We start from the raw sequence: 56,904 nt of genomic DNA, 5'->3' as shown, positions 1-56,904 counted from the left end.
AGCGCTTCGTCTACTCGACCGGCACGACCTTCCTGGTCGCCGCGGTCCTGCAGCGGCTGACGGGCGGCCGCCTGCTCGACTTCGTCGCCGACCGCCTGTTCGCCCCGCTCGGCATCACGACGCGCGAGTGGGACTCGAGTGCCGACGGCGTCGACCTCGGCGGCAGCGGCCTGCACCTGCGCACCGAGGAGCTCGCGCTGCTCGGCCAGCTGCTGTTTCAGCGCGGTGAGTGGGACGGACGGCAGCTCGTGCCGGCGGAGTGGATCGACCTGGCGACGTCACCGCAGATCGTGACCGCGCTGGTGCCGTTCGACGCGGATGCGGACGGTTCCGCGTCCGTGGAGCGCGAGCCCGGCGACTGGGAGCTCGGCTACGGCTTCCAGTTCTGGCGATCGCGGCACGGCGCCTACCGCGCCGACGGCGCCTTCGGGCAGTTCATCGTCGTGATGCCCGAGCTCGAGACCGTCGTCGTCACGACCGCGGGGCTCGACCCGATGGATGCGGTGCTCGACGCGCTCTGGACCGAGCTGCTGCCCGGCATCGGGAACGTGCCGGATGCGGCGACGTCGGCGACAGCAGCAGGAGCAGTCGGGGATGCCGGCTCCGCGGCGCCCGCGCAGCTGACCGGCCTGCAGCTCGCTCCGCAGCCGGGTGACGCCGCATCCCCGTCGGAGGACGCACTGCTCGCACGACACTTCGTGATCGCCGGCGACGCGCCCCTGCGCGGCCTGCGCGTCGATGCTGTCGCGAAGGTCGACGGCGCCGGCGGCGCGACCTGGACGCTCGAGCTCGAGACTCCGAGCGGCACCGAACGCCTCGGCGCCGGCCACGGCCGCTGGGTCGAGGGCGCGACCTCGGCGATCACCGGCGCCGCGACGCCGGTCGGCGTCAGCGCCGGGTGGGCCGAGGACGAGTGGCGGCTGCGCATCCAGTTGATCGAGACCGCGCAGACGCTGACGGTCGCCGTGACCGTCGACGGCGACTCGGTGCGGATCGAGGGCCGGATGCACGGCTGGTTCGCGCCGGCCGAGCTGGGCCCGATCACGGGGCACGTGAGCCCGCGCTGACGGCCCGCGGCGCGACGGCTCGGCGCGCAGCGCGACGCGGCCGCTCAGCGACGACCCGGCTCTGCGTCAGACTGGGGCGATGACCGACGCCCCGCAGCATCCGCGACCCGACCAGCAGGGCTGGATGCCGCCGGCGGCGCAGCACGATCCGACCGCGCCGCCGCCGCAGTATCCGGGCGGGCAGCACCCGAACCCGCACGACGGCCGGCAGCCGCCGCAGTACACGCCCCCGCAGTACACGCCCCAGCCTCAGCTGCCCCAGTACGGCCGGCCCAGCTCCCCGACCCCCGGCCCCGCTCCCCTGCCGGGCCCGGCCGCATCCGCCTCGCCCTTCGTGCCGGGCGGCACCGTCTTCCGCCCCAGTCGCGAGGTCGCGGCGCGCTACTGGCGCATCAACATCACCTTCGGCGCGCTCTACGTCGTGCTGTTCGGCGTGCTCGCGATGCTGCAGTGGCGCAGCGGACTGTGGATGTTCTACCTCGCCGCCATGGTCGTGCTCGCCGGGCTGACCGTCGCGCTGACGGCGCTCGCGGTTAACCGCAGTCGGATCGAGTTCCGCGACGGCGCGTACACGATCGTGCAGGGCCTGCTGCCGACGAAGGCCTTCACGATCGCCGAGGTGCAGCGCGTCGTGACCGTCGGGCAGATGAGCGTCGGCGCGGTCGGATCGCTGTCGCACCAGATGATCCTCGGCGCGGGGCGCCGCTTCGCCTGGCTCACGAGCCTGCTGTGGAGCCGCGAGCAGCTGACCGCGCTCGCCCTCGACCTGCAGGCTCGCGGCGCGGAGCTGGTGCCGGTGCCGGGCCCGACGAGGCCGGCCGAGATGCGGCGCTGGGATGCGCGCACGCAGACCTGGTTCGAGGTGAACCGCATCCTCGTCGCCGTGCTCGCGGGGTTCGCCGCGATCGTGCTGGCGATCGTGATCATCGTGGTCGTGGCGGCGGTGTCGTTCAGCTCGATCGGCTGATCGATCGCTGATCGCCCCGCCGACTGCGCGGCTCAGGCCTGCGCGCCCGCCAGGTGGGCCGCGAAGTGCCGTCGGCCGACGGTCTCGGTGCTGATCACGACGATCCACGGCGCCGCGGCGACGAGCAGGATGTCGAGCGCGAACGGCGTGCCGCTCTCTGACAGCACGACCGCGAGGGCGAGCACCGCGAGAGCGAGCACGAGCGCCCCGACCTGGGCGGCGGCGACGCGGCGCACGAGGATGTCGGCGATGCCGAGGTAGACGATCAGGAAGACCGCGACGGGGATCGCGACGGCGCGCACCGCGGCGCCGTAGCCGACGTGCGCCTCGCCCTCGATCACGTAGGCGCCCACGTGCAGCCCGGCGCCGACCGCGGCGATCGACGCGAACACGAGGATGTGCAGATAGCCGAAGGGGAACGCGCCGCCGCGGTTGCGATGCAGCAGGTGCCCGAACGGCACCGCGAAGTACGCCCACCACAGGCCGAAGGTCAGCACGACCCCGGCGACGACGAGCACGATCGCGTCGCCCGACCAGCCGTGCTCTTCGATGATCGGCTGCACGGCGGCGACAGTGCCGAGCACGCCCTCGCCGAGGGCGATGAGCGCGAGCAGCCCGTAGCGCTCGGCGATGTGGTGCGGATGCCACGGAGTGGCCCGATGCCGCTCGCTCAGCGCCGGCCCGGCGAGCTCGATGAGGAACAGCACCATCGAGCCGATGATCGTGGGCACCAGCGCGAGGTGCACGGCGGCGACCACGACCCATCCCACCTGGGCGATCGCGATCGCGAGGGCGTAGGTCAGCGCGGTCTTGCGGTGCTCGGGCGACTGCGCGGCGAGGCGCAGCCACTGCGCGAGCATGGCGACGCGCATCACCACGTAGCCGGCGACCACGACCGTGTTGTCGACGCCGTGGCCCTTCTCCAGCGAGTGGAAGATGTCGGAGAGCCCGAGCGCGAGGATGACGACGCCGACCATCTGCACCATGGTCGTGACCCGGTAGACCCAGTCGTCGGTGTCGAAGGCCGACGCGAACCAGCTGAAGTTGATCCACGCCCAGACGATCGAGAACATCCCGAAGGCGAAGCCGCCCAGCGCCGTCGACAGGTGCCCCTCGGCGAGCGCGTGCGCCATCTGCTCGCCCGCGATGCCGAAGGCGACGACGAAGGCCAGGTCGAAGAGCAGCTCGAGCGGGGTGGAGGCGCGCTCGGACTCGTGCGGGTCGCGCCCGATCATGCGGCGCACGCGGCCGGCGACGCCGGGGAACGGTCGGGTGTCGGGCGCGGCGCTCATGGGGCCATGATGCCGGGTCGGCGTCGGCCGCCGAAACCGGGCCGCGTCGTCGAGGTCGGTGAGTCGAGATCCGTCAGTCGAGGTCGCGGCCGAGCTCGGCGCGCGCCTTCTCGCGGTCCGCCTCGGTCTGCACGCGCTGGCCGACGACGGCGCTGACGCCGTCCTGCCGCATGCTCACGCCGTAGAGCGCATCCGCGATCTCCATGGTGCGCTTCTGGTGCGTGATGACGATGAGCTGCGAGCTCTGCCGCAGGTCGTCGAAGATCGTCAGCAGGCGGCCGAGGTTGGCGTCGTCGAGGGCGGCCTCGACCTCGTCCATGATGTAGAACGGGCTCGGCCGGGCCTTGAAGATCGCGATCAGCAGCGCGACCGCGGCCAGCGAGCGCTCGCCGCCGGAGAGCAGCGACAGCCGCTCGATCTTCTTTCCGGCCGGCTTGACCGCGACCTCGATGCCCGTCGTGAGCATGTCGTCGGGGTTCGTGAGCAGGATGCTGCCGGTTCCGCCCGGGAACAGGATCGGGAAGACGCGGTTGAACGCCGCCTTCGTGTCCTCGAAGGCCGACGCGAAGATGTCCTGCATCTTCTCGTCGATCTCCTCGATGATCGTCGTCAGGTCCTTGCGGGTCTTCGTGAGGTCGGCGAGCTGGTCGACGAGGAACTTGTGGCGCTGCTCGAGCGCGGCGAACTCCTCGAGCGCGAGCGGGTTGACCCGGCCGAGCAGGCCGAGCTTGCGCTCGGCGGCGGCGAGGCGGGTCTGCTGCTCGCGGCGCACGAAGGGCACGGTGCGGATGTCGGCAGTGCTGTCGGCGGGGTCCTCGGCGGCCTCGGATTCGGCGGCCGGCACGACGTCGGCGCCGTCCTCGTCGGCGGTGTCGCTGTCCGCGGGGACCCCGTCGGCGCCACCGCGCGCGAGGTCGTCGTCCCCATCGAGATCCTCGTCACCGGCGTCATCGCCCGACTCGGCCCGCGCATCGCGCACGCCCACCGCATCCAGCACGTCGACCGGAACGGGCACATCCGGCCCGTACTCGACCACGAGCACGTCCTCGTCGAGGCCGAGCTCGCCGGCGGCGCGCTCGAGCAGCTGCGAGAGGTGCAGCTTCTTCTCGTAGGCCTGCATCTCGAGGCTGTGCACGTTCTCGTTGAGTCCGGCGAGCTTCTCGCGCAGGCCCGACTCGGCGGCGCGCAGCCCGCTGAGTTCCTCGTTCTGCTCGGCGCGCTCGCGCTCGGCCACGGCGAGACGCTCGCGCGCCTGCGCGACCGAGCGGTCGGCGACGGCGATCGCCGGCGGCAGCGCCTCGAGCACGGCAGAAGCGGTCTCGATCTGGTGGCGGCGCAGCACGGCGACGCGGGCGGCCTCCTCGGCGGCGGCGCGCTCGGCCTCGAGCTGCTTCTGCAGCTGCTCGGCGGTCGCCTTCTGCGCGCGCACGCGCTCGCGGGCGGTCTCGAGCTGCACGCGCAGCTCGACCTCGTTCTGGCGAGCCGACTCGAGCTCGAGCAGCAGCGAGTCGCGGGCGGAGACGTCGAGGATGGGGCGCGGCGTCGCGGCGTGCTCGTCGTGCTCGGCCTGGGCGCGCTCGGCGGCGGTCGTCGCCTCGCGCACGGCCTCGGCGAGCGCCGCGATGCCGTCGCCGAGGCGTTCGGCCTCGGCCTCGGCGGCCTCGAGCTGCACACGCGAGCGGCCGAGCGCCTGGCTGCGCGCGGCGAGCTCGGCGTCGAACTCCTTCTGCCGGGCGGCGGCCTCGCGGGCGGCGGTGCGGGCGGTCGCCAGGGCCTCGCGGCGCTGACCGAGCTCGAAGCCGCTGCGCTCGATCTCGGTCGAGACGGCGACGAGACGCTCCTGCGCGTCGTCGCGCTCGGCCAGCAGCTCGAGTCGGCTGCGCGCTCCCCCGGTGCCGCCGCGCAGCACGTGCTCGCCGAGCACGTCGCCATCGTGGGTGATGACGGTCACGCCGTCGAGCTCGCGCAGCACGGGCCAGGCGGCGCGGGCGGCATCGAGGTCGTCGACGATCACGACCCGGGCGAGCAGTCCGCGGATCCCGTCGGGTGCCTCGACGAGATCGATCGCCGAGCGCGCGCCCTGCGGCAGGTCCGTCGGTCCCGCGTCCGCGCGCGCATCCGCCACGACGATCTCGACCTGGCCGGCATCGGTGCGGTGCACGTGCTCGAGCGCGGCGAGCGCCGCCTCACGGCTGTCGGCGAGCACGGCCTCGGCGAGGCTGCCGAGCGCAGCTGCGATCGACGCCTCCCAGCCCTGCTCGACCGTGATCGCGTCCGACACCGGCCCGCGGATGCCGTCGACCTCGGCGATCGCGCCCGATCCGCTGCGCTGGTCGGCGGCCATCGTCAGCGCGCTCACGCGAGCGGCGAGGGCGTCGCGCTCGCGCTCGGCCGTGTGCAGCGCATCCCGCAGCTCGTCGACCTCGCCCTCGAGGCGCTGCGCCTCGGCCTCGGCCTCGGTCACCTGCTCGGCGAGGATCTGCGCGTCGCCCTCGGGCGCGGCCTCATCGCCGTCGACCGCGAGGAACTCGGCGCGAGCCTGCTCTCGGCGCTCCTCGGCCTGCGTGGCCGCTGTGCGCTGCCGCTCGACCTGCTGCTGGGCGGCCGCGAGCCGCGAGGAGGCGAGCTCGACCTGGCTGCCGAGGCGGGCCTGCTCGAGGTCGTGCTGCGAGACGAGGGCGCTCTGCGCGCTGATCTCCTCATCGAGGGCGTCGAGGTTCGCGCGCGCCGTCGCGGTCACGGCGCCGGACTTGCCCAGGGCCGCCTCGGCGACCGTCACCTCGCCCTGCAGTCGCACAGCCTCCTCGCGCGCATCCTCGATCATCGAGGTGCTCACGGTCGCCGACATGCCCGGCAGCTCCGACTGCTGGCTCAGCAGCGTGAGGCGCTGGGTCGCCATCGACGAGAGCGAGCGCAGGCGGTCCTGCGCCTGCTCGAGCCCGAAGGCGAGACGGCGGTGCGCATCCACCTCGTCGCCGCTCATCGACTGCTCGAGACGGCCCTGCCGCAGCTTCGCCTGGTCGAGCTGCTCCTGCAGCACCAGGCGCTCGGTCTTGCGCTCGCTCTCGCTCTTCGACATCTCGCTCAGCTGCGCACGCAGGGTCACGACCTCGTCGGCGAGCAGGCGGGCGCGGGCATCACGCACGACCGCGGCGATCGTCTGCGCCTCGCGGGCGACCTCGGCCTGACGCCCCAGGGGCTTCAGCTGGCGGCGGATCTCGCCCGCGAGGTCGCTCAGACGCGTCAGGTTCGTCTGCATCGCCTCGAGCTTGCGCACCGTCTTCTCCTTGCGGCGACGGTGCTTGAGGATGCCGGCGGCCTCCTCGATGTAGCCGCGACGGTCTTCGGGGGTGGCGCGCAGCACCGCATCCAACTGCCCCTGACCGACGATGACGTGCATCTCGCGGCCGAGGCCGGAGTCGCTCAGCAGCTCCTGCACGTCGAGCAGGCGGCAGCCCTGGCCGTTGATCGCGTATTCGCTGCCGCCGTTGCGGAACAGGGTGCGCGAGATCGTGACCTCGCTGTACTCGATCGGCAGCGCGCCGTCGCTGTTGTCGATCGTCAGCGTCACCTCGGCGCGGCCGAGCGGCCCCCGTGACGAGGTGCCGGCGAAGATGACGTCCTCCATCTTGCCGCCGCGCAGGGTCTTCGCGCCCTGCTCGCCCATGACCCAGGCGAGGGCGTCGACGACGTTCGACTTGCCGGATCCGTTCGGCCCGACCACGCAGGTCACGCCCGGCTCGAAGGCGAACACGGTCGGCTGCGCGAAGGACTTGAACCCCTTGAGGGTCAGGCTCTTCAGATACACGCGGCTCCCGTTTCGCGAAGCACGCCGCGGCCTCCGGCCGACCGCGGTCGATGATCGGTCAACGCTACCCTGCCGGCTCGCCGTGACGGGTTGCCTCACCGGGGCGCTGTCGGGCATCCTGGTCGGCTGTCCGGCCGCCGCGCAGGGGCGTTATCACCACCGCCCGTGTCACCACCGCCCGTGTCACCACGGCTCCTGTCACCACCGCCGCGCACCACCACGACCTCCGGGCAGCGGAGGACCACCATGACCCCCGCACCCGCCGAACTCGAGATCGTCGAACTGCGCATCCCTGCCTCGCTCGACACCGCGACCGCCGACGTCGACGATTTCCGCGCCGCCGTCGAGCTGTGGAACGCGATCGAGCGCGAGGCCTTCGGGCGGGCCGCCGATCCCTCGCAGCCCGGTGAGGTGCTCCCCGCCTGGACGAATCAGCGCTGGGAGCGCCGACGGATGCTGCTGGCCAAGCTCGATGGGCGCGTCGTCGGGCGCGCCGCGATCCACGTGCCCGCGTCGTCGCCCGACACCGGCTTCTGCAATGTCATGGTCGCGGCGGATATGCGCCGCCGCGGCATCGGCACCGCGCTCGCCGACGGTCTCGAGGCGCTCGCCCGCGAGTCGGGCGTGACCAAGCTGCTCGCCTGGGCCGCCGCGCCGGTCGTGACCGACGACGAGGTCGCGGCGGGCACGGAGGCGCTGGTGCCGCCGACCGGCGTCGGCCGTCTGCCCGCCGACCACGCGAGCGTGCGGTTCGCGCTCGGCCGCGGAGCTCGGCTCGAGCAGGTCGAGCGGGTCAGCTCGGTCGAGCTGCCGATGCCCGACGACGAGCTGGCGAGCCGGCTGGCGGCGGCGCGCGCCGCATCCGGCCCCGACTACGACACCGTGACCTGGATCGGCACGACGCCGACCCAGTGGCTCGACGAGATCGCGCGGCTCAAGACGCGGATGTCGACCGACGCCCCGAGCGCGGGCATGGAGGAGCCCGAGGATCCGTACACGGCCGAGCGCGTCGTCGACGAGGAGCGCGACCAGGCCCAGTCGGGCATCGAGACGATCGTGGCCGCCGCCGTGCACCGGCCGAGCGGCGAGCTCGCCGGCTACACCTACTTCGACACCTCGCCCGACGCGAGCCGTGTCGTCTCGCAGGAGGACACGATCGTGCTGCGCGAGCACCGCGGCCACCGCCTCGGCATGCTCGTCAAGCTCGCCAACCTCGAGCAGCTGCAGCGCGACCGGCCGGGCCACCCAGCGGTGATCACCTTCAACGCCGAGGAGAACCGCTTCATGCTCGACGTCAACGAGGCGGTCGGCTTCGTGCCGATCGCGGCGGAGGGCGCCTGGCGGCTGGATCTCTGAGCCCGGCGCGGGGGCGTGGCGTCATGCGGCGTCACGGAAACGAACAGGGCGTCAGCCGATCAGTAGCGTGAGCGGTACACCACACCTGTCGTTCCCGGACCGCGCACGCCCGGCGGCGGCATCCACCCGAATGATCCGAGGTCGCCCGTGCCCGCTCACCCCGCCGCCGATCTGACGCACGGCGACCGGTCGTCCATCGAGCTGCCCGAGGTGCTCGTCGTCGGCTCGGGACTCTTCGGCCTCTCGACCGCCCTGCATCTCGCCCGTGCGGGACGCCGCGTCACGGTCGTCGACGAGGGCACGCCGGCCTCGGGCACGACCGCCGCCGGCGCCGGCTTCGTCGGGCTGTGGGCTGCCGGCTACGCCTGGTACTGGAACGAGTCGGAGCGCGACCTCGAGCAGTACGGCATCGACTTCTACCGCGAGCTCGCCGACACCGCCGACATCGGATTCCGCGACCGCGGCAACGTCTGGCTCAGCGTGAGCGACGAGGGGTACCGCGACCACATCCTGCCCTTCGATCGGCACCCGCTGAAGCCCGCGGGGGCGCGCCTGCTGACGCCCGAGGAGGTCGCCGAGGTGGTGCCCGGCGTCAGCGCCGCGGCGGTGACCGGCGGATTCCTGCACCCCGGCGGCATCCAGATCAGCGCTCCGGATGCCGCGCTCGCGCTCGCCGCCGAGGTCGCGCGCGCGGGAGTGCGCTTCGAGAACTGCACGCCCGTGGCGAGCGTCCTCGTCGAGGACGGGGCGGCCGTCGGAGTGCGCACATCGGCCGGCGCCGAGCTGCGCGCCGGTCAGGTCGTGCTCGCCTCCGGCTCGTGGACGAACGCGCTGCTCGCCCCGCTCGGCCGCACCCTGCCGTTCGCGCGGGTGCTCGCCTCCCGGCTCACGACCGAGCCCTTCGGCCTCGGGCAGATCCCGACGCTCATGCTCCCCGAGCTCGACGGCCTGTGGGTGCGCGAGCACCGCGGCGGACTCACCTACGGCCACGGTGGCGGCTACGAGGCGCTCGGCTCCGCCGAGACGCGCGCCGACCGCCGCCCGCAGCGCACCGACCTCGTCGACGCCATGCGCGCGCAGCTCGCGCCGGTGCTCGCCGCGCTCATCCCCTCGGGCGGCGACTACGCCGACACCGCCGAGTGGACGCAGGGCATCGTGTCGATGACCGCCGACCGCCGCTTCATCGCCGGCCCCGTTCCGGAGGCCGCCGGCCTCTGGGTCGTCGCCGGCGACAACGAATCCGGGGTCACGCACGGCCCCGGCCTCGGTCGACTCGTCGCCGACCTCGTCACCGGCGCACAGCCCGTCGCGGGCGATCCCGCGCTCTACCGTCCCGACCGCTTCGACGGCGTCGACTACGACACCGCCGACGAGGCCGCCGTCCGAGCGGCGATGCCCGCCCGACGCGAGGTGGATGCGGTGCGCTGAGCGCGCATCCGGATCCCCTCCCCCAGAACCACCACAGCACCCAGTACCCAGAACTCACAGCACGAAGGCACCCACCATGACCCGACCCCTGATCCGCGTCGCGACCGCGGCCCTCGCCGTGGGCGCGACCGCGCTCGCGCTGACCGGCTGCGCGACCGGCGGCTCCTCCGCCGACAGCTCCGAGCCGCTCGTCATCGGCACGACCGACGCGATCGTCTCGCTCGACCCCGCCGGCGCCTGGGACCGCGGCAGCTTCACGCCGCAGAACCAGATCTACCAGCACCTGCTGAGCTACGAGCCCGGCAACACCACCCCGGTTCCGGAGGCCGCCGAGAGCTGCGACTTCGACGACGCCACCACCTACAGCTGCACGGTCAAGAAGGGCCTGAAGTTCAGCAACGGGCACGACCTGACCGCGTCGGATGTCGTGTTCTCGTTCGAGCGCATCCTGAAGATCAACGACGCCAGTGGCCCCGCCCCGCTGCTCTCGGGCATCGACAGCATCGAGAAGAAGGGCGAGCTCGGCGTCGTCTTCCACCTGAAGACCGCGAACGACCAGACCTTCCCCTACGTGCTGTCGAGCATGGGCGGTCCGATCGTCGACGAGCAGGTCTTCCCCGCCGACAAGCTCCTCGCCGACGCGAAGGCCATCGGCTCGGGTCCCTACGCGATCAGCGACTACTCCAAGAAGGGGCTGCTGTCGCTGACCGCCAACACGCACTACGACGGCACCGCCCCGAAGACGAAGAACGTCGTGCTCAAGGCCTACGCCGACTCGTCGAACCTCAAGCTCGACATCCAGAAGGAGGGCATCGACATCGCGTACCGCTCGCTGACCTCCACCGATGTCGCCGACCTGGAGAAGGATTCGAAACTGCAGGTCGTCTCCGGACCCGGCGGCTCGGTGCGCTTCCTCGTCTTCAACAAGGATGCGCAGCCCGGCGCCGACGACGCGCAGAAGCTCGCCATCCGCCAGGCCGTCGCGACGCTGATCGACCGCGACGACATCGCGGAGAACGTCTTCAAGGGCACCTACGCTCCCGCATACAGCCTCGTGCTCGACGGCCAGAACGGCGCCACGAAGACCTTCGCCGACCTCTACGGCGCGAAGCCCTCGGTCTCGACGGCGAAGCAGATCCTCGCGGATGCCGGGGTCAGCACCCCGGTGACCCTGCCCATCCAGTACACGAGCGACCACTACGGCCCCGACTCGTCGAGCGAGTACGCCACGATCAAGTCGCAGCTGGAGGAGTCGGGCCTGTTCACCGTCGACCTGCAGTCGACCGAGTGGACCAGTTACGTCAAGCAGCGCGAGGACTACCCGGCCTACCAGCTCGGCTTCTTCCCCGACTACCCGGACCCGGACAACTTCCTGCGCTCGGGCTACTCGTCGACCGGCGGCTCGGTCGTCAACGGACTCACCAGCCCCGAGATCGACGCCGCGATCGAGAAGGAGGCCACCGCCGCCGACCCGGCCGAGCGCACGAAGGACATCGAGGCGGTGCAGGAGCTCGTCGCGAAGTCGGCCGGCATCATCCCGCTGCTGCAGGGTCAGGAGACCGTCGTCGCCGTCAAGGGCGTCACCGGCCTGAAGGACACGCTCGACGCGACCTACAAGTTCCGCTTCGCGGCGCTCGCCCGCGGCTGATCACGCGCACTCCGGACTTCGACTTCGAGGGGTCCGACGCAGAGCGTCGGGCTCCTCGCTCGTCATTCGGCTCACTTGCATCACGTCAGAGCAGGGACGGCCGGGTAGCCGATCACGTCGCGAGAAACCTCGAGAAGCAAGCTGGCATCGATATCCGCGACGGCCGCGCGATACTCGCGGTTCAATCGAGGATTGAAGACGCCGAGATGCGACACGCTCGCGAATTCGCTCTGACGCGACTGTTTTCCCATCAAGAAGTAGATCAGTAGTTGAAGCGTGTGTTCAATCGTCGGGTCTTTGACCGAGACCTTGAAGTCCCAAACGGTGTCGGCGGTGAGGAAGTCGCCGTCGCCGTTGGTGATGACGTCCGTGTAGCCCCCAGGAAATGTGAAGCCGTCTTTGGTGACCGGCCCGACCGATTGGAAGAAGGCTCGAGATCGCTCGACCATGGCAAGAATGCGTCGAGAAGTGCGTTCATCGGGGTCCACGTTAGTCTTCGGGTTGTAGAAGGCGGCACCAGCGCGGTACCCGACATCGAAGCTCGCCAGCCGGCACGCGGCTACTACCGCCGCCTCGTCGATCCGGCCGGGGGCCAGCGCGGCAATGTCTTTTTGTGCGCGATCGAGAATGCGGGGCCCCAGCGCTTGCGCGCCCCGCAACGAGACTTTGAATGCCTGAGTAGGGTCGACGCCCTCCGCTAGACGTACGAGGTAATCGACCGCAGTGCCTATGAGCGCCGGGCTGACGTTCTCGGCGCTTAGATCGAGCATCGAACCGTGCTGACCTCCATATTGACGAACTGACAAGCTACGAGGGCTGACGTATCCACCTCGCGGCTGCTTGACCTGCCGAACTCGTTGGGTGACGGTAACCATGATCACTCCTCGCTACTGTTTGCGAGAAGCTATCAAGAACCGACGACATCGCAGGAGCTCGTCGCGAAGTCGGCCGGCATCATCCCGCTGCTGCAGGGTCAGGAGACCGTCGTCGCCGTCAAGGGCGTCACCGGCCTGAAGGACACGCTCGACGCGACCTACAAGTTCCGCTTCGCGGCGCTCGCGAAGAAGTAGGAGACGCACCGCGCGCCGGTGATCCGCCGGACGACGAGGGCCCCGATGCTGCGTGCATCGGGGCCCTCTCGTCTGTCGGAATCAGGGGCGGTGCGCCGGCTCGATGCGGGTCAGCGTCGCCGGCTCGGCACGGAACAGCGGCGTGCGCTTCCCCAGCTCGACGATGTGCGGGGCGCTGCCGTGCACCTCGAGCGCCTCGGCCGACGCCCACCACTCGAGGATCACGAAGCGGTCGGGATCGCCGATGACCTCGTGCAGCTCGTAGTGCAGGCAGCCGTCCTCGGCGCGCACGAGCGGCGCGACCTCCTCGAAGGCCTCGATCTGCTCGGCGCCGCGACCCGGCTTGCAGAGGATGGACACGACGACTCCGATGGCGCTCATGCCCACAGCCTAGAGAGATCGACGGGCCGGCCCGACCGGGACGGGCGCTGCGTCGGCGGGACGGACGCCACGTCGGCGGGAAGGTCGCTGCGTCAGCGGGCGGGGCGGGCCTGGCGGATGCGCTGGCAGAACGGGCAGAAGTGCGAGCCGCGGTTCATGAAGGTCTCGCGCACGATCGCACGACCGCAGCGCGGGCAGGGTTCGCCCTGCTGGCCGTAGGCGTTGAGCGAGTGCGAGAAGTAGCCCGAGGCGCCGTTGACGTTGACGTACTGCGCGTCGAAGCTCGTGCCGCCCTCGGCGAGCGCCTTGCCGAGCACGAGCCGCACCTCGGCGAGAAGCGTCGTCGCCTTCGCGCGGCTGAGCGCGCGCGTCGGCTGGTCGTAGTGGATGCGCGACGCCCACAGCGCCTCGTCGGCGTAGATGTTGCCGATACCGCTCACGAGCGTCTGGTCGAGCAGGGCGCGCTTGATGCCGGTGTCCTTGCGGGCGAGCGCGGCGAGGAAGCGGCGGTCGTCGAAGCGCGGGTCCATCGGATCGCGGGCGATGTGCGCGACCTGGCTCGGCACGCGCTCGCCCGCGGCATCCGGCGTCGGGATGAGCGCATCCACCGCCATCGAGCCGAAGATGCGCTGGTCGACGAAGTCGACGCGCAGCTCTCCGTGCACGGGATGCCGCACGTCGAACACGATGCGGGTGAGCCGGTCGCGCGGGGCGTCGGGGGTGCGCAGCAGCACCTGTCCGCTCATGCCGAGGTGCACGACGAGAGCCTCGGCGTCGTCGCCCCTCCCCCGCGTGCCGCCGTCGTCGGCGATCGGGATCCAGAGGAACTTGCCGCGCCGCGAGGGCGGGGCGAGCGTCGCCCCGGTCAGCCGATCGACGAAGTCCTCGCTCGGGCCGTCGTGACGCTTCAGCGAGCGGGCGTCGAGCACCTCGACGCGCTCGATCACGGCGCCCGAGACGGCGGGCGCGAGACCCGCGCGCACGACCTCGACCTCAGGCAGCTCAGGCATGAGTTCGCGGCTCAGACACAGGTGTGCAGCTCAGGCATGGGTGCGCAGGATCGCCGGTCAGCTCAGCGGTGCGTCTGCAGGCGCGTCCAGGCCTCGAGCGCGGCGGCCATCTCGGCCTGCTTCTTGCTCGTGCCGGAGCCCTCGGCGAGGTCCTCGTCGCCGAGGCGCACGACCGCGGTGAAGCGCTTGTCGTGGTCGGGGCCGCTGTCGGTGACCGAGTACTGCGGCAGGCCGCGGCCGCGGCGCGCGGCCAGCTCCTGCAGGCTCGTCTTCGGGTCCATCGCGGCGCCGAAGCGCTCCGGGTCGGCGAACAGCGGGGTCTCGAGGTGCAACACCAGGGCGGTTGCCGCATCCGGACCGGCCGAGAGGTAGGCCGCGCCGATGATCGCCTCGACCGTGTCGGCGAGGATCGAGTTCTTGTCGCGGCCGCGCGTCAGCTCCTCGCCGCGGCCGAGCAGCAGGAAGCGGCCCAGGGCGATCCCCCGCGCGATCTCGGCGAGCGCGACCGTCGACACCAGGCTGGCGCGCCGCTTCGCGAGCTCGCCCTCGTCGAGGTCGGGGTTCTCGCGGAACAGCTTGACCGTCACGGCCTGGCCGAGGATCGAGTCGCCGAGGAACTCGAGGCGCTCGTTGTGCGGCACCCCGCCGTTCTCGTACGAGTACGAGCGGTGCGTCAGCGCCATGCGCAGCAGGTCGGCGTCGATGACGAGACCCAGCGCGGCGGTCAGCTCGCTGCGGTCGGAGTCGAGAGTCGGCGGCACGAAGGGCGCACCGGCGGATGCGGCGGTCGAGCCGGTCGCATCGCCTTCCGGAGACACCGAAAGACCGCCGAGAGCGCTCACGCTCTCAGCGGTCCGATCCGATGACGCAGACGTCAGAGTTCCCGACTCGGGCGACTCAGACGTCGGCGACCTTGCGGCCCTTGTACTCGAGGAACAGCGGGGTGCCCGCCGAGTCCTCGACCACCTTGGCGCGGTGCGGGAGGCTGTAGGTGACGCGGCCGTTCTCGACGGTCTTCACCAGGGTCGGCGCGGTGGCCTTCCACTGCGAACGACGGGCGTGGGTGTTGGCTCGCGACTGGCGGCGCTTGGGAACAGCCATGGTTTATCTCTCTTCTCTCTCGACGCCAGCGGCATCGGAAACGTCATCGTGTGCTGCCTGGAAGCCCTGCAGAGCCGCCCAGCGCGGGTCCGTGACCACACGCTGATCCTGTTCCGGAGCAACCTCCAGCTTCTCCCCCGTGGCGGGGTCGAGGCCTGGGCAGTCCGGCCGACAGACCGGCTGGAACGGCAGTGACAGCACCACCGCATCCCGCACCACCGGTTCGAGATCCACGTGATCATCGCGAACCGAGTAGTCGAAAGCTTCGTCGAGAGAATACGCGAAAAGCTCCTGGAATTCGAGTTCGACAGGAATGCTCACCGGGTCGAGGCAGCGACCGCACTCTCCGACGGCCGTCGCATCCACCTCGCCGGTCACGAGGATGCCGTCGTGCAGGCCCTCGAGACGCAGGTCGATCGTGAGCTCGGAGCCCTGCGGAACGGTCGCCGCGCCCTCGCCGAGACGCTCGGCCAGGGTGATCACCAGCTCGCGCTCGCGCATCTCGCCGGGACGGTGCATGACGTCGTGAACCGGCACGGTGTAGGGGGTGGTTCGGAAGGCAGGCACGGCGTGCGATCTTACGCGCCTCGGCGGGGTTCCGCCGACGAACGGTGGCCGCGCCCTCGGTGATCGGTCGGTGATCGGCGACCGGTCCCACCGGAGCCCTAGGGTGAGCGCCGTGCTCCCCTCTCGCATCACCGTGCTCGCCGGCGGCGTCGGCGGCGCCCGCTTCCTCTCCGCCGTGCGCGCCTGGGCGCGCATCCACTCGCCGTCGACGCGCATCACGGCGATCGTCAACACCGGTGACGACATGTGGCACGTGGGCCTGCGCATCACGCCCGACCTCGACTCGATCATGTACGCGCTCGCGGGCGTCAACGACACCGAGCGCGGCTGGGGCCGCGTCGGCGAGAGCGAGCGCGTGTCGGCCGAGCTGCGCGAATGGGGCGCGGGATGGCCGTGGTTCACGCTCGGCGACCTCGATCTGGGCGCGCACATCGCGCGGTCGGCGTGGCTGCGCGAGGGCGTTCCGCTGAGCTCGATCGTGCCGCGCCTCACCGCGCGCTGGGATCTCGGCGTCGAGCTGCTGCCCGCGACCGACGACGAGGTCGCGACCTGGGTGCGCATCGACGACCCCGAGGCGTCCGCCGCCGGCGAGCCGGTCGAGCGCACCGTGCACTTCCAGGAGTGGTGGACGCGCTACCGCGCGAAGGTCGTGACGCACGGCTTCGAGCGCCGCGGTCTCGCCGGGTCGTCCCCCGCGGCCGGCGTGCTCGACGCGATCGAGAACGCCGACGTGGTGCTGCTGGCACCCTCGAACCCAGTCGTGTCGATCGGCACGATCCTCGACATCCCCGGCATCCACGCGGCGCTGCAGGCGACGCCCGCACCCGTCGTCGGCGTCTCGCCGATCATCGGCGGCGCAGTCGTGCGCGGCATGGCCGACGCCTGCCTCGAGGTCATCGGCGTGCCGACGAGCGCGGCGGCGGTCGCCCGACTGCTGGGCGCGCGGGGTGGAGCGGTGGATGCCGTGGCCGGCACCGCGCATCCCGCCCGCGAAGCCGGGGCGCAGGGTGTGCTCGACGCCTGGCTGGTCGACGAGGTCGACGCGGATGCGGTCGCCGGACTCGAGGCGGAGGGCATCCGCTCGGCCGCCGTGCCGCTCTGGCTGCGCGACGAGCCCACGGGCGTGCAGCTGGTCAGCGACGCCCTGGCGCTCGCGACCTCCTGACCCCACCTGCCTTCTCCGCGAAAGCACGTGCTCTGCGCCGACGGCACGGCGTGTCGCACGGCAAAGTGCGTACTCTCGGAGACCTGCCGCGAGGCGCGGGTCAGTCGTCGGGGTTCTGCAGGGCCTGACGGGTGCGCACGCCCAGGCCGAGGGCCGCGGCGGCGTCGAGCTGCTCGCGGGTGTCGACGTCGCGGCGCAGGGTCGAGTCGCGCGGGATGTGCAGGCGCACGAGTCCCAGCGCGGCGTGCCGGGCGGCGCTGCCGTCGCCGAAGCGGCTGAGCAGCTCGGTGTCGGGGGCGGCGGTGACGAGAGTCGTTCCGCCGGTGTCGCGGTCGGGCACGAAGCCGCGGGCGACGCGCTCGGCAGCACGCAGCGCGACGCCGAGGTCGTCGGGCGTGAGCGCGGGGAGGTCGCCGAGCAGCACCGCCCGCGGAGCCGACTCGGCGATCTGGTCGAGCGCCAGCGCGATCGCGGCGGCGATGCCGGTCGGCTCCGGCTCGGCGATGATCGTGACCCGCTCGGCGACCGTGTCGGTCAGCTCGGTGGCGAGGCGCACATCCCCCGTGACGACGATGACGCGGTCGACCTCGAGCGTCTCGAGGGCCGCCGAGATCGTGTCGAGGGCGATCGCGCGGGCGAGGCGGGGATCGGCTTCGAGCCGGGTCTTCGCCTGGACCGCGGGCTTCACGGGGACGATGACCTGCCAGCGCATTGACCCATTCTCCCGTGTCAGTCGGACGGACGCCGACGTGCCGCGCCTGGCGGAGCGAGATCGCGGCTCACGAGACCGGCGCAGGCCCCCGCCGCGCCGCTAATCTGGGCGCACCCCGGTCGCCACTCTGACGTCCGGTGCGCCGGCCGACTCTCGGGCGGCATGTGATCCGCGAGCCGTTTCGTGCCCGCCGTCCGCCCCTGCCCGCCGCACGGTGATCCACCGCCGGTCGGGCGCCACCGAGAGGCTCCCGTGCGAACCCGCACCCGACTTTCCCCGCGCGCGCCGCGCCGCCGCATCCTGTCCGCCGCCGCCCTGGCCCCGACCGCCGCGCTCGCCGTCATCGCGCTGCTGGCCGGATGCTCGGCATCCGCCGCGCCCGCTGACGGCGCGAGCACCGGCGCATCCGGCTCGACCTCGGCGAAGGCCGTGAAGCTCGACAACTGCGGCTTCGACGAGACGATCGCGACGCCGCCGAAGCGCGTCATCACGGTCAAGTCGACGTCGACCGAGATGATGCTCGCGCTCGGCGTCGGCGACCGCATCGTCGGGACCGCCTTCCAGGACGGCGCCGTTCCGGCGAAGTGGACGAAGGAGGCGCCGAAGCGCAACGACGTCAGCGATCAGATGCCGAGCCCCGAGTCGGTGCTGGAACTCGAGCCCGACCTGGTCTACTCCGGCTGGGAGTCGGCGTTCAGCGCGGATGCGGCGGGCACGCGAGCCGAGCTGCAGAAGCTGGGTATCGCGAGCTATGTGCAGCCGGCCGCCTGCCGCAGCCAGGGCGCCCCGGCGAAGCTGAGCTTCGACGACGTCTTCGGCGAGATCGACGAGGCGGGACGCATCTTCGGCGTCGAATCGACCGCGACGAAGCTGGTCGCGGCGCAGAAGACGCAGCTCGCCGGCATCCACCGCGACGACCGCGGGCTGAAGGCGCTCTGGTACTCGTCGGGCACCGACACGCCCTACGTCGGCGCCGGCACGGGAGCGCCCGAGATGGTGCTCGAGGCCGCCGGGCTGACGAACGTCGCCGCCGATGTGAAGCAGACCTGGGCCACGCTCGGCTGGGAGTCGATCGTCGACGCCGACCCCGACGTGATCGTGCTGATCGACGCCGACTGGAACAGCGCGAAGAGCAAGATCGCGCAGCTCGAGGCGAACCCGGCGACCGCGAACCTCGCCGCCGTGAAGCAGAAGCGCTACATCACCCTGCCCTTCGCCGCGAGCGAGGCGGGCGTGCGCTCGGTCGAGGCGGCCGACTCGGTCGCGACGCAGCTGGCGAAGCTGAAGCTGGGCTGACGAGACACCGGGCTGAGGAGAGAGCGGAGCCGGATCGGATGGTGAGCATCGCGAGCAGCGGGCGCGGCAGCGCCGTCGCGGGCGTCGGCGTGGATGCGCGCCGGCGCGCTCGTCGCCGCACGGCCGTCCTGGCGCCGGTGCTCGTGCTCGCCCTCGCCGCGTCGATCGTGGTCGCGACGACGATCGGCTCGGCCGACCTCGCCGTCGGCGACGTGCTGCGCGGCATCCTCTCGCACCTCGGCCTCGGCGCGAACCCGCTCGACCCGCTGCGCGACGGCATCGTCTGGGGGCTTCGGGTTCCCCGCGTGCTGACGGCCGCCGCTGTCGGCGCGGGGCTCGCGATCGCGGGCGCCGTCATGCAGGCGCTGACCCGCAATCAGCTCGCCGATCCGTACCTGCTCGGGCTCTCCTCGGGGGCGTCGCTCGGAGCGGTGACGGTCATCCTGCTCGGGGTCGCCGTCGCGCTGCCGGCCGCCGCGTTCGGCGGGGCGCTGCTCGCGCTCGCCGCGACGCTCGGCCTCGCCGGGGCGCTCGGCGCGATCACGCCGACGCGCACCGTGCTGGCCGGCGTCGCCGTGTCGAGCCTGGCCGGCGCCGCGACGAGCTTCGCGATCTTCTGGAGCTCGGAGCAGGACTCCTACCGCGAGATCCTCGGCTGGCTGCTCGGCTCGCTCGCCGGCGCGCGCTGGTCGGCGGTCGGGATCGCCGGGGTCGCGGTGCTCGTGATCGGCATCCCGCTGCTGTTGAGCGGGCGCATCCTCGACGCCTTCAGCTTCGGCGACACCACGGCGGCGAGCCTCGGCATCGGCGTGCAGCGCACCCGGTGGCTGCTGCTCGGCGCGACGGCGCTGCTGACCGGAGCCCTCGTCGCGGTCAGCGGGTCGATCGGCTTCGTCGGGCTCGTGCTGCCCCACGCCGTGCGCCTCGTGGTCGGACCGGGACACCGCACGCTGCTGCCGCTCTCGGCTCTCGTCGGCGCGACATTCCTGATCTGGGCCGACACCCTCGCCCGCAGCGTCTTCGCCCCGCGTGAGTTGCCGGTCGGCATCGTGACCGCGCTCATCGGAGCCCCGGTGTTCGCGCTGCTGCTCGCGCGCCGGCGGAGCGAGGCGTGAGCGCGGATGCGACGGGTGCGCCGAGCACGGACCCCGGCCTCCGCGTCGCCGACCTCACCGTGCGCATCGGCGATCGCGCCGTCGTCGACGCGGCCGCGTTCTCCGCTCCCCCGGGCGCGCTGACGGCGCTCGTCGGCCCGAACGGAGCCGGCAAGTCGAGCCTGCTGCGCGCCGTCGCCGGAGCCGATCGCCCGGTCGCCGGCGCGGTGCGCCTCGACGGCGCCGACCTCGGCGCACTCGGACGCCGGGAGCGAGCCCGCCGCGTCGCCTTCGTCGAGCAGGATGCGGGCACCGAGCTGCCGCTGAGCGTCGAGTCCGTCGTGGGCCTCGGCCGCACCCCCTACGGCGCGCTGCTGGGCGGACCCGACCGCGAGTCGGCGGACGCGGTGGATGCGGCCATCGCCTCCGCCGGCATCGAGCACCTCCGCGGGCGCGAGATCACGCGGCTGTCGGGCGGCGAGCGCCAGCGCGTGCTGCTCGCCCGGGCGCTCGCGCAGCATCCGCGTCTGCTGCTGCTCGACGAGCCGACGAACCACCTCGACATCGCGGCGCAGCTCGCCGCCCTGACGCTGCTGCGCCGGCTGACCGGCGACGGCGTGACCGTGCTGGCCGCGCTGCACGATCTCGGGCTCGCGGCCGCGTGGGCCGACCACGTCGTCGTGCTGCACGCGGGTCGCGTCGTCGCCGAGGGCGCCCCGCTCGCGACGCTGACGCCCGAGCTGCTCGCCGAGGTCTACCGGGTGCGGGCGACCTGGCTCAGCGATCCGGTGACCGGGCGTCCCGTGCTCGCCGCGAGCCCGCTCGGCTGACGTTCAGAGGTCGTCTCGAGAGCGCACAGCTCAGGCGTCGGCCGCAGCCAGCACCCGCCGGAACAGCGAGCCCGGCAGCAGCGCCCCGCGCACCCGCAGCACCGGCGGGGTGTCGCGCTCGATCGCCCGGATCGCCGCGCTGAGGTCGTCGGTCGTGACCGGCGGTCGGTTCGGCGGGGCGTAGGCGGTGCGCTCGACGGAGCGGGCGAGTCGGCGCAGCTTCTCGGCCTCGCCGTCGGGCATCCCGTCGACGAGTCGGCTCGTCAGCGTCTCGACGCTCTCGCTCTCGAGGGCGTTCCAGCCGTGGTCGCGGGCCGTGTCGCGCAGCTCGGTCCAGGCCGCCTGCGCGGGGTCGCGTCCGCGGCGGATGCGGCTGAAGCGCCGCAGGCGCACGGCCCGGCGCACGAGCAGCGGGATCAGCAGCACGAGCACCACGCCGAGCACGATGCCGCCGACCTGCGCGACGCTCTGGGCGCTGCGCGCCGCATCCTGGGCCGCCGACTGGGCGGGGGTGTCGGTGCGGTCGGGACGGTTGGCCGGGTCGGACGCGGCGTCGCTCGGGGTGTCGCTCGGCGCCGCGCTGGGCTCGGTGTCGTCGCCCGAGGCCCCGGGAACGATCGCGTAGGCGGGAACCGATCCACGACTCGGGGTCGGCTCGAAGCGCAGCCAGCCGTAGCCCTCGAAGTAGAGCTCGGGCCAGGCGTGCAGCTTGTGCGTGTCGACGCGGAAGTTCGCGGTGTCGTCGTCGTCGGTCGAGGTGAGGTCGCCGGGCAGGAAGCCGACGACCATGCGCGCCGGGATGCCGAGGGTGCGCGCCATGACGGTCATGGTCGAGGCGAAGTGCACGCAGTAGCCGGCCTTCGCCTCGAGGAACTTCGGCATGACGCCGACGCCGGAGCCGTCGTAGTCGTCGTCGACCGGCGCCTCCTCGGAGTAGCTGAAGTCGTCGCGGAACCAGTCCTGCAGCGCGACGGCCTGCTCCCACGCGGTGGTCTTGCCGGCGGTGACCTGCGCGGCTGTGTCGGCGATCACCGGGTCGAGCGTCGACGGGGTCTCCAGATACGGACGCACGTCGAAGTCGTAGCGTCCCGTGCCCGAGCCCTCGTCGAGCTGCTCGGGGGTGACGGTCGGGTAATCGAAGTCGACCGTGTACTGCCGGCCGTTGATCTCGCCGTCGCCCGAGCGCACCGTGAGGCTGTCGGCGTCGGCGCGCCAGTCACCGTCGAGGCCGCGGATGCGGGTCGCGGCGTAGGGCACGGGAGCCCAGCGTCCGCCGACGCGGTCGACGCGCACGTCGACGGCGCCCGAGCCGGTGGGCACGTCATCCGATCGCCCGACCGCGGAGGGGAGGCTGTCGAGCCGGCGCAGCGACTGCTTGTCGGGCACCGTCGGCGCCCACGTCTCGCCCGAGAAGCTCTCGTAGGTCGCGAGTCGCAGGTACAGCGGCTCGGTGCTCTTCGTGCTGTAGCGCAGGGCGGTCACGGCGGTGCCGCGGCGCAGGTCCTCCCCGAGGGAGACGAGCGGGTTGACGCGGGTCTCGAGCCCGCCCTGCGTCGCCGAGGTCTGCCCGACCGGCGGCAGGAAGCTCGGGATGACGAGCGAGCCCGCCACGACGAGCGCGGCGACCGCCCAGGTCGCCAGGCGCGACGTCGGGCGCGCTCCGCGCCGCAGCAGGATGAGGTAGACGACGCAGGCGGCGATCCAGACGAGCGCGTCGGAGCGTCCGCTCAGCACGAGCATCGGGATCATCAGCAGCGCGAGCATCGGCAGGGCGGCGAGCGCGCGCACCTGGGTCGCGACGACGAGCAGGTCGGCGGCGAAGGCGAGACCGACGACGCCGAGCACGATGAGGAAGAGGATGCCGGGCACCGGCTCGGCGGGAACCGCCTGCTGGGCGATCGACTGCGTGCCCTGCTCGGCCAGCTCGCCGGCCTTGCGGAACACCGCCGGCGTCGGCACCACCCCGGCGATCGCCTGCCCGCGCAGGAACACCAGCTCGACCGCGACGAGACCGGCCGCGAGTCCGATGAGCGGAGGCAGCACGGTGCTGCGCATCAGGAACCGGGCCAGGCCGGCGGCGCCGATGACGACCGCCGCGAAGAAGGCGCCCGCGAACCACCAGCCGACGCCCGAGAGCAGCGGGTTCAGCGCGGCGAGCGCGACGGCGAGGGCCAGCAGGGCCAGCAGCGAGTCGGGCCAGGTGCGGGTGCCGGGCATGGGCTCGCGGCCGCGCCCGGCCGGCCGGCCGCCGGGGCCGCGGCCCGACGTGATGCTCGGGTCGGACCCCGGAAGGCCGGGGCGCATCCCGCTCCCGCGCCGCTCGTCAGCGAGAACCACGGCTCACCCCGTACTGCTCGTGGGCCTGCAGCCAGGCCTCCACCGGGTCGTCCCACAGGTCGGGGTTCGCGACCGTCCAGCCCGACTGGCGCAGCACGGCGATCGCGTCCTCGTTGCGGCCTCCGACCAGCCACGCCACCGCGGCCTCCCCGGGCTTGCGCTGGCGGCGCGCCCAGTCGAGCGTGACCGTGGCCGGGGTCGCGAAGAGCGCGAACACCGGGCCCGGGGCGTCGGAGGAGTGCGGCGCCTCGGGGGCGTCGCGCGAGGTCGTCGTGACGAGGCGGATCTCGGCGAGGCTGCGCAGGAAGCGCTGGTCGCGCTGCATCCCCTCCCAGCGGTCGCCGAAGGAGGCCACCTGCGGCTCGGCCGTCTCGAGCACCTCGACGTCGAAGCCGCGGTCGAAGAGGTGCAGGCCGAGCGAGGCGAAGAAGCGCACCGTCCACTCGAAGCTCTCGCTCTCGTCGGCGGGGCTGTCGGCGAGACCGTCGGGCGCCGCGTCGCCGTAGCCGTCGCGGCGGGTGTCGAGCAGCAGCCGCACCTTCGGGTAGCTGCGCTGCTCCTCCTGCCGCACCATGAGCTCCCCATGGCGGGCGGAGGCGCGCCAGTGCACGCGACGCAGCGCATCCCCGGGCCGGTACTCGCGGGTCGTGAGGTCGTCGTCGTTGCCGGTCACGCGCCGCTGCACGAGCAGGGCGTTCCCCTCGGCCTCGGCGGTCGAGAGCGCCCCTGGCGGGAGGGTGACGACCTCCGGCACGACCACGAGATCGTCGCGGCCGCCCTGCGCCGTGACGGAGCGGGCCATGCCGAACGGGTCGCGGTGCTCGATCGCGACCGGGCCGATCGGGTAGACGCCGCGCTGCTCCGGGTGCAGCTCGTACTCGAAGGCGACGCTGCGCGGACGGCGCTCGTTTCCGGTGACGGCCTGCTCGGCGGCGCTGCCGAGGGCGGGCAGCAGCTGCGGGCTCTGCGTCTCGTGCCAGGGCAGGGAGTCGTTCCAGACGCCCGGCGGGGTGGTGCGCGCACCGGCGTTGCTCAGTCCGAGCACGACCCGCGCCGGGGTCCCGGCCGAGACGATCGGCGGGCTGAACTCGCGCGTGACCCGCAGCTTCGGCCGGGTGAGCCGCACGGCGAGCAGCCCGATGATCGGCAGCAGCAGCCCGGCGACGCCGGCGACCAGCGCCTCGCCCCAGGCGCCGAAGTAGGCGAACACGAGGATGAGCGCGCCGAGCGCGAGCGTGACGGTGCCGCGCACGGTCGTCCACACCGAGCGGGTGCGGTCGGGACGGCGGGCCATGGCGGATGCGGGAGGCGGTCAGGCAGCGGCGGGGCTCAGTGCGCCGCGCCGAGCGGGATCGGGATCATCGAGACGATGCGGGTCACGACCTCGGCGAGCCCCTCGGAGCCGAGCGCAGCCGAGCCGCCGACCGCGCGGGCCGGCACGAGGCGGTGCGCCAGCACGGGGGCGGCGAGGGCGTCGATGTCGTCGGGCAGCACGAAGTCGCGACCGGCGATCGCGGCGCGGGCCTTCGCTGCGCGCACGAGCTGCAGGGTCGCGCGCGGGCTCGCGCCGAGGCGCAGCTCGCGGTCGCTGCGGGTCGCCGAGGTGATCGCGACGGCGTAGTGCTCGATCGCGGGGCTGACGAAGACGTGGCGCACGGTGCGGATCATCGCGAGCAGTCCGGCCAGGTCGACGACCGGCTGAAGCCGCTCGAGCGGGTTCTCGGTCTCGCGGGTGCGCAGCATCGCCACCTCGCTTGCCGCATCCGGATAGCCCATGCTGATGCGGGCCATGAAGCGGTCGCGCTGCGCCTCGGGCAGGGCGTAGGTGCCCTCCATCTCGATCGGGTTCTGCGTCGCGATCACGACGAAGGGGGCGCTGAGCGGGTAGCTGCGGCCGTCGACCGTGACCTGGCGCTCCTCCATGCTCTCGAGCAGCGCCGACTGCGTCTTCGGGCTGGCGCGGTTGATCTCGTCGCCGATGACGAGGTTCGCGAAGATCGGGCCCGGCTTGAACTCGAACTCGCGGCGGGTCTGGTCGTAGACGCTGACGCCGGTGATGTCGGCGGGCAGCAGGTCGGGAGTGAACTGGATGCGGTTGACGCTGCAGTCGAGGCTGCGGGCGAGCGCGCGGGCCAGCATGGTCTTGCCGACTCCGGGCACGTCCTCGAGCAGCAGGTGCCCCTCGGCGAGCAGCACGGTCAGCGCCGTGGTGACGGCCTCGCGCTTGCCGTCGATCACCGTCTCGACGGCCGCGATCACGCGGTCGGAGAGCGCCTGGAACTGCTCGGCGGTGAGGACGTCGGCGTCGGGCGACGGCGTGCTCGGCGACGGCGCGGTCGGGTGCTGCACGGTCGAGGACTGCTCGGTCGGGAAGGAGGCCGGGGCCTGCGCGTCGGGGCTGATGCGCTGCTCCTGGTCATGAGGATTCGGCGTCATGGTGAGGCCGAGTCTGTCACGCTCCGGTGCTTTCGTCCCCTGGGGATCCGCCGACACCTGTCGCACCGGCGGAGCGCCCCGCGAACGCCGCAGCCCAGCCCGCGGCGTAGCCCTCGGCGCGGGCCTCCTCGACGCCGAGACGGAACAGGTCGCCCTCGCCGCGGCGCACGAGCGCGGCGGCGCCGGGGAGCTCGTCGGGGGTATCGACGTCATCGGCCGAGGCGTCGGTGCGGTCGGCGACGCCGCCGGCGTTGGCGCCCGCCGCCGGAACCAGGCGGGCCAGTCCGCGCACGATCGCGACCGGACGTCCGCTCGCCTTGCCCTTGACCAGGTCGGCCGCGGCCGCGATCTCGTCGGCGACGGCGGCGACCGTGACGTCGAGCACGCGGCCGTTCGCGTCCGTCGACCCGCGCAGATCGTCGATGACGTGCAGCCCGGCGGCGCCGATCGCGGCATCCGTCTGGCCGACGCGCCAGGCGCGGCCCATCGTGTCGGTCACGATCACACCGATGCACACCCCGCTGCGCTCGAGCACGGCGGCGGCGATCGCGCGGGCGCTCGCGTCGGGGTCCTCCGGCAGCAGCAGCACCGTGCCCTCGGGCACGTTGCTGGCATCCACCCCGGCCGCCGCCATGACGAGGCCGAGCGGATTCTCGACGATGCGCATGACGTGCCCGGTCTCGGGGTTGCGCCGCGAGGCGACGAGCCGCACGGTCTGGTCGGTGATCGCCTGCTCGCGGTCGTCGGCCGCGACGAGACGCCCCTCGGCCTTGCTGACGATCTTCGAGGTCACGGCGAGGATGTCGCCCGTCTCGATCACCTCGGCCACCGCGTCGGCGATCAGCGCCGGCAGGTCGGTTCCGGGCTGCACCTCGCCGATGCCGTCGACGGTCGCGATCTGCAGGGCGGGCTCGAAACGCACCCGCTCACTCTAGGGACGTGCGCGGCCCGCGCGCCCGCCGCATCCGGCCGCATCGCACAGCGCCTCCGCGCCTCCGATCGAGCCCGCGGCGGGGACGTGCTCGGCTACACGTGTCACAGCGCTCCCAGCCTCGCCGTGAGAAGGTTTCGGAGATGGATGCCCTGCGCGAGCTCGACGCCCCCGACGGAGTGCGCGTCGTGGTGCTGGCCGCGCCCGACGACGCCGAGGAGCGCCGCGCCGCCGGCCACGAGGCCGCCAAGCAGCTCGTCGCGGAGCTCGCGGGCGTGCGCCCCGAATCGGTGATGCTCGACGCGCTCTGCTCGCGCTGCGGCATCGACCACGGCCGACCGACCGCGTACCTGGTATCGGCGAAGGATGCGTCGACCGCCGCCGTCAGCATCACCCACACCGGCGGCTTCACGATCGTCGCCGCGTCGATCGAGGTGGATGCGCTCGGCATCGACGCCGAGCTGCAGGACACCCGCCCCGACCGGGTGATCGCGATCGAGAAGATCGCGCCGGGTCGCGGCGACCCGATGCGCCGCTGGACCCGCATCGAGGCCGTGCTCAAGGCCGACGGCCGCGGGCTGCGGGTCGACCCGCGGCACGTGCGGTTCCTGCCGACGCTGCGGGGCAACGCGCGGGCGCGCATCGACCCGCCCGGCGAGGAGTCCGGCGACGCCTGGCACGTCTACGACCTCGACGACCCCGAGCTGGTCGTCGCGCTCGCGCTCCCCTGACGAACGCGCCCTCGGAAGCTCCGGCGAGCGCGGTCAGGCGGGATACGGCGGCAGCGCCGTCTCGAACAGCCAGCGCTCGAGCAGCTGACGCGCGGCTCCGCTGCGCGCCGACCCCGCGGCGGCGGACGCCGCGTGCAGGAAGTCGACCGTGCTGACCGAGCCGTAGCGGTTGTCGGCGCACCAGTCGCGCAGCAGCCCGAAGAAGGCGTCGTCGCCGAGCAGACCGCGCAGGGCGTGCAGGGCGAGGGCCCCGCGCTTGTAGACGCGGTCGTCGAACATGTCGGCGGCGCCGGGCGAGCCGACCACGATGTCCTCCGGCTGCTCGGCGAGTCCGTCGTAGTACCGGCGGGCGCAGGCGTCGGCGCTGTCGCCGCCGCGCTCGTCAGACCACAGCCACTCGCTGTAGCAGGCGAAGCCCTCGTTGAGCCAGATGTGCTCCCACGCGGCGACGCCGACGCTGTTGCCGAACCACTGGTGTGCGAGCTCGTGCGCGATGAGCCGGTTCCAGGCGTCGTCGCCGGCGGCGTGGTTGGCGCCGAAGATCGCGGCGCCCTGGGCCTCGAGCGGGATCTCGAGCTCGTCGGCCGTCACGATCGCCGTGTACCCGTCGAAGGGATACGGGCCGTAGAGGCGCTGGTAGAGCGCCATCATCGCGCCCAGCTCGCGGAAGTCGTGCTTCACGCCGCGCGCGATCGACGGCGGGTAGACCAGGTGGCCGGCGACGCCGTCCAGGTCGACCTTCGTCGAGGTGTAGCGGCCGATCTGCACGGTCGCGAGATAGGTGGATGTCGGCTGCTCCTGCACGAAGTGCCAGGTGCGGCGACCGCCGTGGGCGCGGTTCGAGACCTGCCGGCCGTTCGCGACGACCGTGTAGGGCGCATCCGTCACGACCGTGATCTCGTAGTGCGCCTTGTCGCTCGGGTGGTCGTTGCAGGGGAACCAGGTGGAGGCGCCCGAGGGCTGCGCGGCGACGATGACGCCGTCGTCGAGCTCCTCCCAGCCGACCGGACCCCAGGTGCTGCGGCGCGACTTCGGCGTGCCCGCGTAGTCGACGACGACGACGAAGCGCTCGCCGGCGGAGATCGGCGACGCCGGGGTCACGGTGAGGTGATGGGGCGTCTGGCTGTGGCGCGCGCGCCGGGCGCCCGCCGCATCCATGCCCGCACCCGACCCGACCAGCACCTTGCTCGCCCGCAGCCCCGACAGGTCGAAGCGGATGCGCGTCAGCTCGCGCAGCGCCATGGCCTCGATCACGGCCGTGCCCTGCAGACGGTTCACGCTGACCCGGTAGTCGAGCTCGAGCGCGTAGCGGTCGACCGCGTAGCCGTCGTCGCCGATGCCCGGCAGGTAGGGGTCGACGCCGCCGCGGAGCAGTCCCGTCATCGGGCGGCCGGCTCGGCCGTGTACGGCGCCACGACGACCTCGCGCCACGGACCGATCGGGTTGCCGCTCCAGCGGCTGCCCTCGGGCACCGACTCGCCGCGCATCACGAGCGAGGCGGGGCCGACGGTCGCGTGCGCGCCGATGCGGGCGGCGGGCAGAACGACGCTGTGCGGGCCGAGAGTGGCTCCGGGATCGAGGGCGACGGCATCCATGCTCATGATCCGATCATGGAACAGGTGGGTCTGCACGACGCACCCGCGGTTGACGGTGGATCCGTCGCCGAGCACGACCAGGTCGGCCTCGGGCAGCCAGTAGCTCTCGCACCACACGCCGCGGCCGATCTTCGCCCCGAGAGTGCGCAGCCAGACGTTGAGCGCCGGGGTGCCGATCGCGGTGTTCGCGAACCACGGGGCGGCGATCATCTCGACGAAGGTGTCGGCCACCTCGTTGCGCCAGATGAACGACGACCAGAGCGGATGCTCGCCCGCGCGGATGCGCCCGACGAAGACCCACTTCGCCACGGTGCTGACGCCCGCCGCGACGGCGCCGGCCGCGAGCAGCACGACGCCCGAGAGCACGATCGCCCAGCCGAGACCCCACGCGCTCGTGATCGCCGCGAGGGTCAGCACGACAGTCAGGCCGATCGCGCAGGAGATGAGCACGGGGATGATGCGGCCGAGCTCCCACAGGGCGCGTGCGACGCGCAGCCGGGTCGGCGGGGCGAAGGTGCGGGCGAGGTCGCCCTCGTTGACCTGGCGGCGCAGGCGCATGGCCGGCGAGCCGAGCCACGACGATCCGGCCTTCGACTTCGACGGCGCAGCCGAGAGCACCGCGACGAGGGCGTCGCGCGGCACCTTGCGGCCGCCGCCGGCGATCCCTGAGTTGCCGAGGAAGGAGCGCGCGCCGAGCTGAGCCCGGGCGATGCGCACCCAGCCGCCGCCGAGCTCGTAGGGGGCGACGAGCGTGTCGTCGGCGAGGAAGGCGCCGTCGCGGATCTCGGTCATCGCCGGGATCAGCAGCACCGTCGAGGCCTCGACCTCGCGGCCGACCTTCGCGCCGAGCATCCGCAGCCAGATCGGCGTGAACAGGCTCGAGTAGATCGGGAACAGCAGCGTGCGCGCGAGGTCGAGCAGGCGCTCGGTCGCCCAGGCCTGCCAGCCGATGCGCGAGCGCACGGGATGAACCCCCTCACGCAGTCCGATCGCCAGCAGACGCACGCCGACGAGCACGAGCCCGGCGGCCACGATGCCGGTCACCAGGGTGCCGGGCACGAGTCCGGCGAGCGCGCCGAGCGCGACCTCGCCGAGCGTCACGGAGCCGCGGATGAAGGCGGCCACCACGACCGAGCCGGCCGCGATCGCGACCACCGGCAGCAGCGAGATGGCGACCGAGGAGGCGCCGTAGGCCAGCATCCACCGGCTGCGGCGCTCGGGGCGCTCATCCGGCCACCAGTGCCGGGCCGAGCCGATGCGCGCCGCCGGCGATCCCGCCCAGAGCTGACCCGACGGCACCCGGCCGAAGACGCTCGACCCGGGCGCGATCTCCGAGCGCTTGCCGAGGTGGGTGCCCGGCGCGAGGGTGCTGCGCGCGCCGACCGTCGCCCCGGAGCCGATGCGGATGCCGCCGACGCGCACGATGTCGCCGTCGATCCACCAGCCGGTCAGGTCGACCTCGGGCTCGACCGCGGCGCCCTTGCCCATGCTGAGCATGCCGGTGACCGGGGGCAGGGCGTGCAGGTCGACGTCTTTCGAGATCTTCGCGCCGAGCGCGCGGGCGTAGTAGCTGATCCACGGGGCGCCGGAGAGGCTCGCGGCGCCGACCAGCTGCGCGCCCTGCTCGGCCATCCACAGTCGCAGATGAACCCCGCCGCCGCGCGGGTAGTCGCCCGGCTTGAGGCCGGCGAGCAGCACGCGGGCGATGACGACCGAGATCGCCATGCGGCCGAAGGGCGTCACGAACAGCACGAGCGCGATCACGAGCAGCCAGAGCGGGATGCCGGGCAGCGCGTCGAAGCCGCCGACGGCGTGCAGGATCGTCGTCGCCGTGAACAGGTAGGTGAGCCAGCGCAGGCCCGCGAGGATCTGGAGCGGGACCCCGAGCAGCGTCTGGGCGGTCTGGAACCAGCGCGGCATGGGCACGCTGCGGTGGAACTCGCGGTTCGCCGCCGCGCGCGCCGCGGCGCCCGCCCCGGCGCCCCAGGTGTCCTCCAGCGCCTCCGCCATCGCGCCGAGACGCGGGTGCTCGTAGACGCCCGCGACCGTGAACTCGGGAGCGCGCTCGCGCACCCGGGTGACGAGCTGCGCGGCCGCGAGCGAGCCGCCGCCGAGCTCGAAGAAGTTCGCGTCGGCATCCGGCACCGGAACCCCGAGCACCGACTGCCACACCTCGGCCAGCTCGCGCACCGACGGGTCGAGGTCGGCGCCCGCGTCATCCCCGACGCCGGGAAGCGGCCACGGCAGGGCCTTCTTGTCGACCTTGCCCGAGACGCGCGTCGGCAGATCGCCGACGATCGCGAGCAGGGGCACCAGCGCCGCCGGCAGCTCCTCGCGCAGGCGGGCGATCGCGTCGCCGCGGTCGAAGGTCTCCGGGTCGGCGGGAACCGTGTAGCCGACCAGGATCTTCGTGCCCGCATCGGTCTCGCGCACCGCGACCGCCGCCGCCGAGACGCCGTCGAGCGCCTGCACGGCCGCCTCGACCTCGCCCAGCTCGATGCGGCGTCCGCCGATCTTCACCTGGTCGTCGGCGCGGCCCTGGAAGACGAGGCCCGCGCGCTCGAAGCGCACCAGGTCGCCGGAGCGGTAGGCGCGCTGCCAGCCGAGGCCCTCGTGCGGCGCGTACTTCTCCGCATCCTTCGCCGGGTCGAGGTAGCGGGCCAGCCCGACGCCGCCGATGATCAGCTCGCCGACCGCGCCCTCCTCGACCGGCAGGCCATCTTCGCCGACGACCGCGAGCTCCCAGCCGTCGAGCGGCAGGCCGATGCGCACGGGCGCGCTGCCGTCGAGCAGGGCGCCGCAGGCGACGACCGTGGCCTCGGTGGGGCCGTAGGTGTTCCAGACCTCGCGGCCGTCGACCGCGAGCCGCTCCCCCAGCTCGGGCGGGCAGGCCTCGCCGCCGAAGATCAGCAGGCGCACGTTCTCGAGCGTCTCGGCCGGCCACAGCGCGGCGAGCGTCGGAACCGTCGACACGGCGGTGACGTTGCGCGCGACGAGCCACGGGCCGAGATCCATTCCGGTGCGCACGAGCGCACGCGGGGCCGGAACGAGGCAGGCGCCGCTGCGCCAGGCCAGCCACATCTCCTCGCAGCTCGCGTCGAAGGCGACGCTGAGACCGGCGAGCACGCGGTCGCCGGGGGCGAGCGGCTCGTCGGGCAGGAAGAGGCGGGCCTCGGCATCCACGAACGCGGCGGCCGAGCGGTGGCTCACGGCGACGCCCTTCGGGGTGCCGGTCGAGCCCGAGGTGAAGATGATCCAGGCGTCGTCGTCGAGGGTCGGCGGGTCGAGCAGCGGGATGCCGGCGGTGCTGGGATGCGCGGAGCCGGCGTCGGCGAGCGGGAGGGTCGCGGGGCTCGCGAGGCTGGGCCGCTGCTCGCCGTCGGAACCGCGCGCGCTGGGCGTGTAGTCGCCGCCGCCGGTGAGCACGCCCACGACATCCGCTTCGCCGAAGACGAGGTCGGCGCGCTCCTGCGGGTCGTCGACGTCGACCGGCACGTAGGCGGCGCCCGCGGCGATCACCCCGAGGATGCCGACGTAGAGCCGGTGGCTGCCAGAGGGCATGCGCACGCCGACGCGGTCGCCGCGGCGCACGCCCGCCTCGTGCAGCTTCGCGGCGAGGGCGACGACGCGCGCCATGAGCTGGCGATAGCTCAGCGCGACCTCGCCGTCGTCGATCGCCGAGGCCTCCGGGTGCCGCTGAGCGGTGTCGCGCAGCACGTCGAGCAGGGTGCGCGGCGGCGCGGCGAGGTCGACGCTGCCGAGGATCGGCGACAGAGCGGGGCCCGGATTCGGCGGGTCGACCGGGGTCGGTTCGGGCAGTGCGGCGGGCGACTCAGCGGTCACGGATGCGGTCCTCTCGACGCGTCAGGACGGTAGGACCAGCGAGTGTCCTGCAGGTAGACGGGAGGTGGCCCGCCGGGATGACGACGGACCGGGCGTCGGCGGCCTCAGGCCTTCCCCAGCAGCTCGATCAGCTGCGGTTTCGTCAGCCGCGAGTAGCCGGTCTTGCCGGCGGTCTTCGCGCGCTCGCGCAGCTCGGCGACCGAGAGGGAGGTGAGCGTCGCGGTCGATGGCTTCGCGGCGACACGGGCGCGGGGTGCGGCCGGCTTGCGGGTCGAGGCGGCGGGCTTACGCGTCGCGGCAGCGGCCGGCTTGCGCGTCGCCGCCGGCTTGGTCGCGGCGGACTTGCGGCTCGCGGCCTCGGAGCTGGCGGGCGAGGATGCCGGCTTCGCAGCCGACGGCGCGGCCGACGAGATCGAGTCGACCGCGGAGGCGACCGCCGATCCGACCGCCGTGACGACGGCGGCGGGGGCGACGGCGGCATCCACCGCCCGCTTCTTGGCTTCTCGCGCCGCCTTTCCGGCCGAGGTGCTGACCGATCCCGCCGACTTCTTGGCCGACGCCGAGGTCGACTTCACGTTCTTCTTGGCCGCGCCGCGCACCTTCGTCGCGCTCTTCTTCGCCGACTCGACCGCCTTCGTGGCGCGCTTCTTCGCGGTCTTGGCCGCGTCCTTGCGGGTCGAGTCGAGCCCGTCCACCGACTTCCTCGCCGAGCGCTGCGCCTTCGCGGCGCGCTTCTCGAGCTGGTCGACGATCTTCGCGGCGTCCTTGCGCGCGCTCTTGCCGAGCTTCTTCGCGGTGGCGCGGGCCTCGTCGACGGCCTTGAGGGCGGCCCTCAGCGACTTCTTCGCCTCGCGCTCGAGCTTCTTCGTGCTGGCCATGGGTCCTCCTCGTCGACGCCGAACCTGAACGGCGGGTGAACAGGATGGCAGGCGGAGGTTAACAACGCGAACGATCACCTGTGACGGCGTGTCACATTCGGCCGCACGCCCGTGCCGGGTCGGCCGGATCTGTCTCGTCTCGTCCCGGCCGCACTTCAGCTACGCAGCGCAGGCAGCACCTCGCGCGCGAAGACGTCGATGAACTCGGCCTGGTTGCGGCCGACGTTGTGCAGGTGGATGCGGTCGAAGCCGAGGTCGGCGTAGCGCTGGATCTCGGCGCGGTGCACGTCCGGGTCGGCGGAGACGATCATCCGCCCGGCGAAGTCCTCGGGGCGCACCATGCGCGCCATCTGCTCGAGCTCGTGCGGCGAGCGGATGTCCGACTTCGGGAAGCGCAGCCCGGCGTTCGGCCACTGGTGCAGCGCGTTCGCGACGGCCCGCTCGTCGGTCGCAGCCCAGCTGAGGTGCAGGCGCAGCACCTTCGGCATCTGGCTCGCGTCGCGCCCGGATTCGCGGGCGCCCTCGGCGAAGCGGGTCAGCAGCTGGGCGGCGCGCTCGTGCGTGACGCTCTCGGTGATGAGCCCGTCGACGGTGCGGCCGGCGCGCTTCGCGGTGATGGGGCCGCCGGTGGCGACGAGGATGGGCGGCGCCGCCTCCGGCATGGTCCACAGCCGCGTCGATTCGAGTTTGAAGTAGCGGCCGTCGTGCTTCGCGTCGCGGCCGGCCAGCGAGGCCGAGAACAGCTTCTTGATCACGTCGACGGCCTCGAACATCCGGTCGATGCGCTCGGCCGCCTCGGGCCAGTACTGACCCGTGATGTGGTCGTTGATGGCCTCGCCGCTGCCGAGGCCCAGCCAGTGTCGCCCCGGGTAGAGGGCGCCGAGGGTGGCGGAGGCCTGCGCGACCATCGCCGGATGCCAGCGGAACGTCGGCGCCGTCACGCCGGTGCCGAGTGAGCCGTGGATGCGCTGGCCGAGCGCGCTGAGCACATTCCAGACGAAGGCGGCCTGGCCCTGCTGCGGAACCCAGGGCTGGAAGTGGTCGGAGGCCATCACGCCGACGAAGCCCGCCTTCTCGGCGCGCTCGGCCAGGTCGAGCACCTCGAGCGGGGCGAACTGCTCGAGCATCGCGGCGTATCCGACCTGCAGCGTCATGCGCCCATCCTCCCGCGTCGGCGATGTCGGCGGGATCGGGCTCCGCCGAACGGACGATGCGAGAGAGAGGGATGTTCACTTTCGCTCCCGCTCGTGCCAATCTGGACGAGGAGGTCCCCATGACTCGCACGACGCTGTTCACCCCGTCGAAGCTCTCGACCGATCCGGCGACGACGGCTTCGACGATGGACGAGCTGCCGGGTCGCGAACTGCTGCGCGCCGTGCGACGCCTGGTCGTCGTCGCCGGTCTCGTCGCTCTCGCCTACTCGTTCGTCACGGTCGCGAGCCGCGGCTACTGCCCGGGCGGGTTCACCGGAGACGGCGGCTACCTCGATGCGCAGGGCGATCCCACCGACGCCGTGCCGCAGTGTCTGAACCTCACGATGAACGCGAGTCCGTTCGTGCTCCTGGCCATCGGAGCGCTGGTCTTCGTCGCGATCGGGGTGGTGCAGCGCCACGCCGTCGACCTGCCGCATGCGCTGCGGATGTTCCGGCGCTACACGATCGCGATCGCGATCGTCGCGGGGGCGAGCGCGCTGATCGGTCACGTCTGGTTCTGGCTGCTGCCCCTGAACGACTGGACCGGAGACGGTTACAGCTTCGTCTTCCCGTTCCCGTTCGCGTCGGTCGACGTGAACGTCAGTCCGGCCGACTCCCCCGACGACGCGTGACCCCTGACGACATCGACACCCACGGCGGTGCCGACGCCGGCAGCGCCGTCGACGCGCGCGTCGTCCTCGTGCGCGGCGGACGGGTGCAGCCGCACGGTTCGTGGCTGTATGTGTGGGTCGACGTGGATGCGGGGGCGGTCGCCTACGTCGGCACGACCGGATTCGATCCCGAGCTGCGAGCCCACCTCCACCTGACGCATCCGGATCCCGCGCTCGGCCGGGTGCGGACGCTGCTCGGCGACGCGGCCGACGGCGACTTCGACGTGCTGGCCTTCCCGATCCCGGCGGGCGTCGATCGCGCCGACGTCAAGACCGCGGTCGCCGCCGAGCTCGCTGACGGGGATCCGCTGCCAGGGGTCGATGCAGGTTCGGATGGGGCCGGAGCGGCCGAATCGGATCTGCTCGAGATCACCGTTCGCAGAATCGTCGATCAGGTACGCGCCCGCATCGCCGCCTGAGTTCTGAACCCTCTCGACGACGGGTCGCGTGCACGACAGTCCAGCGACTGCGCGAAGTCTCGCCGCGTGCGCTTCACGCTCGGCCGTGAGCACGGCGCGCGTCTGCTTCACCGGAGACGATCGGCCGCGGGTCCCGAGGTCCGCAGTCGAGCGTGCCTGATCAGAACGGCGCCGGAGCGGATTCGTGGATGCGCGCGTCAGCACCACCGCCACCGTGTCCCGTCGGCGGTTCTCGTCGCCCGGATCCGCGACTCCACTGCTCACCGGAAGACCTGGCCGGATCGAGCGGAACCATCCGGCCGGTTGAGCCTGGCGGGCTCGCCGAGTCGGGTGATCGGAGCCGGGCGAGGTGGCGGATCGGGTGCCCGAGTGGCACGAAGGCGACCGCCGGGGCTGGTGCGTCTTCGCGGTAGGTGCGGCCGGTCGGGGACGTCCATTCGAGGATCCCACCGGGGTGTTGTCTCACTCGCCAGGCGGTGAACTGCTTCATCGAGTGGTGCCGTTGGCACAGATGGGCGAGGTTGGTCAGGGTGGTGGGTCCGCCGAGCGCGGCGTCGATGGTGTGGTCGAGTTCGCAGCGGACCGCGGCCGTCCGGCATCCCGGCCAGCGGCAGTGCTGATCCCGGGCACGCAAGTGCCGACGCTGCTCGAGCGAGGGCCGGTACCGGTCGACGGCGACCGTCGTGCCATCGACCGGGTCCGTCAGGATGCGCGTCCACGATGTGGTCTCGCCGGCGAGGTAGCGGGCTGTGCCCGCATCGACGGGCGGGCGTCCGATGAGGTCCGCAGGGTTCTCGTCGTCGCCGAGCAGCGTGAGCGCCGAGACGGTGACCTGCACCTGGGCGCGGATCGCACCGAGCCCGCCGGATCCGTCGCCGTGGACGGTCGGGTCCAGCGCGGGCGCCCCGGTGAGCAGCAGATCAGCGAAGACGTCGGCTCGGATCTGATCGACCGTTCGCCGATCCGAATCACCCACAGAACCCGCCGTAGCGTCAGAAACCCCGCACGGGCCCGCGGCGTCCTGCACGGCGTGTGCCATGCGGGTGAGGCGGTCGAGGATGCCGTCGCCGATGACTGTCGGAACGGTGGCGATCACGTCGCACATCCCATCCCGACCCGGGAGCAGGCGCACGGCACGAGCACGTGCGGCTTCGGTGTGGCGTTCCGTGGAGGTGCGCTCGGTGAGCTTCTCGGCGTAGAGCTCAAGACCGGCGCGCACCCGGTTCGGGGTATCGAGCAGACTGCGTTCGATCGCCTCCCGCTCGAACTCCGCCCGCCGATCGACCGGCACGACCCGACCTGCGTCGACGATCACCGTGACGTGCCCGCGGGTGATGAATCCGTGCTCCCACGCCGACAGGGCCGCGGGATAGAACTCGACGATCTCCCGCGCCTCGCCGATGCGGCGCTGCACCGTCCGGTCTGGGGAGCGGAGCACTCCGCCGATCTCCGCCGCGATCGACCGCAGAGCCATGTCGTGCGCCCGCACATTCGCCGACGCGTCGGCCGCTTCGATCTCGGCGAGCTGCCCGGCGCGGGCGAGCATCCGCACCTCCGCCACCTGCCCCGCCGTCAGCAGCGCGAGCGCCGCCTCCGCCTCACCCACCAGCCCCGGCAACGTCACGACCCCGCCGCCACCGCCCGCGTTCACGAAGTCAACGCCGCCGCCGTCAGCGAACGACGCTTGGCCGTCGCGTCCGGGTGTCGTCGCGAGCTTCTCCATACCTGCACAGTGACAGCCACCACCGACATCCGCCGGAACAGCTCGACGACAGAGAACCGCAGATCAGATGCATATTCCACCGACATTCGAACCCAGTGGATCAGACGTCACGCCTCCACGCCAGCGCACGAGGAGAAGCCGATTCGACACACGCTCGGCAGGCGCCCGACCACACCTCACCGCACCCGGTCACACCCCGCGCCGCCACCGCCACCCGGCCACCCGCCCACCGCAGCGTCCCGCACCGCACCGCACCGCGCCCGACCGCACCGCGCCCGCCCCGCACCCCACCCCGGAACGCACGCAGGCCCCGACGCCGTCGAGAGCGTCGGGGCCTGCGTTCCGGAGGATCCGTGCGTGCCGGGACGAGGCCGCGCGGATCGGTCAGGAGAGCGGGATCAGAGAGCCAGCTGGCCCTCGACCTCCTTGGTCTTGATGCGCGCCATGGCCAGGTTCGAGCGGTCGCGGTCGAGCACGAGGTAGATGAAGACCTCGGGGGTCTTCGCCATCGGGCGGATGATGTGGAACTGGGTGGTCAGCGTGATGAGGATGTCGTCGATCGCGTCGCCCAGACCGAGGGCCTTGGCGGTGCGCAGCTTGGCGCGCACGACCTCGGTGTTGCCGGCGGCGGCGACGTCGAGGTCGAGGCCCGAGCCGACGCCGCCGAGCAGCATGCCGCTGCCCGAGTCGACGAGCGCGGCGGCCATGGCGCCCTCGATGCGCAGCAGCGACTCGAGCGAGGCCTGGACGTTGGAGACGGCAGCGATATCAGTCATGAGCGGTTCTTCTTTCGGGTTGTGGTGTTCGTGAGAGTTCGGTTGTTCTGATGGTCCTGAGACGCGAGCGCGGTCGAGCGCACCGGGCTTCAGAAGTTCGGGGCCGCCATGGCGGAGGCCTGCACGGCGGGCAGGCGCTGGGCGAGACGCTCGGCGGTGAGGCGCGCGGTCGAGAGCGCCTTGCCGAGGGTCTCGTGCGGCTGGAAGAGCGCGGCGAGCACGATCGGCTGGCCGGGGATGCGCAGCTGGATGACGTGGCCCTGAGCGCTGCCCATGATCACGTACTCGCTGTCGCCGATGCGCAGCTCGTGGCCGACCGCGTCGCTGAGCGCCTGGATCGAGCTCGACATGCTCGCGAAGCGGCTCGCCTCGGTCTGGGTGCGCGAGACGTGCACGATGTCGAAGCCGTCGTCGGTGAGCAGCGCGGCGTAGATCGTCGACGGCGCGAGCGAGCACATCCCATCGAGGGCGGCCTGGCCCTCGGTGATGACGAGCTGGTCCTGGTGGATGGGCTGGTTCATGGTGCGACCGCCTCCGCAGCCGGGGCGAGCATGGCCCGCATCTCGATGTTGGCGATGAGCGTCATGAGCACGGTGCGCATCTGGCCCGCATCGCGCGGGTCGACCGTGAAGACGGGCACGATGAGGTCGGGGCGCTGCGCCTGCAGCGCGGCCGAGTAGGCGGCGAGGCCGGGCCCGGCGCCGAGGTCGGTGCGCGAGACGCCGACGATGACGCCGCCGCGCTCGTAGAGGTCGCTGAAGTCGTCGAGGTACTCGATCATCGTCTGCACCGCATCCGGCGCATCGTCGTTGACGAGCATGATCATGCCGCGGGCGCGCTTCTTCAGGATCGCCCACATGAAGTCGAAGCGCTTCTGGCCGGGCACGCCGTAGAGGCGCACCTTGTCCTCGTCGCCGAGGGTGATCTCGCCGTAGTCGAGGGCGACCGTGGTGGTGGCCTTGTCGACGACGTGGCGCTCGCTGTTGGCCGCTTCGGTGCTGACCACCTCGATCTCGCTGAGGCTGCGGATCGCGGTCGTCTTGCCGGCGCCCATGGGGCCGGCGAAGAGGATGACGTGCTCGGCCATGCGTTACATCCCCAGTTTCTCGCGCAGGCGGCGGAACAGGCTCCGGGGCGCATCGGCGCGCTCCGGGACGGTGACGGGAACCGCCGCGACCGCCGACGCCTCGACCACGCGCATGAGCGTGAAGGCGTTGATGAGTCGCTGGGCGGAGGAGCGGTCGGTGCCGGCCGCGGCGGCGAGCTCGTCGGCCGTGTAGTGCGCGTTGGCGAGCGCGGCCGCCATGCGGATGTGATCCATGTGATGGGTCAGCTCGACGAAGTTCGGCCAGCGGTTCAGCTTGTAGCGCTCGCCGGGGATGATCCACGGGGCGGGGTTGTCGCCGAAGCAGGTGAACCCGACGCGCCAGAGCAGCTTGTCGAGGTCGGTGCCGGGCAGCGGGAAGACGGCGGCATCCCCCTCGGCCATGGTCGCCTGGTGCACGAGAACGCTCTCGGGCGCCGACGGGTACTGGCCGATCGGCAGCTTCGCCTCGAAGGCGCGCTGGCGGAAGTCGATGAGGATGGGCGCGTAGCTGGCCACGTCGAGTCGCATCACGACGGGCGCGGGCGTCGGCCCGACGGCGTGTACCGCGACGGCGACGCGCGCCCATCCGGACACGGCGATGCCGGCGGCCTCGGCCGCGGGCTCGAAGCCGACACCGGAGTACCGGCTCTCGGCCGGCGCCCCCTGGGCCCAGGTGGCCGTCATCGTGCGGCCGTCTCGACGGCACGCTCACGCGTGTGCATTGCTACTCCCCTGCCACGCGGAGATTTCGGGATGACGCGAGCCCCCGCTCGCGATCTCCGTGTGACAGGTACGAGTCTCATGGAGGATAGACAGAACGGGGAGTCCCCCATTAGGAGGACTCCCCGGACGGGTGTCGAAAACGATTCGGGACGGGCAGCGCCGTCAGCGCAGTGCGCTCAGCGCACGGCGCTCAGCCCAGCGCGCGCAGCCGCGGTGCGAGATCCCGCTCGAACAGCTCGAGGAAACGGCGCTGGTCATGGCCGGGCGCGTGGAAGACGAGGTGGTTGAGCCCCGCATCCACGTACTGCTTGATCTCGGCGACGACGGCGTCGGGGTCGCTGCCGACGATCCAGCGCTTCGCGATCTGCTCGATCGGCAGCGCATCCGCCGCCTTCTCCATCTCGACGGGATCGGTGATGTCGTGCTTCTGCTCCTTCGACAGCGACAGCGGCGACCAGAAGCGGGTGTTCTCGAGCGCGGTGTCGTGGTCGGTGTCGTAGCTGAGCTTGATCTCGATCATCCGGTCGATCCCGCTCGCGTCGCGGTCGGCCTTCTCGGCGCCCTCGAGAACCGAGGGGATGAGCTCCTCCGTGTAGAGCTCCATGCCCTTGCCCGAGGTGCAGATGAAGCCGTCGCCCGCGCGGCCGGCGTAACGCGCGACCATCGGGCCGCCGGCGGCGATGTAGATCGGGATGCCGTTCTCGGGCACGTCGTAGATCGAGGCGCCGTGCGTGGAGTAGTACTCGCCCTCGAAGTCGACGCGGTCGCCCTTCCAGAGCTCGCGCATGAGCCGCACCGACTCGCGCAGGCGGGCGAAGCGCTCCTTGAACTCGGGCCACTGCTGCTCGCCCGCGCCCTGGAACCCGGTGGCGATCTCGTTGAGCGCCTCGCCGCTCCCGACGCCGAGGAAGACGCGGTCGGGGTACAGGCATCCCATCGTGGCGAAGGCCTGCGCGACGACCGCCGGGTTGTAGCGGAAGGTCGGCGTCATCACGCTCGTGCCGATGCGGATCGTCGAGGTGCGCTCCCCCACGGCCGCCATCCACGCGAGCGAGAACGGCGCGTGGCCGCCCTCGTGCCGCCAGGGCTGGAAGTGGTCGCTCACCGCCACCGATTCCATGCCGTGCGCCTCTGCGGCGACCGCGATCTCGACCAGCTCGCGCGGGGCGAACTGCTCGGCCGATGCCTTGTACCCGAGTGTCAGTGTCACTCGTCGATCCTGTCATTCAGGCGACAGGATGCGCCGGGTCGTGGATGTGCTCTCCAGCTCGGCAGGATGCGCCGCGGCATGGCGGGGCGCCCGGTGTCCCTGGCGTCCCTTCAGGCGGGCTGCAGCTGCGGCCGGCGCTCCTGGCGCCAGTAGCCGGAGAAGAAGATGCGCTCCTTGACCAGGCCGAGGCCTCGCACGTGGCGGCGGCCGCTGGTCGCGAGGTCCGACTCGCCGACCAGGTAGGCGTAGGCCGTCGCGGAGAGGCTCTCGAGGCGCAGCAGCTCGGCGAGCGCGGCCTGGCCGGGGGTCGCGTGAGCGTCGGCGGCTTCGTCGCGCACGATCCAGCGACGCTCGACGCCGACCGGGCCGGGCAGCTCGCGCACGTCGCCGCGCGTCGCGACCTCCTGCAGGAGCAGGCCCGTGGCATCCGCCGGAAGCGAGGCGAGGATGCCGGCGGTGCCAGGAAGCCCGGTCTCGTCGGCGACGATCAGCACCTCGCTGGTGTCGTCGGGCTGGTCGTAGAGGGCGCCCTGGTCGAGGAACGCCATGTTGTCGCCGGGCTGCGCGGCGTCGGCCCAGATCGCGGCCCCGCCCTCGAGCTCGCCGGCGGCGCTGCGATGCAGCACGAAGTCGATGTCGAGCTCGGCCGGGATGCGCGCTCCGTCGGCGCGGTCGGCCGCCGGACGGAACGCGGCGACCGTGTAGTTCGCGCAGTGCGGCCGGCGCTCCTCGGGGATGTCGAGGTAGTTCTGCCACCACTTGCGCCCCTCGACGGCGGGCAGGAAGAGCTCGTCGTGGTGCGGCAGCTGCAGGAAGAGGCGGAACCAGTGGTCGAAGCCGAGGTACTCGAACTCCGCCAGCTCGGCGCTCGAGACGGTCACGCGCTGCATCGACGGCGTGAGCCGACGGTTCGCGACGACCTGCGCGCGGAACAGGCGGGGGTCGGCCGGCTGGAGTCTCGGGGTCTTCGCCATAGAAGGCAAGCCTAACCTCACCGAGCGGACGACGGGCTGAGAGCGTGGTGGAAGCGGATGCGGGCCGCCGCACACGCCCGCAACTAGGGCGTGTTCGTGCGGATCTGCGCGTTCCGGCCGCCGAGGAACCAGCCGAGCGGGCCGAGGAAGGGCATGAAGAACACGAGCAGGATCCAGAGCAGCTTGCCGCCGCCGGTGTAGCGCGACGACACGAGGATCGAGATCAGCGCGGCGACGAACAGCACGACCTGCAGCAGCACGACGACCACGATCGCGATCGTCCCGCCGACGGCGAGCCCGGCGGCGGTGGAGTCATCGGCGGCGACGGCCGCGGCGGCGAGAGCGGGCAGTGCGGTGAAGTGCATGACTCCACGCTAGGAACCGGCCGCAGCACGCGCATCCCTCGCCCGGAGGATGCGGTCATCCGCGAGTGGTACGGCCGCCGTCCGCGTCCCGCTAATGTCATGCGAGGCGCGGCACGGAGCCGCCCGGGAGAGGGGCCTTCGTGGCGATCTGGAAGCTGCACGGCGACGGCAAGACGGTTCCGTCTCAGGAGATCGTGCTCCCGGAGGAGCGCCTGAGCTGGCCGCGCACCATCGGCTTCGGCGTGCAGCACGTCGTCGCGATGTTCGGCGCGACGTTCCTGGTTCCGCTCATCACCGGATTCCCGACCAGCACGACGCTGCTGTTCTCAGGTCTAGGCACCCTGCTCTTCCTCATCATCACGGCCAACCGCCTGCCCAGCTACCTGGGCTCGTCGTTCGCGTTCATCGCCCCGATCGGCGCCGCCACGGCCGCCGGCGGGCGCGGATCGGCCCTCGCCGGCGTCATCATCGTCGGCGTTCTGCTGGCGATCGTCGGCGCGATCGTGCACTTCTCGGGCACCCGCTGGATCGATGTGCTCATGCCTCCGATCGTCAGCGGCGCCATCGTCGCCCTGATCGGCTTCAACCTGGCTCCGGCCGCGCGCGACAACTTCGCGAAGTCGCCGGGCATCGCGCTGATCACGCTGCTCGCCGTCATCCTCGCCGCCGTGCTCTTCAAGGGCTTCCTCGGCCGGCTGTCGATCGTGATCGGCGTCGTCGTCGGCTACATCGCCGCGGTCATCGCCGGCGAGGTCGACTTCAGCAAGGTCGACCAGGCCGCCTGGGTCGGCCTGCCCGAGTTCACGACCCCGAGCTTCACCCTCGACCACCTGCCGCTCTACCTGGCGTTCCTGCCCGTCGTGCTCGCGCTCATCGCCGAGAACGTGGGCCACATCCGCGGCGTCGGCCAGCTCACCAAGCGCGACCTGTCGCCGCTGACCGGCCGCGCCCTCTTCGCCGACGGCGTCGCCTCGATCCTCGCCGGCATCGGCGGCGGATCGCCCACCACGACCTACGGCGAGAACATCGGCGTCATGGCCGCGACCCGCGTCTTCTCGACAGCCGCGTACTGGGTCGCCGGCATCGCCGCGATCCTGCTCGGCCTCTCGCCCAAGATCGGCGCCGTCATCAACACGGTTCCGCCGGGCGTGCTCGGCGGCGTCACGACGGCGCTCTACGGCCTCATCGGCATCATCGGCGTGCGCATCTGGGTCGAGAACAAGGTCGACTTCTCGCAGCCGAAGAACCAGCTCACCGCCGGCGTCGCGCTCATCATGGGCATCGCGAACTTCACGCTCGTCTCGGGCGCCATGCAGTTCACCGGCATCATCCTCGGCACGGTCGCGGCGATCGTCGTGTACCACCTGATGAGCCTGATCGGCCGGGCGCGCGGTACGGAGTCCGAGCGCCTCACCTGATCCGACGCCTCCTGCGCTGACACACGAAGGGCCCCGCCGATCGGCGGAGCCCTTCGTATGTCAGAGCGGTCTCAGAGCTGGTCGCAGCGCTGGTCGCCCTTCTGGTCTCAGCGCTGGTCGCCCTTCTGGTCTCAGCGCTGGTCGCCCTTCTGGTCTCAGCGCTGGTCGCCCTTCTGGTCTCAGCGCGGCGTCTGCAGGTAGTCGGCGACCGGCGTCGGAACGTAGGGACGCACATCCCCGCCGAGCTCGGCCACCTGACGCACGAGCGACGACGACACGTGCGTGTGCGCCGGGTCGGGAAGCATGAACACGGTCTCGACGCCGGCGAGGTCGCGGTTGACGATCGCCATCGGGGTCTCGTAGGCCACATCCACCTGCGAGCGGATGCCCTTGACCAGCACGCTCGCGCCCACGTCGGTGCAGTAGTCGACAAGCAGGCCGACGCTCCAGCTGGTGACGAGGATGTCGCCCGAGATCTTGGCCTCGGCGATCGAGTCCTGGATGAGCGAGACGCGCTGCGCGATCGGCAGCAGCGCCGTCTTGCCGGGGTTGTGCACGACGAGCACGTGCAGCTGGTCGAAGATGCCCGCCGCACGCTCGATGACGTCGAGATGCCCCAGGGTGACGGGGTCGAAGGAACCGGGGACGACGGCGATCCTGCTCACGGCACCCAGCGTAGCGATTCCTCGTGACCATCTCGTTACCGGATGACGCCCCGCGCGACCGCAGCGGCCGCACGGGGCGTCACGAGTCAGCGCCGCCGGCGGCGGATCAGAACGGCGCCTCCTCGGGCGCCCACTGCGCGACCTTGCCGGCGAAGACCTCGTCGCGGATGTCGAAGCTGGCCGAGCCGTAGGAGTGGGTGTTGATGGTGTTCCGCACCGGATCGCTCAGCAGCTCCCAGCTCAGCAGTGCGGGGCGCTGCCAGGTGCCGTAGTGGTTCTCCGGCGGCTCGTCCCCGCCCGTCGCGAAGCGGAAGGCATGCGTGCCGGCGCCGTCCTTGTGGTACACGATCTTCGGGTGCGTGCCGTCCCACAGCACGTCGCCCGCGGCGCGGGTGTCGTAGTTCCCGTGGGCCGAGGCGGAGACGTAGCGCGCCTGGTCGTCCTTGATCCAGACGATCACGTGCTCGAGGTCGTGACGGTGGCCGAAGGCGTCGAGACCGGCGACCACCTGATCCTTCTCGAAGTAGTAGGCGTAGACGTGCGCGCACCAGCCATCGGCGACGCAGCTCGTGCGCACGTAGGTGTTCGCGTTGTCGAGATCGCTCTGGTCGCGGCAGCTGCCATTGAGCGCCCCCGAGTTGTTGAGCCCCTCGGCGGGCGTGCCATCGCCGGCGACCGCGACGCTCGGGTAGCAGCCGTCGGTGTCGTAGTCGGTGGCCGGCTGCCACTTCTCGTCGCCGGCGGTCGCGTTCGCCGGGATCGCGCCGGGCGGATCGGCCCAGGCCGCCCCGGTCGGCAGCAGCGCCAGTGCGGCGGCCGCCAGCGTGGCAGCGAGGGCGGTGAGGGCGCGGCGGCGGCGAGGCGGTCGCGCGGGACTCTGAGCGACCGGGTGGTCGGCCCGGCGCTGCTCGTCGTGGTGGCTGGTGGACATGATCTCCCCGATCGGTCGTTCGGTGACCCCCGTTCGGGGGCCGTCGGACGATTCGACGCTAGGGATGTGTGCTCACGCCGACGCGAACACGGAGTGAACTCGCCGGTGTCGGGCGCGCCAGCCGTCGCGTCGCGTCGCGGGAGCCTCAGCCCTTCGCGAGGAACGCCGCCTCGGCCTCGTCGAGGCGGCGAGCGAGCGCTGCGGCGAGCGCCGGATGCTGCGCGAGCGTCGGGTCGTCGTCGAGCACGCCCGCGGCGGCCTCGCGCGCGTCGCCGATCAGGTCGCCGTCCTTCGCGACGCGCAGCAGGCGCAGCGACGAGCGGCCGCCCGACTGGGCGCTGCCGAGCACGTCGCCCTCGCGGCGCAGCTCGAGGTCGACGTTCGCCAGCTCGAAGCCGTCGAGGGTCGCGGCGACCGCATCCACCCGTTCGCGCGCGAGCGTCTCGGGGGCGGCGTGGGTGACGAAGAGGCAGAGCCCGGGCACGCCGCCGCGACCGACGCGGCCGCGCAGCTGGTGCAGCTGCGAGACGCCGAAGCGGTCGGCGTCGAGCACGACCATGGTCGACGCGTTCGGCACGTCGACGCCGACCTCGATCACGGTGGTCGCGACGATCACGTCGATGTCGCCGGCGGCGAAGGCGCGCATGACCGCATCCTTCTCGTCGGCGCTCATCCGGCCGTGCAGCGCCTCGACGCGGCGGCCGGCGAGCAGCGGGTTGCGGCGCACCTCCTCGACCACCGTGAGCACGGCGGCGATCGGCGGCGGCGGACCGGCGCCCTCCGCGGGCGCGGCGGCCGGCTCGTCGTCGGGCGCCGGCGCGAGATCCGGGTCGGGCGTCTTCGCGTCGATCGCGGGGCAGACGACGAAAGCCTGGCGCCCCTGGGCGAGCTCTTCCGACATCCGCTCCCAGATGCGGCGCTCCCAGCCGGGGTGATCGGTGAGCCCGACCACGAACGACGAGATCGGCGTGCGGCCGGCCGGCAGCTCGGAGATCGTCGAGATGTCGAGGTCGCCGAAGACCGTCATCGCGACCGTGCGCGGGATGGGCGTCGCGGTGAGCACGAGCACGTGCGGCGAGCGGCCCTTCAGCCGCAGAGCCTCGCGCTGGTCGACGCCGAAGCGGTGCTGCTCGTCGACGACGACGAGGCCGAGGTCGGCGAAGCTGACGTTGTCGCCGAGCAGGGCATGGGTGCCGACGGCGATCGAGGCGCCACCCGAGGCGACCGCGAGCAGGGCCTTGCGCCGCTCAGCCGCGGTCAGCTGCCCGGTCACGAGCGTGGGTCGCAGCCGCGCGGCCAGGTCGGGGCCGAGCGAACGGGTGATCGAGCGCAGGTGCTGGGCGGCGAGCACCTCGGTCGGGGCGAGCAGCACGGCCTGACCGCCGGAGTCGACGACCGTGAGCATGGCCCGCAGCGCGACCAGGGTCTTGCCCGAGCCGACCTCGCCCTGCACGAGGCGGTTCATCGGGGCGTCGGAGGCGAGGTCGCGCTCGATCTCCTCCCCCACGAGCCGCTGATCGCCGGTGAGCTGGAACGGCAGCGCCGCGTCGAACTCGGCGAGCAGCTTGCCCGGATGCCGCGGGTCGGCCGCCTCGGCCCGGCGCGCGGCGCGCTGGCGCAGCAGCGCCGACTGCAGCACGAAGGCCTCCTGGAATCGCAGCGCATCCCGTGCCGCGCGCCAGTCGCGATCCTTCTCGGGCCGGTGCACGAGCTCGAGCGCCTGGGCGAAGTCGACCAGTCCGCGCTCGCGGCGCACCGCATCCGGAACCGGGTCGTCGAGCCGCGGCAGCGAGTCGAGCACGACCTCGACGGCCTGCTGGATCTTCCACGTCGGCAGCGTCGAGGTCGCCGGGTACACCGGCACGGGCTGCTCGGCCCAGCTCTTCGCCTCCGCTCCCCCGGCGCGCAGCGCGTCAGCCCGCGGGTCGTCGGCCTCGAAGAGCTCGTAGTCGGGATGCGCGAGCTGGCGCTGCCCGCGGTAGTCGCCGACCTTGCCGGCGAACATGCCGCGCACGCCGGGCTTCAGCTGCTGCGACCGCCAGGCCTGGTTGAAGAAGGTGAGGCTGAGGATGCCGCTGCCGTCGGTGACCTCGACCTCGAGGATCGAGCCCTTGCGCTGGCGCATGACGCGCTCGTTGACCTTGCGCACCTCGGCGACGATCGTGACGTCCTCGCCGACGACGAGACTCGCGAGCGCCGTCAGCTCGCCGCGGCGGGCGTAGCGGCGCGGGTAGTGGCTGAGCAGGTCGCCGACCGTGCGCAGTCCGAGCCCCCGATCGAAGGCCGCAGCGGTGCGGTCGCCGACGACGGCCGCGAGCCGGCGCTCGAGCGGGCCGCCGTCGAGCGCGTGCGCGGAGGCGGGGCTCGGGGTCACGCTCCGAGGCTACCGACCGCGTCCGTCAGGCGGCGACGCGGCGGCCGACGGCGGCGCGGACGCGGACGCGGACGCGGACGCGGACGCGACATGGTGCCGGCCGAGCGGCAGCATGAGCGGCCGTCCCGAGACCGGGTCGTCGATGATCCGGCTCTCGAGGCCGAACGCCGTGCGCACCAGCTCGGCCGTCAGCACCTCGGACGGATCCCCCGCCGCGTGCACCCGCCCGCCCGCGATCGCGACCAGGTGGTCGGCGTAGCGCGCGGCGAGGTTGAGGTCGTGCAGCACCATCACGATCGTCGTGCCGCGCTGCCGGTTGAGGTCGGTCAGCAGATCGAGCACCTCGACCTGGTGGCTCACGTCGAGGAAGGTCGTCGGCTCGTCCAGCAGCAGCACGTCGGTCTGCTGCGCGAGCGCCATCGCGATCCACACCCGCTGACGCTGCCCGCCCGAGAGCTCGTCGACGGCGCGCTCGGCGAGCTCGAGCGTGTCGGTGGCCTCGAGCGCGGCGGCGACGGCGGCGTCATCCTCACGACTCCAGCGCACGTAGGCGCGCTGGTGCGGATGCCGGCCGCGCCCGACGAGGTCAGCGACCGTGATCCCCTCGGGTGCGATCGGCGACTGCGGCAGCAGGCCGAGCGTGCGAGCCAGCTCCTTCGCGGGCAGTCGGTGCACCTGCTCGCCGTCGAGCAGCACCTGGCCCGCGCGCGGCGCGAGCAGCCGCGACATCGACCGCAGCAGGGTCGACTTGCCGCAGGCGTTCGCGCCGACGATGACGGTGATGCGGCCCGGCGGCACCTCGAGGTCGAGGCCGTCGATCACGGCGTGGTCGCGGTAGCCGAGCTCGAGGGCCTCGGCACGCAGCGTGTGCTCGACGGTCACAGCGAGCCTCCCGTTCGGTTCGTGCGGATGATGAGGTACAGCAGGTACGGAGCCCCGAGCACGCCGGTGACGACGCCGACCGGGTAGCGGGTGCCGAAGGCGTACTGCCCGGCGAGGTCGGCGACGAGCACGAGCAGGGCGCCGACGAGTCCGGCCGGCACGATCGGCGCCGCGCCGGGCCCGACGATGCGCGCGGCGATCGGCCCGGAGAGGAATGCGACGAAGGCGATCGGCCCGGTCGCGGCGGTCGCGACGGCGATCAGCCCGACGGCCGCAACGATCACGCCGATCCGGGTCACGCCGACCCGCACCCCGAGGGCGGAGGCGGTGTCGTCGCCCAAGCGGAGCGCTCCGAGCGACCGGCTGAGCCCGACGAGCACCGGACCCAGCACGAGCACCGACAACAGCGTCGGCACGGCCGTGCCCCAGCTCGCGCTGTTCAGGCTGCCGGTGAGCCAGCGCATAGCCTCCTGCAGATCCCACTGGCCGGCGGTCGAGAGCAGGTAGTTGATGACCGAGTTGCCCATCGCCGCGATGCCGATGCCGATCAGGATGAGGCGGGTTCCGGCGCTGCCGCCGCGGAACGCGAGCAGGTACACCAGCAGCGCCACCGCGAGGCCGGTCGCGATCGCGAAGGCCCCGGTCTGCGCGGTGCCGGCCGACAGCACGATGATCGCGAACACCGCGCCGGCACTCGCACCCGAGCTGATGCCGATCACGTCGGGGCTCGCGAGCGGGTTGCGCAGCATGGTCTGGAACGCGACACCGCCGAGGCCGAAGCTGAGCCCGGCGACGACCGCGAGCACGGCGCGCTGCAGGCGCAGCTCGCCGACCGTGAACGAGGCGCCGGGCACCGTCTCGCCGAGGATGACGCGGATGATCGCCTCGGGCGGGTAGAAGCGGTGCCCGACCATGAGCGACACCGCGAACACGATGAGGATGAGCGCGACGAGCACCATCGTGACGGTGCGTGCGCGGCGGCCGCGGCGACGTCGGGCGCCCGCGACGCGAGCGGTCGCCTCGGACGAGGCCCGAAGACCCGTCGAACCGGGCAGCGCGGGCGGATCCAGCAGATCGGTCACAGCTCACGCACCTTCCCGCGGCGGATGATCCAGATGAGGAACGGGGCTCCGACGATCGCGGTGATGATGCCCACGTCGATCTCGTCGGGGCGTGCGACGAGGCGACCGAGCACATCCGCTCCCGTCAGCAGCGCGGCGCCGGCCACGGCCGAGAAGGGGATGAGCCAGCGGTGGTCGGGGCCGGCGAGCGTGCGGCAGAGGTGGGCGACGACGAGGCCGACGAAGCCGATCGGGCCGGCGACGGCGGTCACGGCGGCGCAGAGCAGCACGGCGCCGAGCGCGGCGATCGCGCGCGCCAGCTCGACCCGCTCGCCGAGGCCGCTCGCGAGCTCGTCGCCGAGGGCGAGCGAGTTGAGGCTGCGCGCCATGAGCACGCTGATCAGCAGTCCCGCGCCGAGGAAGGGCGCGACGGTGCCGACGGTCGCGATCGTGGCGCCGCCGACGCCGCCGATCTCCCACGAGCGCACGAGGCCGGCGACGTCGCCGCGCGGCAGCACGACCGCCGAGACGAAGGAGGCGAGCGCGGTCGAGGTCGCCGCACCGGCGAGGGCGAGCTTGAGCGGCGTCGGTCCGCCGCGTCCGAGCGAGCCGATCGCGTAGACGAACACCGCGGCGAGCGCCGCCCCGACGATCGCGAGCCAGATGTAGGACTGCACCGACGAGATGCCGATCCAGGCGATGCCGATCACGACAGCGAGCGAGGCGCCGGTGTTGACGCCGAGGATGCCGGGGTCGGCGAGCGGGTTCCGGGTCACGCCCTGCATGACCGCGCCCGACACCGCGAGCGCGCCGCCGGCGAGCATCGCCAGCAGGGTGCGCGGGATGCGCTTGGTCACCGCGGCCCGCGCGATCGTCTCGTCGTGCCCCTGCAGCGCCGCGACGATGTCGTCGAGGGCGACGTCGCGCGCGCCGATGCACACCGAGGCGATGGCCAGGGCGAGCAGCGCGGCGACGCTGACGAGCATCCAGAGCAGACGCACGCGCCTCGGGCGCCGCAGCACGGCGGCGCCCGAGGCGTTCGGCGCGGTGAGCGTCGAGGTCACGCGGACTTGTCGGCGGCGCCCGCGAGCAGGTCGACGTAGTCGCTCAGCACCCACGAGATCGACAGCGGCGTCGGGTTCGCGGCGGTGCCGATCGGTCCGGTGCCGGGCAGCGCGACGATCGCGTCGTTCGCGACGGCGGGGATCTTCGAGAGCACCGGGTCGCCCTTGAGGGTCGCGATGAGCTCGTCGTCGCCGTAGGTGACGATGATGTCGACGTCGGCGAACACGTCCGAGTTCTCGGCGCTGATGGTGCCCGAGAACTTGTCGCTCGAGCCGCTGAGCTTCTCGATGCTCTTCGGCGTCGCCAGGTCGAGGTCGCCGAAGAACGCCGCGCGGGTGTCCTTGGCGGTGTAGAAGCTGACCTTGCTCAGGTCGCTCGGGTCGACGTGGGTGAGGAACATGGCCGTCTTGCCCTCGAGCTGCGGGTGCGACTCGACGGCTTCGGTGATCGAGGCGTCGATGTCGGCGATCAGCGCCTCGCCTTCCTTCGCGAGGCCGAGGGCCTTGCTCTCGATCTCGATCGAGTCGCGCCACGAGGTGGCCCAGGGCGCCTCGGGGTAGGCGACGACGGGGGCGATCTTCGAGAGCTTGTCGTAGTCCTCCTGCGTCAGGCCGGAGTAGGCGGCGAGGATGACGTCGGGCTCCGTGTCGGCGACGGCGGCGAAGTCGATGCCGTCGGTCTCGTCGAAGAGCACCGGGGTCTTCGCGTCGAGGTCGTCGAGCTTCTCCTTGACCCAGGGCAGCAGTCCGTCGCCGTCGTCGTCGCCGAAGTCGGAGCGGGCCATGCCGACGGGCACGACGCCGAGGGCGAGCGGCACCTCGTGGTTGGCCCAGTTGACGGTCGCGACGCGGGTCGGCTTCTCGGTGATCGTGGCGGTGCCGAGGGCGCTCGTGACCTTGATCGGGTAGCCGGCGGAGTCGGATGACGACGCGGCGTCGTCCGCGCCGCCCTGGGCGCTGCAGCCGGTGAGGGCGAGCGTGGCGGCGGCGAGCGCCGCGATCGCGAGGCGGCCGATGAGACGGGGCTGGTGCATGGCTGTGCTCCTGTTCGGATGGGGGCGAGCCTGACCCGGCAGCCGGGACGGGGAGTTCACGTCGGGGCCGGTTAGGTGAGGCTTACCTCACACGGTAGAGAGAACGGGTCGACGGCGCAAACACGCGTTCACGCCAGCCCCTGTAGCGATCCGGTCACCCCCGCTTCAGCGCTCCCAGGCTGGCACCTGGCGTCGAAGGGCACCCTCGACGCCGCAGCCCCCCGCGCCGTCGCATGCCGCGGCTTCCGCAGCTCAGTCGCGGCGGAACGCCCCCGGCGTCATCCCTGTCGTGCGCCGCAGCGCCGCGCCGAAGGCGCTCACCGAGCGGTAGCCGACCCGCTCGGCGACATCGACCGGGTGGATGCCGGCCGCCAGCATCACGATCGCCCGCTGCGCCCGCAGCCGCGCGATCCAGTCGCTGAAGCTCATGCCGGTCTCGTCGCGGAACGCGCGACTGAGCGTACGCACGCTCACGCCCGCGAGCTCGGCCCACGCCGGGAGCCCGCGCTCGTCGCCCGGATCGCGGTCGAGCGCCGCCACGATCGGGGCGAGCACCCCCTGCGTCGGCATGTCGACCAGCAGCTCGTGCGCGGCCGGGCGCAGCACGTCGATCAGCATCGCCTCGGTCAGCCGCAGCGATTCCGGCGCGAGCGCCGCGTCATCCAGCCGCTCGAGCAGCGCCCGCAGCAGCGGCGTGATCTCGACCGCGACGGGTCCCTCGGCGAGCGCCGGCGCCGCCGTCACGCTGAACTGCGCCGTGCAGTACCGCGTGCCCGCGGGGGCGTACCCGCGGTGCACGGTGCCGGCCGGCAGCCACATGCCGAGGGTCGGCGAGACGGTCCAGGTGCGCCGGCCGACGGTGAGCTCCGAGAAGCCGGTCGCGTTCCAGAGCAGCTCGTGAGTCGGATGCGCGTGCTCGTCCCAGGCCGTGTCCTGCTCGATGAGCTCGTCCATCCGCGCGACGACGAAGGGCACGTCGATCGAGCCGGCCTCCCAGGTCGGCAGGCTGCGCAGCTCGGCGCCCGCCGCCGCGGCGCGCGGCGCCGTGGAGCGGCGCGGCACTACAGCCAGCCGCGCCGTTTGAAGACGAAGTAGAGCACGACGGCCGAGCCGACCATGATCCCGATCGCCAGCGGGTAGCCGAAGGTCCAGTTCAGCTCGGGCATGTACTTGAAGTTCATGCCGTAGATCGAGCCGATGAGCGAGGGCACGAACAGGATGGCGGCCCACGCCGAGATGAGGCGCGCCTCCTCCGCCTGCCGGTTCGAGGCGGCCGAGAGCCGCTGCGACTCCTCGTTCTGGCGCTGGCCGACCAGGTTCGTGTTGACCTGCAGGATGTCGCGCAGCAGCACCCGGAACTCGTCGATGCGCTCCTTCGTCTGCACGACGTGGTCGGCGACGTCGCGCAGGTACTGCTCGAGCACCTCGGCCATGTCGCCGTCGACCCATCCCGACGACAGCTCGTCGATGATGCTGATCAGCGGGCTCACCGACCGGTCGAACTCGATGACCTCGCGGTTGAGCTCGTAGATGCGCTTCGAGACCGTGGGGTCGCCGTCGAACACCTGCGTCTCGATCTCGTCGATGTCGTTGGCGAGGCCCTTCACGACGGGCAGGTAGCCGTCGACGACGGCGTCGAGGATCGCGTAGAGCACCGCCTCGGCGCCCTCGGCGAGCGCTTCGGGCGTGGTCTCCATCCGCTCGCGCACCGGCGTCAGCTTCGGCGATTCGCCGTGCCGCACCGTGATGACGAAGTTCTGGCCGCTGAAGATGTGCAGCTCGCCGAAGTTGATCTGCTCGGCGGCGTCGTCGTAGTACGCGGCCTTGAGCACCATGAAGCGGGTGTCGCCGTAGCGCTCGATCTTGGCGCGCTGGTGCGCGGTGACGGCGTCCTCGATCGCGAGCGGATGCAGGTCGAACTCGGCGGCGAGCTCGGCCATGTCGGCCTCGCTCGGCTTGAGCATGCCGATCCAGGCGAGCGCCTCGGGGTTCTCGTCGAGCAGGCGGAAGGTCTCGTTGAAGCTGCCGGGCGCGGCGAGTCGGGCGCCGCCGGCGTAGACGACGTTCTTCAGCACGCTGGCGGGCATGCGCGGCACGGCGGCCGCACCGGGTGCGGCGTCGCTCGCGCGGGAGGTGTCGGTCACGCGAGCATCGTAGGCCCGCCCGGTGGCGCATAGGGGCCACGGTGCGCGTACGCGTGGAGGGCGGAGCTCGTCCGCGAGAACCGTGAGCGCTATCGTCGGGTGTTCGACTCGGAAAGGTGCGTACCGTGTCCCAGGAGCTTCAGTACCGGATCAGTGACGCGGCAAATGCAGGCGTCGAGGCAGCCGACCAGGGCGACCTGTTAGCGGCTGAAGTGTTCATGCGCGAATCGGTCTCGCTGTTCACCGATGTCGAATTGAATAACCAACAAGACGTCTTCGCTTATTTCACGTGCCTCAAGAACCTCGGCGATGTCCTCGCAGACATGAGCGCGACTCCCGAGTCGGAACCATTCAGGGTGAGCGCGGTTGAAGCGACTAGGGCGCTCTTCGAGGCAGACCCGGTCGCGCATGCGGAACATCACGTCAAGTCTTTGCTGGCTCTCGCAAAGGTGTACCGCGGACCGATCTGCTACGTGATCCCCGCCCACGAATCAGACGACTATCGGCCGCGGATTATCCGAAACCTGGATCAAATGGCCGCCGTCCGTCGTCAACGAATCCTGAACCATGACGAATGGCCGTTGGCCTGGATACCTGCCCCGCACTGGCATCTCAAGAGCGAGCGCGTGCTCGAAGAAGCCATCAGAACCACGAGAACGTTGCGAGCCACGTCATCGGACTGGACGCCGTACCTCGCGCTAGCTCTTAACTTACTCGGCGAAGCGAACATCCTCGGCGAGCGGCACGGCGCAGCCCTTGCCCCGCTAAATGAGGCGGAAGACCTATACATCGAACTCGTCAGCCACGGCGCTTCGTCTGATGCGTTGGATATGCTCGCAGACACCAGGAAGCTCCTCGCCACTGCCCGGAATCCGACACCTGCGTTCGTGGTATTTGACGAGAATTTCAGCCTTCGCCCTGGCCGTTAAGCGTCCGAGAATTCGGATGGCCAACGAAGCCCCATCGCTTACTGCACAAAAGAAGCACAACGAACCTCGTGACTCGGATCCCAGTGCGCGACGCTAGCGTGGAGCCGTGACGCGCATCATCTCCGGATTCGCCGGGTCGCTGCGGCTGGCGGTCCCGCCGAGCGGCACCCGCCCGACGAGCGACCGGGTGCGCGAGGCGATCTTCTCGGCCCTCGAGGCCCGCGACGCGATCGAGGGGATGCGGGTGCTCGACCTCTACTCGGGCTCGGGCGCGCTCGGACTCGAAGCCGCCTCCCGCGGCGCGAGCGAGGTCGTGCTGGTCGACCGCTCCCCCGCCGCCGCCCGCGTCGGCCGCGACAACGCGAAGCTCGTCGGTCGGGCCGCCCCGCGCGGCGGCGCCCCGCACATCACCGTGTCGAGCTCGCCCGTGCAGTCGTTCCTCGGCGGCACGGTGGGCCCCTGGGATCTGGTGTTCCTCGACCCGCCCTACGACCTCGGCGGCGCGGAGCTGACGCACAACCTCGAGGCGCTCGTCGGCGTGCTGGCCGACGACGGGCTGGTCGTCCTCGAGCGCTCCGCCCGCGACCCGCTGCCCGAGCTGCCCGTCGGGCTCGAGCTCGAGCGCACGAAGGACTACGGCGACACGGCGGTGCACTGGCTCGTCGTGACCGGCGCGGCCGACGCCGACTCCGCGACCGACTGACGCCGCGCATCCGCCTCTCCTGCATCCCCTCAGCCGAAGGAGCCCCCATGATCGTCGCCTTCTCCGTCGCCCCGAGCGGCGGCCCCGCCGGCACCGGCGACAGCGCCTCGGTGCACGACGCCGTCGCGGCCGCCGTGCGCGTCGTGCGCGACTCGGGTCTGCCGAACCGCACGAGCTCGATGTTCACCGAGATCGAGGGCGAGTGGGATGAGGTGATGGATGTCGTGAAGCGCGCCACCGAGGCCGTCGCCGCCTACGGCACCCGGGTCTCGCTCGTGCTCAAGGCCGACATCCGCCCCGGCCACACGGGCGAACTCGACGGCAAGCTGGAGCGCCTCGAGGCCGCGATCGACGAGCAGAAGTGACTGGCGAGCCCGCACGCGATTCCGCAGAAGCAGAGCGTGGTCACGTCCGGGTGGTTGCTCGGATCGCGCTGATCATCGGTGTGATCGCGTTCGCGCTCGGCGCGGTGACAGTGATCGACACGATCTACCAGGTGCAGGCGCAGCCCGACTGCGAGGTGTACTGCGGGGGTCTCGGGCTGATCCCGGGCACTTTCGTGCTCATGTCGTGGATGTTCGCGGCCGCGCTCTCGCTCCCCGCCGGGATCTATGCCCTCACCGTCCGCGGTGCGCGGCGGGCCGGAGTTCTCGCGCTGGCACTCGCGGCGGTTCCGGTGCTCGTCTCCGTCGCCGCGGCCGTCGCGGCCAGCCACTGACCGACGACTGACGCGACGATCTGTTTCGGTCTCACTCAGTCCCGGCCTGCGTCCTCCGTCGCCGCCGCGATCGACTTCAGCCGCTCGATGACCGTCTGCACGCTGCGGCGCGCAGCCGACTCGGGGCGGGTGAGCGCATCCACGTGGCGTCCGAGGGTGAGGTCGGCGATCGGGCGCAGCACGACCCGGTCGCGGTAGGCGTCGGGCAGGCCGGTGTGGCGCGGCAGCAGTCCGATCACCGAGGTCGAGGCGATGATGCCGGCGGCGACGTTGAACTCGTTGACGCGGTGGGCGATC

At 72.1% G+C, this 56,904-nt stretch carries 53 protein-coding genes (2 of these 53 only partly in view); 18 read left to right on the top strand and 35 right to left on the bottom strand.

What is annotated here, in order from left to right:
• Positions 1-1,067, top strand: partial view of a serine hydrolase domain-containing protein gene (locus BJ979_RS08025; RefSeq protein ID WP_179566859.1) — the 3' portion only. 523 nt of this gene lie to the left of the window's left edge; only the last 1,067 of its 1,590 coding nucleotides appear in the window; its start codon lies beyond the left edge, outside the window; the stop codon is at positions 1,065-1,067.
• Positions 1,068-1,146: 79 nt separating this feature from the next.
• Positions 1,147-2,034 (top strand): hypothetical protein, encoded by an 888-nt coding sequence (locus tag BJ979_RS08020; protein WP_179566858.1) that lies wholly within the window; start codon positions 1,147-1,149, stop codon positions 2,032-2,034.
• A 32-nt stretch (positions 2,035-2,066) separates the two neighbouring features.
• Here BJ979_RS08020 and BJ979_RS08015 read toward each other — a convergent pair whose 3' ends face one another.
• A complete protein-coding gene (locus tag BJ979_RS08015) occupies positions 2,067-3,326 on the bottom strand; it encodes a low temperature requirement protein A (protein WP_218853465.1) in 1,260 nt (419 codons plus the stop codon).
• Positions 3,327-3,399: 73 nt separating this feature from the next.
• Positions 3,400-7,134 (bottom strand): AAA family ATPase, encoded by a 3,735-nt coding sequence (locus tag BJ979_RS08010; RefSeq protein ID WP_179566857.1) that lies wholly within the window; start codon positions 7,132-7,134, stop codon positions 3,400-3,402.
• Between the two features lie 246 nt (positions 7,135-7,380).
• On the opposite strand from BJ979_RS08010, the gene BJ979_RS08005 reads away from it, so the two are divergent.
• The 3 genes from BJ979_RS08005 to BJ979_RS07995 all read left to right on the top strand — a co-directional run bounded on the left by BJ979_RS08005 (position 7,381) and on the right by BJ979_RS07995 (position 11,566).
• On the top strand, positions 7,381-8,490 hold the full coding sequence (locus BJ979_RS08005; RefSeq protein ID WP_179566856.1) for a GNAT family N-acetyltransferase: 1,110 nt from the start codon (positions 7,381-7,383) through the stop codon (positions 8,488-8,490).
• A gap of 147 nt (positions 8,491-8,637) precedes the next feature.
• Positions 8,638-9,918 (top strand): FAD-dependent oxidoreductase, encoded by a 1,281-nt coding sequence (locus tag BJ979_RS08000; protein ID WP_179566854.1) that lies wholly within the window; start codon positions 8,638-8,640, stop codon positions 9,916-9,918.
• A gap of 76 nt (positions 9,919-9,994) precedes the next feature.
• On the top strand, positions 9,995-11,566 hold the full coding sequence (locus BJ979_RS07995) for an ABC transporter substrate-binding protein (RefSeq protein ID WP_179566852.1): 1,572 nt from the start codon (positions 9,995-9,997) through the stop codon (positions 11,564-11,566).
• 80 nt (positions 11,567-11,646) lie between these two features.
• On the opposite strand, the gene BJ979_RS07990 is transcribed toward BJ979_RS07995, so the two are convergent.
• Positions 11,647-12,441: a hypothetical protein gene (locus BJ979_RS07990; RefSeq protein ID WP_179566850.1), complete on the bottom strand. Its 795-nt coding sequence runs from the start codon at positions 12,439-12,441 to the stop codon at positions 11,647-11,649.
• On the opposite strand from BJ979_RS07990, the gene BJ979_RS07985 reads away from it, so the two are divergent.
• Complete coding sequence (locus BJ979_RS07985) at positions 12,424-12,636, top strand: hypothetical protein (RefSeq protein WP_179566848.1); 213 nt, start codon at positions 12,424-12,426, stop codon at positions 12,634-12,636. The genes BJ979_RS07990 and BJ979_RS07985 overlap by 18 nt on opposite strands.
• Before the next feature lie 81 nt (positions 12,637-12,717).
• On the opposite strand, the gene BJ979_RS07980 is transcribed toward BJ979_RS07985, so the two are convergent.
• From BJ979_RS07980 to BJ979_RS07960, 5 genes are all read right to left on the bottom strand, one after another.
• Entirely contained in the window at positions 12,718-13,017 is a 300-nt protein-coding gene (locus BJ979_RS07980; RefSeq protein WP_179566846.1) for a putative quinol monooxygenase, read from the bottom strand.
• A gap of 92 nt (positions 13,018-13,109) precedes the next feature.
• Positions 13,110-14,027, bottom strand: a complete 918-nt coding sequence (gene mutM, locus BJ979_RS07975) for a bifunctional DNA-formamidopyrimidine glycosylase/DNA-(apurinic or apyrimidinic site) lyase (RefSeq protein WP_179566844.1) — start codon at positions 14,025-14,027, stop codon at positions 13,110-13,112.
• A gap of 62 nt (positions 14,028-14,089) precedes the next feature.
• A complete protein-coding gene (gene rnc, locus BJ979_RS07970) occupies positions 14,090-14,755 on the bottom strand; it encodes a ribonuclease III (RefSeq protein ID WP_281360978.1) in 666 nt (221 codons plus the stop codon).
• A gap of 169 nt (positions 14,756-14,924) precedes the next feature.
• Positions 14,925-15,128 carry a 50S ribosomal protein L32 gene (gene rpmF, locus BJ979_RS07965; RefSeq protein WP_141144963.1) on the bottom strand — a complete coding sequence of 68 codons (204 nt, stop codon included), beginning with the start codon at positions 15,126-15,128 and terminating at the stop codon, positions 14,925-14,927.
• A 3-nt stretch (positions 15,129-15,131) separates the two neighbouring features.
• The gene (locus BJ979_RS07960; protein WP_218853679.1) at positions 15,132-15,647 is read right to left on the bottom strand and encodes a YceD family protein; all 516 of its coding nucleotides are present in this window, start codon (positions 15,645-15,647) and stop codon (positions 15,132-15,134) included.
• Between the two features lie 160 nt (positions 15,648-15,807).
• On the opposite strand from BJ979_RS07960, the gene cofD reads away from it, so the two are divergent.
• Complete coding sequence (cofD, locus tag BJ979_RS07955; protein ID WP_179566840.1) at positions 15,808-16,860, top strand: 2-phospho-L-lactate transferase; 1,053 nt, start codon at positions 15,808-15,810, stop codon at positions 16,858-16,860.
• 100 nt (positions 16,861-16,960) lie between these two features.
• On the opposite strand, the gene BJ979_RS07950 is transcribed toward cofD, so the two are convergent.
• Positions 16,961-17,572, bottom strand: a complete 612-nt coding sequence (locus tag BJ979_RS07950) for a CofC family guanylyltransferase (RefSeq protein ID WP_179566838.1) — start codon at positions 17,570-17,572, stop codon at positions 16,961-16,963.
• A 252-nt stretch (positions 17,573-17,824) separates the two neighbouring features.
• Here BJ979_RS07950 and BJ979_RS07945 point away from each other — a divergent pair, with 252 nt between their 5' ends.
• The 3 genes from BJ979_RS07945 (at position 17,825) to BJ979_RS07935 (ending at position 20,792) form a co-directional block, all read left to right on the top strand.
• Complete coding sequence (locus tag BJ979_RS07945) at positions 17,825-18,868, top strand: putative F420-0 ABC transporter substrate-binding protein (protein ID WP_343046639.1); 1,044 nt, start codon at positions 17,825-17,827, stop codon at positions 18,866-18,868.
• Positions 18,869-18,957: 89 nt separating this feature from the next.
• Positions 18,958-19,983: a putative F420-0 ABC transporter permease subunit gene (locus tag BJ979_RS07940; protein WP_425502505.1), complete on the top strand. Its 1,026-nt coding sequence runs from the start codon at positions 18,958-18,960 to the stop codon at positions 19,981-19,983.
• Entirely contained in the window at positions 19,980-20,792 is an 813-nt protein-coding gene (locus BJ979_RS07935) for an ABC transporter ATP-binding protein (protein ID WP_179566834.1), read from the top strand. The genes BJ979_RS07940 and BJ979_RS07935 overlap by 4 nt, the downstream gene beginning before the upstream one ends.
• Before the next feature lie 30 nt (positions 20,793-20,822).
• Here the strand turns inward: BJ979_RS07935 and BJ979_RS07930 are convergent, their stop codons facing one another.
• The 4 genes from BJ979_RS07930 to cofE all read right to left on the bottom strand — a co-directional run bounded on the left by BJ979_RS07930 (position 20,823) and on the right by cofE (position 26,487).
• Positions 20,823-23,009 carry a transglutaminase TgpA family protein gene (locus BJ979_RS07930; protein ID WP_179566831.1) on the bottom strand — a complete coding sequence of 729 codons (2,187 nt, stop codon included), beginning with the start codon at positions 23,007-23,009 and terminating at the stop codon, positions 20,823-20,825.
• A 106-nt stretch (positions 23,010-23,115) separates the two neighbouring features.
• A complete protein-coding gene (locus BJ979_RS07925) occupies positions 23,116-24,423 on the bottom strand; it encodes a DUF58 domain-containing protein (RefSeq protein ID WP_179566830.1) in 1,308 nt (435 codons plus the stop codon).
• 35 nt (positions 24,424-24,458) lie between these two features.
• A complete protein-coding gene (locus tag BJ979_RS07920; protein ID WP_179566829.1) occupies positions 24,459-25,565 on the bottom strand; it encodes an AAA family ATPase in 1,107 nt (368 codons plus the stop codon).
• A gap of 16 nt (positions 25,566-25,581) precedes the next feature.
• Positions 25,582-26,487, bottom strand: coding sequence for a coenzyme F420-0:L-glutamate ligase (cofE, locus tag BJ979_RS07915; RefSeq protein ID WP_179566828.1), 906 nt, complete (start codon positions 26,485-26,487; stop codon positions 25,582-25,584).
• Positions 26,488-26,639: 152 nt separating this feature from the next.
• Here cofE and BJ979_RS07910 point away from each other — a divergent pair, with 152 nt between their 5' ends.
• Positions 26,640-27,227 (top strand): 4'-phosphopantetheinyl transferase family protein, encoded by a 588-nt coding sequence (locus BJ979_RS07910; protein WP_179566827.1) that lies wholly within the window; start codon positions 26,640-26,642, stop codon positions 27,225-27,227.
• Positions 27,228-27,260: 33 nt separating this feature from the next.
• On the opposite strand, the gene BJ979_RS07905 is transcribed toward BJ979_RS07910, so the two are convergent.
• The 4 genes from BJ979_RS07905 to BJ979_RS07890 form a co-directional block, all read right to left on the bottom strand.
• Positions 27,261-28,610, bottom strand: coding sequence for a M1 family metallopeptidase (locus BJ979_RS07905; RefSeq protein ID WP_179566826.1), 1,350 nt, complete (start codon positions 28,608-28,610; stop codon positions 27,261-27,263).
• Positions 28,607-32,596 (bottom strand): Pls/PosA family non-ribosomal peptide synthetase, encoded by a 3,990-nt coding sequence (locus BJ979_RS07900; RefSeq protein WP_246287036.1) that lies wholly within the window; start codon positions 32,594-32,596, stop codon positions 28,607-28,609. Before BJ979_RS07900 ends, BJ979_RS07905 begins: the two co-directional genes overlap by 4 nt.
• A gap of 173 nt (positions 32,597-32,769) precedes the next feature.
• The gene (locus tag BJ979_RS07895; protein WP_179566825.1) at positions 32,770-33,543 is read right to left on the bottom strand and encodes a hypothetical protein; all 774 of its coding nucleotides are present in this window, start codon (positions 33,541-33,543) and stop codon (positions 32,770-32,772) included.
• Positions 33,544-33,698: 155 nt separating this feature from the next.
• Positions 33,699-34,697, bottom strand: coding sequence for a TIGR03557 family F420-dependent LLM class oxidoreductase (locus BJ979_RS07890; protein WP_179566822.1), 999 nt, complete (start codon positions 34,695-34,697; stop codon positions 33,699-33,701).
• Between the two features lie 119 nt (positions 34,698-34,816).
• On the opposite strand from BJ979_RS07890, the gene BJ979_RS07885 reads away from it, so the two are divergent.
• Positions 34,817-35,368: a hypothetical protein gene (locus tag BJ979_RS07885; protein WP_179566820.1), complete on the top strand. Its 552-nt coding sequence runs from the start codon at positions 34,817-34,819 to the stop codon at positions 35,366-35,368.
• Complete coding sequence (locus BJ979_RS07880) at positions 35,365-35,826, top strand: hypothetical protein (RefSeq protein ID WP_179566818.1); 462 nt, start codon at positions 35,365-35,367, stop codon at positions 35,824-35,826. Before BJ979_RS07885 ends, BJ979_RS07880 begins: the two co-directional genes overlap by 4 nt.
• A gap of 160 nt (positions 35,827-35,986) precedes the next feature.
• Here BJ979_RS07880 and BJ979_RS07875 read toward each other — a convergent pair whose 3' ends face one another.
• The 8 genes from BJ979_RS07875 to BJ979_RS07840 all read right to left on the bottom strand — a co-directional run bounded on the left by BJ979_RS07875 (position 35,987) and on the right by BJ979_RS07840 (position 42,684).
• On the bottom strand, positions 35,987-37,549 hold the full coding sequence (locus tag BJ979_RS07875) for an HNH endonuclease signature motif containing protein (RefSeq protein ID WP_179566816.1): 1,563 nt from the start codon (positions 37,547-37,549) through the stop codon (positions 35,987-35,989).
• A 398-nt stretch (positions 37,550-37,947) separates the two neighbouring features.
• Complete coding sequence (locus BJ979_RS07870; protein WP_179566814.1) at positions 37,948-38,325, bottom strand: hypothetical protein; 378 nt, start codon at positions 38,323-38,325, stop codon at positions 37,948-37,950.
• Positions 38,326-38,414: 89 nt separating this feature from the next.
• A complete protein-coding gene (locus BJ979_RS07865) occupies positions 38,415-38,846 on the bottom strand; it encodes a roadblock/LC7 domain-containing protein (RefSeq protein ID WP_179566812.1) in 432 nt (143 codons plus the stop codon).
• The gene (locus BJ979_RS07860) at positions 38,843-39,412 is read right to left on the bottom strand and encodes a GTP-binding protein (protein ID WP_179566810.1); all 570 of its coding nucleotides are present in this window, start codon (positions 39,410-39,412) and stop codon (positions 38,843-38,845) included. Before BJ979_RS07860 ends, BJ979_RS07865 begins: the two co-directional genes overlap by 4 nt.
• A gap of 3 nt (positions 39,413-39,415) precedes the next feature.
• Positions 39,416-40,096 (bottom strand): hypothetical protein, encoded by a 681-nt coding sequence (locus BJ979_RS07855; RefSeq protein WP_179566808.1) that lies wholly within the window; start codon positions 40,094-40,096, stop codon positions 39,416-39,418.
• 229 nt (positions 40,097-40,325) lie between these two features.
• A complete protein-coding gene (gene fgd, locus BJ979_RS07850; protein WP_179566806.1) occupies positions 40,326-41,345 on the bottom strand; it encodes a glucose-6-phosphate dehydrogenase (coenzyme-F420) in 1,020 nt (339 codons plus the stop codon).
• Between the two features lie 110 nt (positions 41,346-41,455).
• Complete coding sequence (locus BJ979_RS07845; protein WP_179566804.1) at positions 41,456-42,319, bottom strand: siderophore-interacting protein; 864 nt, start codon at positions 42,317-42,319, stop codon at positions 41,456-41,458.
• 83 nt (positions 42,320-42,402) lie between these two features.
• The gene (locus tag BJ979_RS07840) at positions 42,403-42,684 is read right to left on the bottom strand and encodes a PLDc N-terminal domain-containing protein (RefSeq protein ID WP_179566802.1); all 282 of its coding nucleotides are present in this window, start codon (positions 42,682-42,684) and stop codon (positions 42,403-42,405) included.
• 140 nt (positions 42,685-42,824) lie between these two features.
• Here BJ979_RS07840 and BJ979_RS07835 point away from each other — a divergent pair, with 140 nt between their 5' ends.
• Complete coding sequence (locus tag BJ979_RS07835) at positions 42,825-44,102, top strand: uracil-xanthine permease family protein (protein WP_179566800.1); 1,278 nt, start codon at positions 42,825-42,827, stop codon at positions 44,100-44,102.
• A gap of 179 nt (positions 44,103-44,281) precedes the next feature.
• Here the strand turns inward: BJ979_RS07835 and coaD are convergent, their stop codons facing one another.
• The 9 genes from coaD to BJ979_RS07790 all read right to left on the bottom strand — a co-directional run bounded on the left by coaD (position 44,282) and on the right by BJ979_RS07790 (position 54,257).
• Positions 44,282-44,767 carry a pantetheine-phosphate adenylyltransferase gene (coaD, locus tag BJ979_RS07830; RefSeq protein WP_141164039.1) on the bottom strand — a complete coding sequence of 162 codons (486 nt, stop codon included), beginning with the start codon at positions 44,765-44,767 and terminating at the stop codon, positions 44,282-44,284.
• 106 nt (positions 44,768-44,873) lie between these two features.
• The gene (locus BJ979_RS07825) at positions 44,874-45,698 is read right to left on the bottom strand and encodes an NPP1 family protein (RefSeq protein WP_179566798.1); all 825 of its coding nucleotides are present in this window, start codon (positions 45,696-45,698) and stop codon (positions 44,874-44,876) included.
• Positions 45,699-45,843: 145 nt separating this feature from the next.
• Positions 45,844-48,072, bottom strand: a complete 2,229-nt coding sequence (locus tag BJ979_RS07820) for an ATP-dependent DNA helicase RecG (RefSeq protein WP_179566796.1) — start codon at positions 48,070-48,072, stop codon at positions 45,844-45,846.
• A gap of 9 nt (positions 48,073-48,081) precedes the next feature.
• On the bottom strand, positions 48,082-48,954 hold the full coding sequence (locus tag BJ979_RS07815; protein ID WP_179566794.1) for an ABC transporter ATP-binding protein: 873 nt from the start codon (positions 48,952-48,954) through the stop codon (positions 48,082-48,084).
• Positions 48,951-50,027 carry a FecCD family ABC transporter permease gene (locus BJ979_RS07810; RefSeq protein ID WP_246287034.1) on the bottom strand — a complete coding sequence of 359 codons (1,077 nt, stop codon included), beginning with the start codon at positions 50,025-50,027 and terminating at the stop codon, positions 48,951-48,953. Before BJ979_RS07810 ends, BJ979_RS07815 begins: the two co-directional genes overlap by 4 nt.
• A gap of 5 nt (positions 50,028-50,032) precedes the next feature.
• Positions 50,033-51,079 (bottom strand): FecCD family ABC transporter permease, encoded by a 1,047-nt coding sequence (locus BJ979_RS07805; protein WP_343046638.1) that lies wholly within the window; start codon positions 51,077-51,079, stop codon positions 50,033-50,035.
• Entirely contained in the window at positions 51,076-52,113 is a 1,038-nt protein-coding gene (locus BJ979_RS07800; protein ID WP_179566792.1) for an iron-siderophore ABC transporter substrate-binding protein, read from the bottom strand. The genes BJ979_RS07805 and BJ979_RS07800 overlap by 4 nt, the downstream gene beginning before the upstream one ends.
• A gap of 252 nt (positions 52,114-52,365) precedes the next feature.
• A complete protein-coding gene (locus BJ979_RS07795) occupies positions 52,366-53,175 on the bottom strand; it encodes a helix-turn-helix transcriptional regulator (protein WP_343046637.1) in 810 nt (269 codons plus the stop codon).
• The gene (locus BJ979_RS07790; RefSeq protein WP_343046636.1) at positions 53,175-54,257 is read right to left on the bottom strand and encodes a magnesium and cobalt transport protein CorA; all 1,083 of its coding nucleotides are present in this window, start codon (positions 54,255-54,257) and stop codon (positions 53,175-53,177) included. Before BJ979_RS07790 ends, BJ979_RS07795 begins: the two co-directional genes overlap by 1 nt.
• 125 nt (positions 54,258-54,382) lie before the next feature.
• Between BJ979_RS07790 and BJ979_RS07785 the strand changes: the two genes are divergently transcribed.
• The 4 genes from BJ979_RS07785 to BJ979_RS07770 all read left to right on the top strand — a co-directional run bounded on the left by BJ979_RS07785 (position 54,383) and on the right by BJ979_RS07770 (position 56,607).
• Positions 54,383-55,186, top strand: coding sequence for a hypothetical protein (locus BJ979_RS07785; protein WP_179566790.1), 804 nt, complete (start codon positions 54,383-54,385; stop codon positions 55,184-55,186).
• A gap of 106 nt (positions 55,187-55,292) precedes the next feature.
• Positions 55,293-55,889: a 16S rRNA (guanine(966)-N(2))-methyltransferase RsmD gene (gene rsmD, locus BJ979_RS07780; RefSeq protein WP_179566788.1), complete on the top strand. Its 597-nt coding sequence runs from the start codon at positions 55,293-55,295 to the stop codon at positions 55,887-55,889.
• A 47-nt stretch (positions 55,890-55,936) separates the two neighbouring features.
• On the top strand, positions 55,937-56,254 hold the full coding sequence (locus BJ979_RS07775) for a thiamine-binding protein (protein WP_179566786.1): 318 nt from the start codon (positions 55,937-55,939) through the stop codon (positions 56,252-56,254).
• On the top strand, positions 56,251-56,607 hold the full coding sequence (locus tag BJ979_RS07770; protein ID WP_179566784.1) for a hypothetical protein: 357 nt from the start codon (positions 56,251-56,253) through the stop codon (positions 56,605-56,607). Before BJ979_RS07775 ends, BJ979_RS07770 begins: the two co-directional genes overlap by 4 nt.
• Before the next feature lie 35 nt (positions 56,608-56,642).
• Here BJ979_RS07770 and BJ979_RS07765 read toward each other — a convergent pair whose 3' ends face one another.
• On the bottom strand, positions 56,643-56,904 hold the end of the coding sequence (locus BJ979_RS07765) for a LysR family transcriptional regulator (protein ID WP_179566782.1). Its footprint extends 680 nt past the window's final position; 262 of the gene's 942 nt are visible here — the last part of the coding sequence; the start codon falls outside the window, past its right edge; the stop codon is at positions 56,643-56,645.

It is taken from the genome of Schumannella luteola (genome assembly GCF_013408685.1).
Lineage (GTDB): Bacteria > Actinomycetota > Actinomycetes > Actinomycetales > Microbacteriaceae > Schumannella > Schumannella luteola.
The sequence above is the reverse complement of the archived record's forward strand: the minus strand, read 5'-3'. Positions and strand labels throughout refer to the sequence as shown.

Coding starts and splice junctions, on each gene's coding strand:
- BJ979_RS07855 (WP_179566808.1), bottom strand. CDS start 40,096: ATGACGGCCACCTGGGCCCAGGGGGCGCCGGCCGAGAGCCGGTACTCC.
- BJ979_RS07910 (WP_179566827.1), top strand. CDS start 26,640: ATGGATGCCCTGCGCGAGCTCGACGCCCCCGACGGAGTGCGCGTCGTG.
- BJ979_RS07870 (WP_179566814.1), bottom strand. CDS start 38,325: ATGACTGATATCGCTGCCGTCTCCAACGTCCAGGCCTCGCTCGAGTCG.
- BJ979_RS07840 (WP_179566802.1), bottom strand. CDS start 42,684: ATGCACTTCACCGCACTGCCCGCTCTCGCCGCCGCGGCCGTCGCCGCC.
- BJ979_RS07895 (WP_179566825.1), bottom strand. CDS start 33,543: ATGGCCAGCACGAAGAAGCTCGAGCGCGAGGCGAAGAAGTCGCTGAGG.
- BJ979_RS07825 (WP_179566798.1), bottom strand. CDS start 45,698: ATGTCCACCAGCCACCACGACGAGCAGCGCCGGGCCGACCACCCGGTC.
- BJ979_RS07890 (WP_179566822.1), bottom strand. CDS start 34,697: ATGACGCTGCAGGTCGGATACGCCGCGATGCTCGAGCAGTTCGCCCCG.
- BJ979_RS07920 (WP_179566829.1), bottom strand. CDS start 25,565: ATGACGCCGAATCCTCATGACCAGGAGCAGCGCATCAGCCCCGACGCG.
- BJ979_RS07995 (WP_179566852.1), top strand. CDS start 9,995: ATGACCCGACCCCTGATCCGCGTCGCGACCGCGGCCCTCGCCGTGGGC.
- BJ979_RS08005 (WP_179566856.1), top strand. CDS start 7,381: ATGACCCCCGCACCCGCCGAACTCGAGATCGTCGAACTGCGCATCCCT.
- BJ979_RS07845 (WP_179566804.1), bottom strand. CDS start 42,319: ATGGCGAAGACCCCGAGACTCCAGCCGGCCGACCCCCGCCTGTTCCGC.
- BJ979_RS07800 (WP_179566792.1), bottom strand. CDS start 52,113: ATGCACCAGCCCCGTCTCATCGGCCGCCTCGCGATCGCGGCGCTCGCC.
- BJ979_RS07905 (WP_179566826.1), bottom strand. CDS start 28,610: ATGACGGGACTGCTCCGCGGCGGCGTCGACCCCTACCTGCCGGGCATC.
- BJ979_RS07930 (WP_179566831.1), bottom strand. CDS start 23,009: ATGCCCGGCACCCGCACCTGGCCCGACTCGCTGCTGGCCCTGCTGGCC.
- BJ979_RS07860 (WP_179566810.1), bottom strand. CDS start 39,412: ATGGCCGAGCACGTCATCCTCTTCGCCGGCCCCATGGGCGCCGGCAAG.
- BJ979_RS07775 (WP_179566786.1), top strand. CDS start 55,937: ATGATCGTCGCCTTCTCCGTCGCCCCGAGCGGCGGCCCCGCCGGCACC.
- BJ979_RS08020 (WP_179566858.1), top strand. CDS start 1,147: ATGACCGACGCCCCGCAGCATCCGCGACCCGACCAGCAGGGCTGGATG.
- BJ979_RS07885 (WP_179566820.1), top strand. CDS start 34,817: ATGACTCGCACGACGCTGTTCACCCCGTCGAAGCTCTCGACCGATCCG.
- rpmF (WP_141144963.1), bottom strand. CDS start 15,128: ATGGCTGTTCCCAAGCGCCGCCAGTCGCGAGCCAACACCCACGCCCGT.
- BJ979_RS07875 (WP_179566816.1), bottom strand. CDS start 37,549: ATGGAGAAGCTCGCGACGACACCCGGACGCGACGGCCAAGCGTCGTTC.
- BJ979_RS07980 (WP_179566846.1), bottom strand. CDS start 13,017: ATGAGCGCCATCGGAGTCGTCGTGTCCATCCTCTGCAAGCCGGGTCGC.
- mutM (WP_179566844.1), bottom strand. CDS start 14,027: ATGCCTGAGCTGCCTGAGGTCGAGGTCGTGCGCGCGGGTCTCGCGCCC.
- BJ979_RS07925 (WP_179566830.1), bottom strand. CDS start 24,423: ATGGCCCGCCGTCCCGACCGCACCCGCTCGGTGTGGACGACCGTGCGC.
- BJ979_RS07960 (WP_218853679.1), bottom strand. CDS start 15,647: ATGCACCGTCCCGGCGAGATGCGCGAGCGCGAGCTGGTGATCACCCTG.
- BJ979_RS08015 (WP_218853465.1), bottom strand. CDS start 3,326: ATGAGCGCCGCGCCCGACACCCGACCGTTCCCCGGCGTCGCCGGCCGC.
- BJ979_RS07990 (WP_179566850.1), bottom strand. CDS start 12,441: ATGGTTACCGTCACCCAACGAGTTCGGCAGGTCAAGCAGCCGCGAGGT.
- BJ979_RS07865 (WP_179566812.1), bottom strand. CDS start 38,846: ATGAACCAGCCCATCCACCAGGACCAGCTCGTCATCACCGAGGGCCAG.
- BJ979_RS07950 (WP_179566838.1), bottom strand. CDS start 17,572: ATGCGCTGGCAGGTCATCGTCCCCGTGAAGCCCGCGGTCCAGGCGAAG.